The sequence below is a fragment of the Pseudomonas sp. S2_F03 genome (assembly GCF_054668335.1).
The window spans coordinates 1,253,500-1,310,011 of record NZ_CP162759.1 but is presented as its reverse complement, the minus strand read 5'-3'; the positions used below and the strand labels follow the sequence as shown (position 1 = coordinate 1,310,011).

Annotated in this window: 51 protein-coding genes, 4 tRNA genes and 5 pseudogenes (2 of these 60 running past the window's edge); 46 read left to right on the top strand and 14 right to left on the bottom strand. The window is 59.5% G+C overall.

The features are described 5' to 3' along the window. Both AB4N76_RS06275 and AB4N76_RS06270 read left to right on the top strand, forming a co-directional pair. Window positions 1-654 carry the 3' portion of a DUF4892 domain-containing protein gene (locus AB4N76_RS06275; RefSeq protein ID WP_046031644.1) on the top strand. 153 nt of this gene lie to the left of the window's left edge, so 654 of the gene's 807 nt are visible here — the last part of the coding sequence; its start codon lies off the left edge, out of view; the stop codon is at window positions 652-654. Window positions 655-723: 69 nt separating this feature from the next. Beyond that, complete coding sequence (locus AB4N76_RS06270) at window positions 724-1,779, top strand: AI-2E family transporter (RefSeq protein ID WP_046031645.1); 1,056 nt, start codon at window positions 724-726, stop codon at window positions 1,777-1,779. 60 nt (window positions 1,780-1,839) lie between these two features. Here the strand turns inward: AB4N76_RS06270 and xopAW are convergent, their stop codons facing one another. The 3 genes from xopAW to AB4N76_RS06255 form a co-directional block, all read right to left on the bottom strand. After that, entirely contained in the window at window positions 1,840-2,694 is an 855-nt protein-coding gene (gene xopAW / locus AB4N76_RS06265) for a XopAW family type III secretion system calcium-binding effector (RefSeq protein WP_077431486.1), read from the bottom strand. Between the two features lie 233 nt (window positions 2,695-2,927). Continuing rightward, window positions 2,928-3,977, bottom strand: coding sequence for a sensor histidine kinase (locus AB4N76_RS06260; protein ID WP_046031647.1), 1,050 nt, complete (start codon window positions 3,975-3,977; stop codon window positions 2,928-2,930). After that, complete coding sequence (locus tag AB4N76_RS06255) at window positions 3,977-4,735, bottom strand: response regulator (RefSeq protein WP_046031648.1); 759 nt, start codon at window positions 4,733-4,735, stop codon at window positions 3,977-3,979. Before AB4N76_RS06255 ends, AB4N76_RS06260 begins: the two co-directional genes overlap by 1 nt. 293 nt (window positions 4,736-5,028) lie before the next feature. Between AB4N76_RS06255 and pyrF the strand changes: the two genes are divergently transcribed. After that, window positions 5,029-5,727 carry an orotidine-5'-phosphate decarboxylase gene (gene pyrF, locus AB4N76_RS06250; protein WP_027924005.1) on the top strand — a complete coding sequence of 233 codons (699 nt, stop codon included), beginning with the start codon at window positions 5,029-5,031 and terminating at the stop codon, window positions 5,725-5,727. A 130-nt stretch (window positions 5,728-5,857) separates the two neighbouring features. Here pyrF and AB4N76_RS06245 read toward each other — a convergent pair whose 3' ends face one another. Continuing rightward, entirely contained in the window at window positions 5,858-6,862 is a 1,005-nt protein-coding gene (locus tag AB4N76_RS06245; RefSeq protein ID WP_223522246.1) for an NADP-dependent oxidoreductase, read from the bottom strand. A 236-nt stretch (window positions 6,863-7,098) separates the two neighbouring features. Here AB4N76_RS06245 and AB4N76_RS06240 point away from each other — a divergent pair, with 236 nt between their 5' ends. The 4 genes and pseudogenes from AB4N76_RS06240 (at window position 7,099) to AB4N76_RS06225 (ending at window position 11,505) form a co-directional block, all read left to right on the top strand. Then, the gene (locus AB4N76_RS06240) at window positions 7,099-7,860 is read left to right on the top strand and encodes an SDR family oxidoreductase (RefSeq protein ID WP_460164272.1); all 762 of its coding nucleotides are present in this window, start codon (window positions 7,099-7,101) and stop codon (window positions 7,858-7,860) included. 182 nt (window positions 7,861-8,042) lie between these two features. Beyond that, window positions 8,043-9,433: pseudogene (locus tag AB4N76_RS06235) on the top strand (aminotransferase-like domain-containing protein). Window positions 9,434-9,579: 146 nt separating this feature from the next. Then, window positions 9,580-10,596, top strand: a pseudogene (locus AB4N76_RS06230) (methyl-accepting chemotaxis protein); the annotation flags it as partial. Window positions 10,597-10,623: 27 nt separating this feature from the next. Further along, entirely contained in the window at window positions 10,624-11,505 is an 882-nt protein-coding gene (locus tag AB4N76_RS06225; protein ID WP_408981004.1) for a methyl-accepting chemotaxis protein, read from the top strand. 74 nt (window positions 11,506-11,579) lie between these two features. Here AB4N76_RS06225 and AB4N76_RS06220 read toward each other — a convergent pair whose 3' ends face one another. Continuing rightward, a complete protein-coding gene (locus AB4N76_RS06220) occupies window positions 11,580-12,350 on the bottom strand; it encodes a hypothetical protein (protein ID WP_077431491.1) in 771 nt (256 codons plus the stop codon). A 379-nt stretch (window positions 12,351-12,729) separates the two neighbouring features. On the opposite strand from AB4N76_RS06220, the gene AB4N76_RS06215 reads away from it, so the two are divergent. The 4 genes from AB4N76_RS06215 (at window position 12,730) to AB4N76_RS06200 (ending at window position 13,143) form a co-directional block, all read left to right on the top strand. Then, window positions 12,730-12,805 (top strand) — tRNA-Glu (locus tag AB4N76_RS06215). A 2-nt stretch (window positions 12,806-12,807) separates the two neighbouring features. Beyond that, window positions 12,808-12,883: transfer RNA gene (locus tag AB4N76_RS06210), tRNA-Gly, on the top strand. Window positions 12,884-12,988: 105 nt separating this feature from the next. After that, window positions 12,989-13,064: transfer RNA gene (locus AB4N76_RS06205), tRNA-Glu, on the top strand. Window positions 13,065-13,067: 3 nt separating this feature from the next. Beyond that, window positions 13,068-13,143: transfer RNA gene (locus AB4N76_RS06200), tRNA-Gly, on the top strand. A gap of 273 nt (window positions 13,144-13,416) precedes the next feature. Here AB4N76_RS06200 and AB4N76_RS06195 read toward each other — a convergent pair. The 4 genes and pseudogenes from AB4N76_RS06195 to AB4N76_RS06180 form a co-directional block, all read right to left on the bottom strand. Then, complete coding sequence (locus AB4N76_RS06195; protein ID WP_460164271.1) at window positions 13,417-15,156, bottom strand: dipeptidase; 1,740 nt, start codon at window positions 15,154-15,156, stop codon at window positions 13,417-13,419. Window positions 15,157-15,351: 195 nt separating this feature from the next. Further along, window positions 15,352-15,990: a LysE family translocator gene (locus AB4N76_RS06190; protein ID WP_460164270.1), complete on the bottom strand. Its 639-nt coding sequence runs from the start codon at window positions 15,988-15,990 to the stop codon at window positions 15,352-15,354. A gap of 1 nt (window position 15,991) precedes the next feature. Beyond that, window positions 15,992-16,763 (bottom strand): annotated as a pseudogene (locus AB4N76_RS06185) (2OG-Fe(II) oxygenase). A 92-nt stretch (window positions 16,764-16,855) separates the two neighbouring features. After that, window positions 16,856-17,482 (bottom strand): serine-tRNA(Ala) deacylase AlaX, encoded by a 627-nt coding sequence (locus AB4N76_RS06180; protein WP_046031658.1) that lies wholly within the window; start codon window positions 17,480-17,482, stop codon window positions 16,856-16,858. A 90-nt stretch (window positions 17,483-17,572) separates the two neighbouring features. On the opposite strand from AB4N76_RS06180, the gene AB4N76_RS06175 reads away from it, so the two are divergent. Then, window positions 17,573-18,571 (top strand): LysR family transcriptional regulator, encoded by a 999-nt coding sequence (locus tag AB4N76_RS06175; RefSeq protein WP_046031659.1) that lies wholly within the window; start codon window positions 17,573-17,575, stop codon window positions 18,569-18,571. 57 nt (window positions 18,572-18,628) lie between these two features. On the opposite strand, the gene AB4N76_RS06170 is transcribed toward AB4N76_RS06175, so the two are convergent. Then, entirely contained in the window at window positions 18,629-19,036 is a 408-nt protein-coding gene (locus tag AB4N76_RS06170; RefSeq protein ID WP_046031660.1) for a PA2817 family protein, read from the bottom strand. Window positions 19,037-19,119: 83 nt separating this feature from the next. Next, window positions 19,120-21,567, bottom strand: coding sequence for an acyl-CoA dehydrogenase (locus AB4N76_RS06165; RefSeq protein WP_460164269.1), 2,448 nt, complete (start codon window positions 21,565-21,567; stop codon window positions 19,120-19,122). 248 nt (window positions 21,568-21,815) lie between these two features. Here AB4N76_RS06165 and AB4N76_RS06160 point away from each other — a divergent pair, with 248 nt between their 5' ends. The 4 genes from AB4N76_RS06160 (at window position 21,816) to AB4N76_RS06145 (ending at window position 24,982) form a co-directional block, all read left to right on the top strand. Then, window positions 21,816-22,475 carry a transglutaminase-like domain-containing protein gene (locus tag AB4N76_RS06160; protein ID WP_046031662.1) on the top strand — a complete coding sequence of 220 codons (660 nt, stop codon included), beginning with the start codon at window positions 21,816-21,818 and terminating at the stop codon, window positions 22,473-22,475. A 43-nt stretch (window positions 22,476-22,518) separates the two neighbouring features. After that, window positions 22,519-23,142, top strand: a complete 624-nt coding sequence (locus AB4N76_RS06155; protein ID WP_046031663.1) for a glutathione S-transferase family protein — start codon at window positions 22,519-22,521, stop codon at window positions 23,140-23,142. Between the two features lie 131 nt (window positions 23,143-23,273). Beyond that, window positions 23,274-24,206 carry an ABC transporter ATP-binding protein gene (locus AB4N76_RS06150; RefSeq protein WP_046031664.1) on the top strand — a complete coding sequence of 311 codons (933 nt, stop codon included), beginning with the start codon at window positions 23,274-23,276 and terminating at the stop codon, window positions 24,204-24,206. Then, entirely contained in the window at window positions 24,203-24,982 is a 780-nt protein-coding gene (locus AB4N76_RS06145) for an ABC transporter permease (protein WP_046031665.1), read from the top strand. The genes AB4N76_RS06150 and AB4N76_RS06145 overlap by 4 nt, the downstream gene beginning before the upstream one ends. A 72-nt stretch (window positions 24,983-25,054) precedes the next feature. Here the strand turns inward: AB4N76_RS06145 and AB4N76_RS06140 are convergent, their stop codons facing one another. Further along, window positions 25,055-25,570: a DUF2062 domain-containing protein gene (locus tag AB4N76_RS06140; protein WP_046031666.1), complete on the bottom strand. Its 516-nt coding sequence runs from the start codon at window positions 25,568-25,570 to the stop codon at window positions 25,055-25,057. 137 nt (window positions 25,571-25,707) lie between these two features. On the opposite strand from AB4N76_RS06140, the pseudogene AB4N76_RS06135 reads away from it, so the two are divergent. The 12 genes and pseudogenes from AB4N76_RS06135 (at window position 25,708) to AB4N76_RS06080 (ending at window position 37,174) form a co-directional block, all read left to right on the top strand. Next, window positions 25,708-27,941 (top strand): annotated as a pseudogene (locus tag AB4N76_RS06135) (DNA internalization-related competence protein ComEC/Rec2). A gap of 98 nt (window positions 27,942-28,039) precedes the next feature. Then, window positions 28,040-28,675 carry a MotA/TolQ/ExbB proton channel family protein gene (locus AB4N76_RS06130; protein ID WP_046031667.1) on the top strand — a complete coding sequence of 212 codons (636 nt, stop codon included), beginning with the start codon at window positions 28,040-28,042 and terminating at the stop codon, window positions 28,673-28,675. Beyond that, a complete protein-coding gene (locus AB4N76_RS06125; RefSeq protein ID WP_077431504.1) occupies window positions 28,672-29,100 on the top strand; it encodes an ExbD/TolR family protein in 429 nt (142 codons plus the stop codon). The genes AB4N76_RS06130 and AB4N76_RS06125 overlap by 4 nt, the downstream gene beginning before the upstream one ends. After that, complete coding sequence (lpxK, locus tag AB4N76_RS06120) at window positions 29,100-30,110, top strand: tetraacyldisaccharide 4'-kinase (RefSeq protein WP_046031669.1); 1,011 nt, start codon at window positions 29,100-29,102, stop codon at window positions 30,108-30,110. The genes AB4N76_RS06125 and lpxK overlap by 1 nt, the downstream gene beginning before the upstream one ends. Before the next feature lie 25 nt (window positions 30,111-30,135). After that, window positions 30,136-30,321 (top strand): Trm112 family protein, encoded by a 186-nt coding sequence (locus AB4N76_RS06115; RefSeq protein WP_007945752.1) that lies wholly within the window; start codon window positions 30,136-30,138, stop codon window positions 30,319-30,321. Beyond that, on the top strand, window positions 30,318-31,082 hold the full coding sequence (kdsB, locus tag AB4N76_RS06110) for a 3-deoxy-manno-octulosonate cytidylyltransferase (protein ID WP_077431507.1): 765 nt from the start codon (window positions 30,318-30,320) through the stop codon (window positions 31,080-31,082). Before AB4N76_RS06115 ends, kdsB begins: the two co-directional genes overlap by 4 nt. Continuing rightward, on the top strand, window positions 31,082-31,546 hold the full coding sequence (locus AB4N76_RS06105) for a low molecular weight protein-tyrosine-phosphatase (RefSeq protein ID WP_077431509.1): 465 nt from the start codon (window positions 31,082-31,084) through the stop codon (window positions 31,544-31,546). Before kdsB ends, AB4N76_RS06105 begins: the two co-directional genes overlap by 1 nt. After that, a complete protein-coding gene (gene murB / locus AB4N76_RS06100) occupies window positions 31,543-32,562 on the top strand; it encodes a UDP-N-acetylmuramate dehydrogenase (protein ID WP_460164268.1) in 1,020 nt (339 codons plus the stop codon). Before AB4N76_RS06105 ends, murB begins: the two co-directional genes overlap by 4 nt. 238 nt (window positions 32,563-32,800) lie before the next feature. Continuing rightward, entirely contained in the window at window positions 32,801-33,274 is a 474-nt protein-coding gene (locus tag AB4N76_RS06095) for a (2Fe-2S)-binding protein (protein WP_046031673.1), read from the top strand. After that, window positions 33,271-35,598 carry a xanthine dehydrogenase family protein molybdopterin-binding subunit gene (locus AB4N76_RS06090; RefSeq protein ID WP_460164267.1) on the top strand — a complete coding sequence of 776 codons (2,328 nt, stop codon included), beginning with the start codon at window positions 33,271-33,273 and terminating at the stop codon, window positions 35,596-35,598. Before AB4N76_RS06095 ends, AB4N76_RS06090 begins: the two co-directional genes overlap by 4 nt. Next, window positions 35,598-36,581, top strand: coding sequence for an XdhC family protein (locus tag AB4N76_RS06085; protein WP_077431513.1), 984 nt, complete (start codon window positions 35,598-35,600; stop codon window positions 36,579-36,581). Before AB4N76_RS06090 ends, AB4N76_RS06085 begins: the two co-directional genes overlap by 1 nt. Then, on the top strand, window positions 36,578-37,174 hold the full coding sequence (locus tag AB4N76_RS06080; protein WP_046031676.1) for a nucleotidyltransferase family protein: 597 nt from the start codon (window positions 36,578-36,580) through the stop codon (window positions 37,172-37,174). The genes AB4N76_RS06085 and AB4N76_RS06080 overlap by 4 nt, the downstream gene beginning before the upstream one ends. An 80-nt stretch (window positions 37,175-37,254) precedes the next feature. On the opposite strand, the gene rne is transcribed toward AB4N76_RS06080, so the two are convergent. Beyond that, the gene (gene rne / locus AB4N76_RS06075; RefSeq protein ID WP_460164266.1) at window positions 37,255-40,464 is read right to left on the bottom strand and encodes a ribonuclease E; all 3,210 of its coding nucleotides are present in this window, start codon (window positions 40,462-40,464) and stop codon (window positions 37,255-37,257) included. A 700-nt stretch (window positions 40,465-41,164) separates the two neighbouring features. On the opposite strand from rne, the gene rluC reads away from it, so the two are divergent. The 3 genes from rluC to sppA are packed head-to-tail and all read left to right on the top strand — an operon-like array spanning window position 41,165 to window position 43,790. After that, window positions 41,165-42,127 carry a 23S rRNA pseudouridine(955/2504/2580) synthase RluC gene (gene rluC / locus AB4N76_RS06070; protein ID WP_046031678.1) on the top strand — a complete coding sequence of 321 codons (963 nt, stop codon included), beginning with the start codon at window positions 41,165-41,167 and terminating at the stop codon, window positions 42,125-42,127. Then, window positions 42,114-42,776, top strand: a complete 663-nt coding sequence (locus AB4N76_RS06065) for an HAD-IA family hydrolase (RefSeq protein ID WP_046031679.1) — start codon at window positions 42,114-42,116, stop codon at window positions 42,774-42,776. The genes rluC and AB4N76_RS06065 overlap by 14 nt, the downstream gene beginning before the upstream one ends. Window positions 42,777-42,800: 24 nt before the next feature. Continuing rightward, window positions 42,801-43,790 carry a signal peptide peptidase SppA gene (gene sppA, locus AB4N76_RS06060; protein ID WP_046031680.1) on the top strand — a complete coding sequence of 330 codons (990 nt, stop codon included), beginning with the start codon at window positions 42,801-42,803 and terminating at the stop codon, window positions 43,788-43,790. A 207-nt stretch (window positions 43,791-43,997) separates the two neighbouring features. Here sppA and AB4N76_RS06055 read toward each other — a convergent pair. Next, a pseudogene (locus tag AB4N76_RS06055) lies at window positions 43,998-44,573 on the bottom strand (Maf family protein); the annotation flags it as partial. 106 nt (window positions 44,574-44,679) lie between these two features. Between AB4N76_RS06055 and AB4N76_RS06050 the strand changes: the two are divergent. From AB4N76_RS06050 to AB4N76_RS05980, 15 genes are all read left to right on the top strand, one after another. Then, a complete protein-coding gene (locus tag AB4N76_RS06050) occupies window positions 44,680-45,207 on the top strand; it encodes a YceD family protein (protein ID WP_004371317.1) in 528 nt (175 codons plus the stop codon). 13 nt (window positions 45,208-45,220) lie between these two features. Next, the gene (gene rpmF / locus AB4N76_RS06045) at window positions 45,221-45,403 is read left to right on the top strand and encodes a 50S ribosomal protein L32 (RefSeq protein ID WP_003179396.1); all 183 of its coding nucleotides are present in this window, start codon (window positions 45,221-45,223) and stop codon (window positions 45,401-45,403) included. Window positions 45,404-45,406: 3 nt separating this feature from the next. Next, window positions 45,407-46,417: a phosphate acyltransferase PlsX gene (plsX, locus tag AB4N76_RS06040; RefSeq protein ID WP_077431523.1), complete on the top strand. Its 1,011-nt coding sequence runs from the start codon at window positions 45,407-45,409 to the stop codon at window positions 46,415-46,417. A gap of 126 nt (window positions 46,418-46,543) precedes the next feature. Next, window positions 46,544-47,482, top strand: coding sequence for an ACP S-malonyltransferase (gene fabD, locus AB4N76_RS06035; RefSeq protein ID WP_077431525.1), 939 nt, complete (start codon window positions 46,544-46,546; stop codon window positions 47,480-47,482). Between the two features lie 16 nt (window positions 47,483-47,498). Further along, the gene (gene fabG / locus AB4N76_RS06030; RefSeq protein ID WP_046031684.1) at window positions 47,499-48,242 is read left to right on the top strand and encodes a 3-oxoacyl-ACP reductase FabG; all 744 of its coding nucleotides are present in this window, start codon (window positions 47,499-47,501) and stop codon (window positions 48,240-48,242) included. Between the two features lie 191 nt (window positions 48,243-48,433). Further along, window positions 48,434-48,670, top strand: a complete 237-nt coding sequence (acpP, locus tag AB4N76_RS06025; protein ID WP_003175607.1) for an acyl carrier protein — start codon at window positions 48,434-48,436, stop codon at window positions 48,668-48,670. A 109-nt stretch (window positions 48,671-48,779) separates the two neighbouring features. Further along, the gene (gene fabF, locus AB4N76_RS06020) at window positions 48,780-50,024 is read left to right on the top strand and encodes a beta-ketoacyl-ACP synthase II (RefSeq protein ID WP_046031685.1); all 1,245 of its coding nucleotides are present in this window, start codon (window positions 48,780-48,782) and stop codon (window positions 50,022-50,024) included. Then, complete coding sequence (gene pabC / locus AB4N76_RS06015) at window positions 50,024-50,839, top strand: aminodeoxychorismate lyase (RefSeq protein ID WP_046031686.1); 816 nt, start codon at window positions 50,024-50,026, stop codon at window positions 50,837-50,839. Before fabF ends, pabC begins: the two co-directional genes overlap by 1 nt. A gap of 3 nt (window positions 50,840-50,842) precedes the next feature. Then, the gene (mltG, locus tag AB4N76_RS06010; protein WP_460164265.1) at window positions 50,843-52,078 is read left to right on the top strand and encodes an endolytic transglycosylase MltG; all 1,236 of its coding nucleotides are present in this window, start codon (window positions 50,843-50,845) and stop codon (window positions 52,076-52,078) included. A gap of 19 nt (window positions 52,079-52,097) precedes the next feature. Next, a complete protein-coding gene (gene tmk / locus AB4N76_RS06005; protein WP_460164264.1) occupies window positions 52,098-52,730 on the top strand; it encodes a dTMP kinase in 633 nt (210 codons plus the stop codon). Beyond that, window positions 52,723-53,709: a DNA polymerase III subunit delta' gene (locus AB4N76_RS06000; protein WP_077431531.1), complete on the top strand. Its 987-nt coding sequence runs from the start codon at window positions 52,723-52,725 to the stop codon at window positions 53,707-53,709. The genes tmk and AB4N76_RS06000 overlap by 8 nt, the downstream gene beginning before the upstream one ends. A 42-nt stretch (window positions 53,710-53,751) precedes the next feature. Next, the gene (locus tag AB4N76_RS05995; protein ID WP_046031690.1) at window positions 53,752-54,108 is read left to right on the top strand and encodes a PilZ domain-containing protein; all 357 of its coding nucleotides are present in this window, start codon (window positions 53,752-53,754) and stop codon (window positions 54,106-54,108) included. A gap of 15 nt (window positions 54,109-54,123) precedes the next feature. Further along, entirely contained in the window at window positions 54,124-54,909 is a 786-nt protein-coding gene (locus AB4N76_RS05990; RefSeq protein ID WP_077431535.1) for a TatD family hydrolase, read from the top strand. Window positions 54,910-55,251: 342 nt separating this feature from the next. After that, window positions 55,252-55,890, top strand: coding sequence for a TetR/AcrR family transcriptional regulator (locus tag AB4N76_RS05985; protein WP_008152317.1), 639 nt, complete (start codon window positions 55,252-55,254; stop codon window positions 55,888-55,890). Window positions 55,891-56,027: 137 nt separating this feature from the next. Then, window positions 56,028-56,512, top strand: partial view of a GTP 3',8-cyclase MoaA gene (locus AB4N76_RS05980; RefSeq protein WP_077431537.1) — the 5' portion only. Its footprint extends 484 nt past the window's final position; only the first 485 of its 969 coding nucleotides appear in the window; it begins with the start codon at window positions 56,028-56,030; its stop codon lies beyond the right edge, outside the window.

Here is a 56,512-nt window from a genome sequence, read left to right as displayed (position 1 = left end):
CCGTTGGGTTCGATCCGTAAAATCAGCGGTCAATTGCGTTTCGATGGTCAAGTCAGCGCTCGTGGCACGGCCACTTCGGTGACCTACGAATTACCACCGGAACATTCTTCAACCGAGGCTTTCACTGCCGCTCGAGAGGCATTGCAGAAGCAAGGCGCGCAACTGTTGTTCTGGTGCCAGTCTCGCGATTGCGGTGAAAGCAGCCTGTGGGCCAATGAGGTTTTCGGCAACGCCAAGCTGTATGGCGCCGACGATCAGCAGGCGTACTTGCTGTTGCGTCTGGCGGCCCCTCGAGACAATTCGTTGGTGGCGCTTTACAGCATCACTCGCGGCAATCGCAAAGCGTATTTGCACGTCGAACAGTTCGATGCCGCGGCGCCGCTGGGGGAATTGCTGCCGACGTCGGCCACGTTGCTGCGCGAGCTCAAAAACACCGGTGAGCTGGATTTCCTCACGCTGACCGCCGAGCCTGATGAAACCTGGCTGCGTCTGATCTCCCGTGGGTTGAACCTGGACACCACGTTGCGGGTCAGTGTCTCTGGGGCGAACGCCGAAGCCTGGCGTCAGGCCCTGATCCAGCAGGGCGTGCGTGCGGCCCGACTGGAAACCGGCAACGTCGAAGGCTCTGGCCTGCACATCGAACTGTTGCGATAAGCTCTATCAGGCGAACGTGTCTTGCACGTTCGCCTATTCTTTTTGCGGACTGACTTTTTCGAGATTTAGATGATCAATAACGATCGACTGGTGGTGCAGATTCTGCTCCTGGTGTTGTTTGGCGCGAGCTTCTGGGTGATGGCGCCTTTCTGGTCGGCGATGTTCTGGGGCGCAGTGCTGGCGTTTGCCAGTTGGCCGCTGATGCGTTTGCTGACCCGTTGGCTCCATGGTCGCGAATCCCTGGCGGCCGCTTTGCTGACCCTCGGCTGGATGTTGCTGGTGGCGGTGCCGCTGGTCTGGCTGGGTTTCAACCTGGCAGATCATGTGCGAGATGCCACGGTGTTCATCAAGGATGTACAGGTTGATGGCCTGCCCGAAGCACCGGCGTGGCTGGGCGGTATTCCGCTGGTTGGCGCACGGCTGGTAGGAATCTGGAACAGTATCGACCAGCAGGGCGCGGCGATGATGGCGTCGCTGAAACCTTATGTCGGGCAGATGGGCAACTGGTTGCTGGCGCGCAGTGCGCAGATTGGCGGCGGGATTCTCGAACTGACGCTGAGCATTGTCTTCGTGTTCTTTTTCTACCGTGACGGCCCCCGGTTGGCGGTATTTGTACACGGGTTGCTGGAGCGGCTGATCGGCCACCGTGCCGGGTACTACATCGAACTGGTGGCCGGTACGGTACAACGAGTCGTCAATGGCGTGATCGGGACGGCGGCAGCGCAGGCCGTGCTGGCCCTGATCGGCTTCCTGATTGCCGGTGTGCCCGGGGCTCTGGTACTGGGTATTGTGACGTTCCTGTTGAGCCTGATCCCGATGGGGCCACCGCTGGTGTGGATCCCGGCCACGGCCTGGCTGGCCTGGAAGGGTGAGTACGGGATGGCGATATTCCTCGGTATTTGGGGCACGTTCATCATCAGCGGCGTCGACAACGTACTCAAACCGTACCTGATCAGCCGGGGCGGAAACTTGCCGTTGGTGATCGTTCTGCTGGGCGTGTTTGGCGGGTTGATTGCGTTTGGCTTTATCGGTCTGTTCATCGGCCCGACATTGCTGGCCGTGGCCTACAGCTTGCTGACCGATTGGAGCAAGGGGCCGACGCGGCTGGAAGATCCCCGGCTCTGAGTGATGATTGCGCCATGACAAAAAGCCCACTGGACCTGCGAAGGTCAGTGGGCTTTTTGCTTAGGTCGCGACGTTCAGGTACTTGCCCACCGTTGCCACGTTATCGAGCGAGTACTGCTTGCTCAAGTTGGCAATCATCTTGTTCAACGCTTCGTTGACATTGAACTGATCGGTGGAGCTGTCGCTGCTTTGTTCTCGGCCGGCTTGCAGGGCTGCTTTCAGCTCATCGCTGCTGACACCGCCGCTGCTATCTCTGTCCAGAACCTTGAGCAACGCGGCGCTGGTGTCCGTGCTGGTCGATGACGTGCTGTCGCTCGCCTGCAACGCGTTGCTCAATTCGGTGGCGGTCACGCTGCCATCGCTGTCCGAATCCAGTTGGCTGAACAGTTCCTCGCTGGACACCTGTTGTGGCGGCGGTGGCGGCGGGGTCAGGCTGGCGGCGAGTTCGTCCTTGCTGACGGTGCCGTCCTGGTTCTTGTCCAGGGCCGAAAAAATTTCTTTGCTGTCGGCACTGCTGCCGGCGCTGGTCAAGCCGGTGCTCAGCTCGTCGTTGCTGATGGCGCCGTCACCGTCGGTGTCCAGGGCGCTGATCAGCGCATCGGCCAGTTCCGTGCTCGGAGGTTGATCATGCGGCGGAGGCGGCGGTGGCGCCATCGCGGCCATTTCTTCGCTGCTCAAGTTGCCGCTGCTGTCGCTGTCGAGGTCGGCGAAGTTTTTGCTCAGGCTGACCAACAGACCGTCATCGGTTTTTTGTGACAAGGCACTGTTCAGCTCGTCCTGATCCACCGCACCGTCGCTGTTGCTGTCGAGCTTGGCGAGCAGTTCTTTCTGGAACTGCTGGCTGCGGGCGCTGTTGGTCGTGGTGCTGCTGGTGCTGCCGGTATAGCTGGTGTAGTTGCTGACACTACCAATCATTGTGCTCACTCCCTGGAATGGAAAACCGGTGGGTGCACCGGCTTATGCAGCCTCAAGGGGCAAGGTGTCGTGGGTATGTGGGGTTTGTACCGGTCAGTACACACAGGTCTCATGCCTGGCATAGACCCTGTGGGAGCGAGCTTGCTCGCGATGGCGGTGTGTCATTCATTAGTGAGTGGGCTGATATACCGCTATCGCGAGCAAGCTCGCTCCCACAGGGATTTATGTGCGACTCAGATTCGGGGCAGGCGGATAATCGCGGTCAAGCCACCGCCCTGAGTTTCTTCCAGGCTCAATTGTCCACCCAGCCGTTCGGCGGCCTCGCGGGCGATGGTCATGCCCAGGCCGACACCGCCGGAGTTGCGGTTGCGTGAACCCTCCAGCCGAAAGAACGGCTCGAACACGGCTTCACGTTTGTCTGCCGCAATGCCCGGACCGTGATCAATCACTCGGATCACCAGGGTTTCGCGGCTGTCTTCGAGTTTGATCAATGCCTGCCCGGCATAGCGCAACGCGTTATCCAGCAAGTTGTTGATGCAAGAACGCAAGGCCATCGGTTGTACGTGCAGCGGGGCGCAGTGACCACTGGCCTGAACATCGGCGCCCTGGTCCTGGGCGTTTTCGCACAGGGACTCCACCAACGCTTGCACGTCCATCCATTGCAACGCCTCGCTGGTGCGCTGTTCGTGCAAGTAAGTCAGGGTGGCGTCGAGCATGTTGATCATGTCGTCCAGATCCTGACGCATCTGACCTTGCAGTTTTTCGTCGTCGATCTGTTCCAGGCGCAATTTGAGCCGCGACAGTGGGGTGCGCAGGTCATGGGACACCGCGCCCAGCATCCGCGAACGCTGCTGCACCTGTTCGATAATGCGTTTCTGCATCAGGTTAAAGGTGTAGGCCGCTTGCCGCGCTTCCCGTGGTCCCGATTCATCGAGTGGCGTGCTGTCGAGGTTTTCGCTCAAGCGCTCGGCGGCATCGCTCAGGCGCTGGATTGGCCGGCTCAGCAGTTTGGCGCCGTACCAGGCCGCAATGATCAGCGAAATCAATTGAAAGGTCAGCGGCACTAACGGTCCGCCGAACCACGGCCGAGGCGGCCGGGTTTCAAAGCGTGGGTCCATCGGCGGGCGTTTCCCGTCAACGCTTTCGGAAAACTCCGGTGGCGGTGGCGGAGGAGGTGGGCCGTAGTGGTGAAACCAGGCAAACGCCAGCAAGTGCGCGAGGACGATCGCCAGCAACAGCACACCGAACAGGCGGCCGAACAGCGTATCGAAGCGCGCACGCATCAGCCGATGTCTCTCGCGTCGAACAGATAACCCTCACCGCGAACGGTCTTGATCAGTTGTGGCGCTTTGGGGTCATCACCGAGTTTCTGGCGCAGGCGCGAGACCAGCAGGTCGATGCTTCGATCAAAGGCCTCAATCGAGCGGCCGCGAGCGGCGTCCAGCAATTGCTCACGACTGAGCACCCGGCGCGGACGTTCGATGAACACCCAGAGCAGGCGGAACTCGGCGTTGGACAGTGGGACCACCAGGCCGTTGTCGGCAATCAACTGTCGCAACACGCTGTTCAGGCGCCAATTGTCGAAGCGAATGTTCGCACGCTGTTCGGTGCGATCATCGCGCACTCGACGCAGAATGGTCTGAATCCTGGCCACCAGTTCACGGGGCTCGAACGGCTTGGCCATGTAATCGTCGGCGCCCAGCTCCAGGCCGATAATTCGGTCGGTCGGTTCGCAACGCGCAGTGAGCATCAGGATCGGAATGTCCGATTCGGCACGCAGCCAGCGGCACAATGACAAACCGTCTTCACCGGGCAGCATCAAGTCGAGCACCACCACATCGAAATGCTCGGCTTGCAGCGCCAGGCGCATCTCGGTGCCGTCGGTGACGCCGCTGGCGTGGATATTGAACCGGGCGAGGTAGTCGATCATCAGTTCGCGAATCGGGACGTCATCGTCGACGATCAGGGCGCGAATGCTCCAGCGCTTGTCGTCGCCGGGCGCTTTTTGATCGTCCTTCAAAGGGGCTTGGGAGTTGTGCATGCGTGCGTTCATCTGCCAGAGAGGCTGCCAACCACAAAGATGGGCTGCGAGGTTGTGGCTTCAGCATAGGCGTCCGGCCCGGAGGCGGGAAGTGCTGTAAGGACGTGTTGCGGCTGCCGAGGGTAGTGATGAACGATGTTGTGGACGTGTCGGGAGTGTATCGGGCTCGACACAATTGGCCAAAGGACTAGTCTTGCCTGAGCGCCGATGACGAATTACCGATCATCGGGTCCCGCAGCGTCGCTGGTTCCGCTACAATGCGCGCCGATTTCGTCCTGCCTGAGAGCCCGCACATGTCCGTCTGCCAGACTCCTATCATCGTCGCCCTGGATTTCCCCACCCGTGACGCCGCACTGAAGCTGGCCGATCAGTTGGACCCGAAACTGTGCCGGGTAAAAGTCGGCAAGGAACTGTTCACCAGTTGCGCGTCGGAAATCGTCGGCACCCTGCGTGACAAGGGCTTCGAAGTGTTCCTGGACCTCAAGTTCCACGATATTCCGAACACCACCGCCATGGCCGTCAAAGCCGCTGCGGAAATGGGCGTGTGGATGGTCAACGTCCATTGCTCCGGTGGCCTGCGCATGATGGCGGCCTGCCGTGAAGTGCTGGACCAGCGTACCGGGCCGAAACCGCTGCTGATCGGCGTGACCGTGCTGACCAGCATGGAGCGTGAAGACCTGGCCGGTATCGGTCTGGACATCGAGCCGCAAGAGCAGGTGCTGCGTCTGGCCGCCCTGGCGGAAAAAGCCGGGATGGACGGTCTGGTGTGCTCGGCGCTGGAAGCCCAGGCCTTGAAGTCGGCTCACCCGTCGTTGCAACTGGTGACGCCAGGCATTCGTCCAGCGGGCAGCGCGCAAGACGATCAACGCCGTATCCTGACCCCGCGCCAGGCACTGGACGCCGGTTCCGATTATCTGGTGATTGGCCGTCCGATCAGCCAGGCGGCAGATCCAGCCAAGGCACTCGCCGCCGTAGTCGCCGAACTCGCCTGACCACCGCTACCCCTGTGGGAGCGAGCTTGCTCGCGATGAGGGCCTGTCAGTCGACATATTCGTTGTCTGATACGCCGCAATCGCGAGCAAGCTCGCACACATTGGTTTTGGGGTTGCTGAAAGTTTTGGGTTAAACCTTCAACACCAACTTCCCGAAGTTCTCGCCGCTGAACAATTTCATCAGCGTTTCCGGGAATGTCTCCAGTCCTTCGACAATGTCTTCCTTGCTCTTGAGTTGCCCCTTGATCATCCAGCCGGCCATTTCCTGCCCGGCGGCGGCAAACTGGGCGGCGTAGTCCATCACCACAAAACCCTCCATGCGCGCGCGGTTGACCAGCAGCGAGAGGTAATTGGCCGGGCCCTTGACCGCTTCCTTGTTGTTGTATTGGCTGATCGCGCCGCAAATCACTACGCGGGCCTTCATGTTCAGTCGGCTCAGCACCGCGTCGAGAATGTCGCCACCGACGTTATCGAAATACACGTCGACCCCTTTCGGGCATTCGCGTTTAAGACCGGCGATGACGTCTTCGTTCTTGTAGTCGATGGCGCCATCAAAACCCAATTCATCGATCAGGAACTGGCACTTGTCCGCGCCGCCGGCAATCCCGACCACGCGGCAGCCTTTGATCTTGGCGATCTGTCCGGCAATGCTGCCCACTGCGCCGGCAGCGCCCGACAGCACCACCGTGTCACCGGCCTTCGGCGCGCCGACATCGAGCAGGGCGAAGTAGGCGGTCATCCCGGTCATGCCAAGGGCGGACAAATAGCGCGGCAATGGCGCCAGTTTCGGATCAACTTTGTAGAAACCTCGTGGTTCGCCGAGGAAGTAATCCTGCACGCCGAGGGCACCGTTGACGTAGTCCCCGACCGCGAACCCCGGATTGTTCGAGGCAATGACTTGGCCTACACCCAATGCGCGCATGACTTCGCCCAAACCCACCGGCGGGATGTAGGACTTGCCCTCATTCATCCAGCCACGCATGGCCGGGTCCAGGGACAGGTATTCGTTTTTAACCAGAATCTGCCCCGACGCCGGCTCGCCGACCGGTACTTCCTGATAGGTAAAAGTCTCGCGGGTGGCCGCGCCCACGGGACGTTTGGCGAGCAGGAACTGGCGATTGGTCTGGGTAGTCATGACAGGCACTCAAGATGAATGAAGCCTTGTTGATAGCCCTTCATGATCAATGCCGCAAGTCTGGCTGATGCGGCGAATGCACCTCGATCCAGTGCAGTGATAGTCGGGGTCGGCGTTCTATCACTGTCACTCATGGGTACCCAACCGGCCACTTGATAGTGCTGCCGTGGCGCAGCCCTCTGTGGCTAGACTGAAATCAGGCAATTCCCCGTATTCTTCTCTTCGAGGACATAACAATGAGCATGACGTTTTCCGGCCAGGTGGCAGTGGTGACAGGCGCGGCGGCCGGTATTGGCCGTGCGACCGCCCAGGCGTTCGCCGCCGAAGGGCTGAAGGTCGTGGTCGCCGACCTGGACACCGCAGGTGGCGAAGGCACCGTGGCGCTGATTCGTGCAGCGGGCGGCGAAGCGACCTTCGTGCGTTGCAACGTGACGCTGGAAAACGATGTAAAACATCTGATGGACGAAGTGGTAAACACCTACGGGCGGCTGGACTATGCCTTCAACAACGCCGGCATCGAGATCGAGAAAGGCAAGCTCGCCGAAGGCACGCTGGATGAGTTCGACGCGATCATGGGCGTCAACGTCAAAGGCGTCTGGCTCTGCATGAAATATCAACTGCCGCTGTTGTTGGCCCAGGGCGGCGGTGCCATCGTCAACACCGCTTCGGTGGCGGGCCTGGGGGCTGCACCGAAGATGAGCATTTACGCGGCGTCCAAACATGCGGTGATCGGCCTGACCAAGTCAGCGGCCATCGAATATGCCAAGAAAAAGATTCGCGTGAATGCGGTATGCCCGGCGGTGATCGACACCGACATGTTCCGTCGTGCGTATGAGGCGGACCCGAAGAAGGGTGAATTTGCCAACGCGATGCACCCGGTGGGTCGCATCGGCAAGGTGGAAGAGATCGCCAGCGCGGTGTTGTATCTGTGCAGCGACGGTGCCGCGTTCACCACCGGCCATTCGCTGGCGGTGGATGGCGGCGTTACAGCGTTCTGAAGTCAGGCACTTCACGTAGGAAAAACCCGCATTTATGCGGGTTTTTTTACAGTTTCGTGATGGTGCCGGGCAATGTGTTTCAAAGGGTTAGAACCGAGGGTTTTAGCGGCGTTGTCGCACATTCCCATCGACGCTCCTGTGCTTAACTGTTTCCCGCAAAACAGACAGGAGTTTGCTTGCTCATGGAGTTGAGAATCGATCGACAGGCATTGGTGCCGGTCGTGCAGCAAATCGTCGATGCGCTGGCCGATTGGCTGCGTCAGGGCGATGTGTTGCCGGGAACGCGTCTGCCGTCCGCACGGCAAATCGCGCGGGTCAATCTGCTCAGTCAATCCTGCGTCGTCGAAGCCTGCGAGCGTCTGGTGGCGCAAGGTGTGCTGGCGCCGCGTCAGGGCACCGGTTTTGTTGTTGCCCTTCCAGCATCAATCGCGCAGAAGCGACAGGATGGCCTTTGGTTCGAAGGGGCGGACGTGACGCAGGGTGACGTCACGGGCGCACTCAAGCTGGGCTGTGGTTGCCTGCCGGAAAGATGGCGTGAAACCGACGATTTGAGCTACGCCATTCGCCAGGTGAGCCGCACCGACATGGCCGCTTTGTTCAACTACAGCACCCCCCTGGGGTTGCCTGCCTTGCGTGAGCAGATCCGCAAGCGTCTGCATCTATTCGACATCAACGTGGACGATCGACGGATTATGACCACGGCAGGGGCGACCCATGGGCTCGATCTGATCATGCGCACGTTGCTCAAAGCCGGCGACTGCGTGGTGGTCGAAAGCCCGGGGTATTCGTTGTTATTCGATCTGCTCAGGCTGAACGGCGTGACGATGATCGAGGTACCGCGTACCCCGCGCGGGCCTGACACGCAGGCGCTTGAAGCGCTATTGCGCAAGCACAAGCCTCGTGCGCTGTTTATCCATAGTTTCTGCCACAACCCGACGGGCAGTAGTCTCACGGCACTGGTGGCACAGCAGGTGCTGCAACTGACCAAAGCCCATGGCATGTTGCTGATCGAGGATGACGTCCATGCCGATTTGCACAGCGGCCCAGGCACGCGCCTCGCGGCACTGGGGATTGACGACAATGTGATCTACCTTGGCAGCTACTCCAAAACCCTCAGCAGTTCATTGCGCATCGGCTTCATTGTGGCCAGTGACGCGGTTGTGTCACGACTGGCCCAGGTCAAGATGACCAGCAGCATGGGCGCCTCGATGTTCTGTGAGGCGGTGTTGGCTAGCCTGTTGGCCAGCGGCGCCTATCGCAAGTTGGTGCAGCGTCAGCGCCAACGATTGCACGCCGACAGAGAGGCCGCCTTGCAAGTGCTCGAAGACGCCGACTGGGAGGTTTTCGGCAAACCGGTGGAGGGCTTTTCATCTGGGCGCGATCACGCTTGTCCAGCTACGCTCAGGTGCGCACACAGGCCCGGCGCTTTGGTGTGTTGCTGTCTTCTGCCACAGCATTCAGTCCCGACGGTGAGGCCACGGACTGGCAACGCATCAACGTGGCTTACGCCTGTGATCCTCGTGCCCGGGCATTCTTTCAGGCCACTGCTTTGAATCGACCTCAAGCGTTCTGAAAACGACGCAGGCGTAGCTTTTTGCCATTATTCCGACGCCAGAGACTTGTGCTGGCGTATGCCCGTTGCGAATCTGCGTCAACAGACTATGTCAGGGGACTAAGTGCAATGATTTCGGCCGTGCAGGACGTTTTGCCAACCTCGGTATGGCAAAAAAAATGGGTGTGGGATTTGTACTGGTACTGCTGCTGACAGCATTGGTCGCTGCCATCGGTGTATGGTCCCTGCAAACCATCAGTCATCGCTTCGACGGACTCAAGCAGATGTCGTCGCTCAATAGCGGTTTGCTCAAGGTGCGACTGCTTGAGCAGGAGTACGCCTTGCATGGCAACCCGAAAACCGCCGATGCCCTGCACGAGGGCGTTGATGGCCTGATTGCTCTGGCGACCCAGCTCAAGGCTGCATCGGCCGCCAACGTACCGGTGATGAATGACGTCGAACAGTCGCTGGGCGCTTATCGAAAGGCGTTCGATGAGTTCGTCTCGCTGAGTCAGGCCAAGGACCTGGCACTGGAAATGGCCAGTTGGTCGGTGTCCAGCGTGGCCAATAACCTTGATGTGTTGCAATCCGGTCTGGCCGATGACGGCGCCTATACCTTGAAGCAATCCGAAGGCAAGGACGGTGGGCAGTTCATCGAGCAGGCCAGCCAGGTCAGCCAGGTCTCGCGATTGATGTTGCAGGCGATGAACGAAGCGCGCGTGCGTCTGGACCAGAGCCGCAAGGGCGACGACAGCGCAGGCCAGGGCAAGATCGAACAGGCGGATCAAGCGCTGACCCAGGCCGAGCAGCTGAAAACCACGGTCAAGGACGAGGGCTATCAGACGGTCCTTAATGAAGTGACAGGCCACATTGGTAGTTTCAGCGAAAAACTGACGGAGTACACCGGCCTGTTGGCCCAGGAAAAAACCGTCTACGAACAACTGCATCAGCGCGCCGCGCAAGTGGTGGAGCGGGTCGATCAGGCCTATGTTGCCGAAGATCTGTCGATGCAGGCCGAACTGAAAAAGAACTCGTTGTTGATCCTCGGTTCCTCGGCCCTGGCGTTGCTGGTCGGCCTGGTGGCCGCGTGGGTGATTACCCGGTTGATCGTGGCGCCGTTGCGCAGTGTGATCCGTGTCGCCCAGCAGATCGCTGCGGGTGATTTGAGTGCGACTGTTGAAGTGACCCGCCGTGACGAGATCGGCCAGTTGATGCAGGCGATGCAGCAGATGGGCGCCGGGCTCAGCCGTATTGTCAGTGGCTTGCAGGCCGGTATCGAGCAATTGGCGAGTTCAGCGCATTCACTGTCGGCGGTGACCGAACAGACCAACCTGGAAGTCAGCAGCCAGAAAGAAGAAACCGAGCAGGTCGCCACCGCGATGAACCAGATGACGGCGACGGTGCACGACGTTGCGCGCAACGCCGAGGAGGCCGCACAGGCTGCACAGACGGCGGATGGCAAGGTTGAAAGTGGTCAGCATGTGGTGCGCCAGAGCATGGCGCGTATCGAGCAGTTGGCGGATTCCGCGACTTCGGCCAGTTCCAGCATCGAAAGCCTGAGCGCAGAGATCCAGAACATCGGCACGGTGCTCAGCGTGATCAAAAGTGTCGCCGAGCAGACCAACCTGTTGGCGCTCAACGCGGCGATCGAGGCCGCACGGGCGGGTGAGCAGGGCAGGGGCTTTGCCGTGGTGGCCGATGAAGTTCGGGCGCTGGCCAAGCGTACCCAGCAATCGACCGAGGAGATCGAGCGGCTGGTCAGTGCCCTGCGCTCGGCCGCTCAGTCGTCGGTGCAGCAGATTCAGAACAGCGGCGAACTGGTGAAGTTGGCGGTCAGTGATGCGTTGCAGACCGAAAGTGCACTGGGAAGTATTGCCGCTGCAGTCTCGTTGATTCAGCAGATGAACCAGCAGATTGCCGCGGCAGCCGAGGAGCAAAGCTCGGTGGCCGAGGAGATCAATCGCAGTGTCACGAGTATTCGTGCCAGCGCAGATCAGTCGTCGCTGGCGATGCAAGGCAACGCAGCGTCGAGTATTGAGCTGGCTCAATTGGGGCTTGAGCTGAAAGGGATGGTGGGGCACTTCCGGCTCTGAAGGTTCTCCCGGTCACCCATCAAACACAGTCCAAAAAAAGCCACCTTCTCAGGTGGCTTTTGTGTTTTTGCTGATCAGTCGTAGATCACTCTCTTCTTCCAGTCGGCATCGGCGTCGACTTGTTTGAGGCCGGTGTTCAGCTGGTTTGCCTCGCTCTCAACGGCTGCGATGTTGTCCATCACCAAGGCATTGGCGCGAGCCAGGAGTTTCTCCAGGTACTCAAGCTGCTCGGAATAGGCCTGCGGGTCCTGCTGTTTGCGCAGGTATTGCACGCCGCGTTCGAACGCCAGGCGCGCCTGACCTGGCTGGTTCTGTTGCAAGCAATGCTGCCCGAGGTTGTTGAAGAACTCGATGTGCAGCAGCACCAGGATATGACGGACTTCGCGGATCCAGCGCTTCGCTTCGTTGGGTGGCAGGAAGCCGTCTTGTGCTGCGCGTGTGATCTGGCCATGCAGGGCTTCGAGCAGGAAACGTACGTCCTTGGCCTTGGCTTCGGTCTGGATGGGGGACGGCGGGTTGTTGACCGGGATCGATTGACCTTGGGCTGCCAGTGCTTCCAGCTCGGTAATCCGCGCCCTGAGGTTGGCGCTGGTTTTTTCCAGGTTGAGCAGGCGTTGGCAGACGTTGAGCTCCAGGCGGGTCAACAGCAGCTTGAGCGCAGGTGTCATCAACTGACCGGGGAAGGTCTCGGTGATTTCACCGCAGCGGCGCAGGCGGTCGTTGAGTTCAACCTTGGTGCGGGCCTTTTCCAGCTTGTTGTTTTCCACCACATGGTTCATGTAGCCAATGGCGATCAATAGTGCGATCCCGGCTACAACTAGCAGGGTGATCATGAGTGGTGTCACCGGTAAGACCTCTTTATAGGGTTTGCGTTCGAGTGTAGTGGCTTGCCATTGGGGCGCATAGGCCACTCGACGACTTGAATCAGCTATGGCCATAAATGTATCGGCCGTTGTTCTGCTTATATAAATGGTGGCGAAGATGTTTCAGATTGCCATCATCTTGATGGCGTGGACTATAACGTCTTGAAGGAGACCGGAATATAGGCGTCGGAGCCCAGGCTGCGCAAAAGCCCGAAACGCGTCTGAAAGCAGGGCGAAGTCATTGATTTAAATAAATTTATATCTGGGGGTTGACGACCCCCTCAATCCATCCATAGAATGCGCGCCACTTACAGCGTAAAGCACACAGCGAAACGCGGTAGGGAGTGAATGTTGTACGTGTGTCCCCTTCGTCTAGTGGCCTAGGACACCGCCCTTTCACGGCGGTAACAGGGGTTCGAGTCCCCTAGGGGACGCCAATGCGGGAATAGCTCAGTTGGTAGAGCACGACCTTGCCAAGGTCGGGGTCGCGAGTTCGAGTCTCGTTTCCCGCTCCATTTTTAAGCAGCGTTGCTTTCGGGCGGCGTTGAGTGAAACCAGAACCGACATCTTCGGATGCGGATTTGGGCGCTGAAATACACACCATGTGTTTCAGTTAGCGTGTCCCCTTCGTCTAGTGGCCTAGGACACCGCCCTTTCACGGCGGTAACAGGGGTTCGAGTCCCCTAGGGGACGCCATTTGCGGGAATAGCTCAGTTGGTAGAGCACGACCTTGCCAAGGTCGGGGTCGCGAGTTCGAGTCTCGTTTCCCGCTCCATATTTAACAAAAACGCCGCTCAGCAATGAGCGGCGTTTTTGTTTGTGCGTTTTTTATGGCATAGCAGGCGACAACGCACTTTGTAGCAGCTGGCGAAGCCTGCGTCCGGCTGCGAAGCAGTCGTAAAACCTGTGTGCGGTCTTTCTGAAACACCGCGTCATTTGATTTCACGACTGCTGCGCCGCCGGACGCAGGCTTCGCCAGCTGCTACAGATTGTGTCGTTCTCCGGTTTTGTGGTTTTGACCCGCCAGCAGGGCTGGTCCAAGAGGCGATCAGAGCTTCGGCAACTGCCCGATGCGCCCCATCATTTCGGTCACGATCTGCAGGTCCAGCAGGAACTGGTCGACCGTCTTGAACTCATTGTCGGTGTGGCCGGTGTATTTCACCTCGGGCCGGGCCAGGCCAAACTGCACGCCATTGGGCAGTTCATGGACCGAGGTGGCGCCGGCAGAGGTGCCGTACTTGTGCTCCATGCCCAGGTTTTCGCTGGCTACGGCCAGCAAGGCCTTGACCCATTCACCCTCAGGGTTGCGGTACATCGGCTCGGCGATCGAGATATCGAAGGTCGGTGCGATGTGGCTTTTCTTGCTCCAGGTGGCCAGCTTATCGGTGATTTCGCTGTTCAGCGCTTCCGGGGACTTGCCCTTCGGTACACGCAGGTTGACCGCCAGTTTGAAAGCCTTTTCATCCATCCCGACAAAAGTCAGGGACGCGGTGAGTGGCCCCATGAATGAATCGGAAAAACCGACACCCAGTTTGCCGCCCAGGTAGTCCAGCCCCCAGTTGTCGGCGGCGTAGCGGGCGGCGTCAGTGATGTGGTTATGTTTGAGCGCGACCTTGCCGTCGAGGCTGTTGATGAAGTCCAGCATCCTGGCCACCGGGTTGACGCCTGACTCAGGCTCGGAGGAGTGGGCGGAAACGCCGGTAACCGTGAGTTTCACGTCCTTGCCGACGACCTTGGCCGTCACCTCAAAATTGCCGCCATTGCGCTTCGCATACTCAGTACCCGCTTTGTGCAGGCTGGCGGCCAATTCGGCAGGTTTGTCACTCACCAGGGTGGCAGCCGATGCCGACGGAATCTGGTTGGTGGCCAGTCCGCCCGTCATTGAGACGATTTCAGCACCCTTGCCCTCGGCATTACGTCGGGCAAAACTGGCCATGACGGTGCCGTAGCCTTTCTCGGCAATCACCACCGGGTAGCCGCCATCCAGCGCCAGGTTGTAGTTGGGTGTCGGATTGTGTTCGAAGTAGTAGGGAATGGCGTCCCCGGTGGTTTCTTCGGTGGTGTCTACCAGCAGCTTGAAGTTCCTCGCCAGCGGCAGCTTCTCTTCCTTGATGACCTTCATCGCATAGAGCGACACCACGATGCCGTTCTTGTCGTCCTCGGTACCCCGACCATACATGCGATCGCCGATCAGGGTGACCTTGAACGGATCGAGTCGGGTGCCGTCTTTCAGTACCCAGTTCTCCGGCGTCACGGGCACCACATCGGCATGCGCGTGAATGCCCACCACTTCATCGCCGCTGCCCTCAAGGGAGATTTCATAGACGCGGTTGTCGATGTTGCGAAAATTCAGGTTGAAGGACTGGGCCAGGTCTTTGATCTTGTCGGCGATCTTGATGAATTCAGGATTGTCGTGCTGAGCCACGCCGTCCACGCGGAAGGTCGGGATGGCCACCAGCTCACGCAGGGTCTCGGTGGCCGCGCTGCCGTATTTCAATCGTGCATAAAGGCCAAGCAGGCGATGGATTTCATCTTGCTGTTCAGAAGAAAGTGCCTTGTTATCGAGAAAGGCGCTGATGGCCGGGCCGAGGTCGCCTGATTTGGCGACGTCACTCTGGGCCAGGCGTCCCAGGAACTCCCTGAAGTCGGTGACCGATGATTCACTGAACGTCTTGAGGATGGCCGCGCTCTGTTGCGTCGTGATGTTGGCAAATGCAGAAGGGGTGAACGAAGAAAGGCTGGCGATCATCAGGGTGGTCGCGGCCAGGTGCTTGAGTGAAAAGTCCATTGCTGGGGCATTCCTTTGCAGGCAGTTTGTGAGAAATATCTGATCGACTAATCAGAAACATTTCAAAGCTAACACCCGGAAGGCTTGATGCAGAGCCCTTGATGCAGGATCTGTCGCACAGAAACGCAAAAGCGACGCAGATATGAAAAAGGCCCGCGAGTCAGACTCGGCGGGCCTTTTGCGTGGGCGCAGGTTTTACATCGACAGAATCAGACGCCCGGCAAACAGGATCAGAATCACCCCCATCGTCCGTTCAAACCAATGCCCCATGCGCATGAACAGCACGCGCACCCGGGCGCTGGAAAAGAACAGCGCGACGATCACAAACCACAGTGCGTTCACAAAACACATCCACACGCCGTAAAGCGCCTGGACCTTCAACGGTGTCGTGGCACTGATGATGGTGGTGAAAATCGCCAGGAAAAACAGGGTCGCCTTGGGGTTCGTCGCGTTGGTCAGAAACCCGGTGGTGAATGCCTTCAATAGCGTTTGCTTGACGACAGGTTCGTCCACGGCCTGGTCGCCCTCAAGCGCGGACTTGGGTTTGCTGCGCAGCAGGCTGACACCGAGGTACAAAATGTAGGCGCCGCCCACGACCTTGGCCACGGTCAACAACCAAGGCGTTGTATGCATCAGCGCGCCGACCCCGAGCAGCGTGTATAGCACGTGCACGGAAATCCCCGCGCCGATGCCCAGCGCCGTGCAGATGCCCACCAGCCGACCGAAGCGCACGCTCTGACGAATCGTGACGGCAAAATCCGGCCCGGGTGCGACCACGGCCAGAAAGTGAATGGTTGCCAGCGCCAGAAACTCGCCCAAGTAACTCGAAAGCATTTCAACTCCAGAAGGTAAGGGGTGAAGCATTGCCGCGATAGCCGACAAAGAACGAAAGGCTCAATCGTGGATCTGCCACACCCGGTGTCACCGAGTGCATGCAGCGCGAATTGAACATGATGAAATCACCCGGCTCGGGACGTATCTCAAGCGTGGGAGGGCCAAGCAGGGCAGGGTCGATGCCGTAACTGTCGCCGCGCATTTCGTCGAACTGGTCCGGCGAAATGTCGTCGTCCCACATCTGCAGCGCGCCGCCTTCGGTGGGCATGTTCAGGTAAACGTTGCAGGCGAACTGCGCTTCCAGGCTTCTGGCCTGGTAACTGTCCGGGGCGTCCTTGGCGAAAATGTCATGGTGGGCGAGGAAGCACACCCCCGGTTTCACGACCCGTGACAGCCCGACATACATCTTGCGACCGTAGAGGTTTTCCAGGTGAGCGCCTGCCGGCCAGGATTCGTCGAACATGCAGCGCAGGGTGTCGACCGGGGACGAATAGGGCGCGCAACGGTTACGTAATTCCGCGATATTGCGGGTGGCGCGTTCGAAGTAGTCCTCGATCAGCAACGGCTGGTTTTCCGCTTCATAAAACGCCATGCCGATACGGCCGATACTAGGCGCATTGATATAGCCTTCGAAGCCCGGGGCGAGGATCTTGTCGCCAATTTGAATCGCCAGCGGCTGGGGCAACAAGCCTTTGACGCGGATGGCGAGGACTTCTTCGTTGGCCAGTTTTTTTATCGCACGTCTCATCGAGACGCTCGACGTCAAGCATCATGTCTTAGGTCCATCTATCAGATAGTCAACAGAACCCGCGAGCGCAGGCTCCCCCGGCGTCAGGCGATGACGTTGCCGGCATCGCCCAAATGCTCAATCCACGGAGTAGTGGACTGACAGCGTTCCCTTTTTCAATGAAAGGGAAGCGATCGTGACCGTGCCTAATTCCTTCAGGCTACGTACATGGGTGCCGCCGCAGCCATAGGCGGGCAGTTCACCGAAACCGATTTCCCGGGCGCCTTCACGCAATGACGTCAGGCGCGGCCAATCCTGGCCAATAAACTGTGCGATGCCGAGTTGAACGGATTCGATATCGAGGTCCTGGGCACTTTCCAGCGCTTTGAACTGCACCCGACCTTCGCCCGGCCAGTGATGCGCCTTGGTCGGCATCCAGCCTCTGGCCTGGACGAAATGACCAATCAAATGCCCGGCGGAATGCATGCGCGTATTGAACTGGCGCCGCTCTTCGTCGATACGAATCTGGGTCATGCCGGGTTTAACCGGTTGATCGACGAAATGAATGATCCGGTCGGGATCCTGGACGACACGCAGTACCCGACTATCGCCGATCCAGCCGGTATCAAAAGGCTGGCCGCCACCTTGCGGGTGAAACAGCGTGGCGCGCAGCACCACGGCAAATTCGTTCTCGTGGGGCGTGCACTCCAAGACTTCCACATTAGCCTTGAGGTCATCACTATGGAAAAAGAGGCGAAGCGTCATATTCCATGCCCTGATTAAAGTTTCTTTTTTTATTATATGAAGCGTGTGATTGCGTGATAATCCGTTCAAACATCAAAGGACTGTTGCGCTGTGAGCATAAATCTTCCACTGCCGCTGCTCGGTGAAATGGCGATTTTCGTCAAGGTTGTCGAGACTGGCAGCTTCTCCGAAGCCGCCCGCCAACTGGGGGCTTCACCCTCGGCAGTGAGTCGTAGTATTTCGCGACTGGAGAAGGCCCTGGCCACGCGTCTACTGCAACGCACCACGCGCAAACTGCGCCTGAGCGACGGTGGCGAAGAGGTGTTCAAGCGTTGTCAGGAAATGGTCAGCGCGGCCAAGTCAGTGATGGAAATCAGTGGCCAGTTCACTGACGAACCCGAGGGGCTGGTGCGTATCAGCGTCCCGAAAGCGGTAGGCCGGATCGTGATTCACCCGCATATGCCGGAGTTTTTACGCCGTTATCCAAAAGTGGACGTGGAGCTATTGCTTGAGGACCGGCAGGTTGATTTGATCGACGACAACGTCGACCTGGCGATTCGCATTACCGACCGGCCGCCAGCAGGGCTGGTGGGTCGGCAGTTGCTCACCATCGACCATTTGCTCTGCGCGACACCGCAGTATCTGGCTGAACACGGTACACCGACTCACCCCCATGACTTGCTTAATCACAGTTGCATTTACCTGGGTGAAACCCCGAGCGATGCGCGCTGGAAATTCAGGAAGGGCAGCAAATCGGTGACCGTTGGTGTGCGTGGGCGATATGCCGCCAATCACACCGGCGTACGTTATGGCGCGGTGTTGCAGCATATCGGCATTGGCAGCTTGCCCTATTTCACTGCGCGCCATGCCCTGGAGAAAGGGTTGATGGTGCAGGTGCTGCCGGACTGGACCTTTCTGGCGTCCTACCACGGAGGTGCCTGGTTGCTGCATTCGCCAACCCGGTACCTGCCGCCCAAGATACGGGTGCTGATTGATTACCTGGTGGCGTGTCTGGAGAAGGAACCGACGCTGGGCAAGCCCGGTAAGTCCAATGGTCCGGTTTGGTCTTCATCGGAATATGAAATGCCAGAGAGTGACGGCTTGTTCTGAGCACAAAAAAAGGCCCGCATGTTAATCATGCGGGCCTTTTTCATTGCCGGGCCGGGATCAGTGCTTGCTGTCTTCGTTCGACATCGACAGCAGCTGTTTTTCCTGATTCCAGTCGAACGGCTCGTCGTTTTGTTCCGCTTCGAAGCGACGCTCTTCCAGCGCCTGATACATATCGATTTCATCATCGGGCATGTAATGCAGACAGTCACCGGCGAAGTACCACAGCAGGTCGCGCGGGACCAGGTGGGCAATTTGCGGGTAGCGGGTGATCACCTGGCAGAGAATGTCCTGGCCCAGGTATTGGCTTTCGATCGGGTCGACCGGCAGCAACGCACGCAACTCGTCGAAGCGCTCCAGGAACAAGGCATGGCTTTCTTCGGGAACCTGCTCGGCCTCACCCACGGCGACCAGGATGCTGCGCAAGTGGTCAAGCAAGACGAGATGATCGGCAACGACATTGGACACGAGATAAGTCCTCAAGAGCAAAACGGGCGCGGGAGTATAAAGCGCCTGCGCCCTTTTTGCATGGACCGACATGTTCGGCTGGATCAGCGGACCTTTCCTTGAGCCAGTGCCAGCTCCTCTTTGTCGAAATCATCGACATCAATCACCTTGCGTCGGGCCGCTTCGGCGATACGCAGAGTCTGCGCTTCCATTGCCTGCAAAACACCGGCCTCCAGCGCGGCATCGATGATGTGTTCCCCGGCGGCCGGTTTGACCTGGCCACTTTTGAGGGCTACGTGCAGCTTTTTCTGCAGCGGCTGCGCAGCGTTGAGCAAATCGCAGGCATGTTGCAATGCGCCGACGGCATCATCGGCCGATTGCGGACGGTAGCAACCGCCCAGCAACTCCTCCAGGGTCGGGTCGCCCTTGGCGCGGCCAATCACGGCGGCCACGTCGGCGCCGAGCTTGTCCGATGGGCCTTTGTGTCGTCGGCCGAACGGAAACACGATCACCCGCATCAGGCAACCCAACACCTTGTTCGGGAAATTGGTCAGCAGCTCATCCAGCGCACGCTCCGACTGACCCAGGCTTTCTTCCATGGCCCAAGTGAACAACGGCGCCATGTGTTCCGGGGAGTCGAGATCGTGGTAACGCTTGAGGGCGGCAGAGGCGAGGTACAGGTTGCTCAGTACATCCCCCAGTCGTGCTGACAGGCGCTCGCGACGTTTCAGTTCGCCGCCCAGCAGCATCATGCTCAGGTCTGCCAGCAGGGCGAACGCCGCAGCCTGACGATTGAGGGCGCGGAAGTAACCCTGGCTGAGCTTGTTGCCCGGTGTGTGTTCGAAGTGCCCGAACCCCAGGTTCAGCACCAGTGTGCTAGCGGCGTTACTCATGGCAAAACCGATGTGCTTGAGCAGCAGGCCATCGAACTCGGTGAGTGCCTGATCCTTGTCCTCACGACCGGCGAGGGCCATTTCCTTGAGCACGAACGGATGGCAACGAATCGCCCCCTGGCCGAAGATCATCAGGTTGCGCGAGAGAATGTTCGCGCCTTCGACGGTGATGAAAATCGGTGCGCCATTCCAGCTGCGACCGAGGTAATTGTTCGGCCCCATGATGATGGCTTTGCCGCCGTGAACATCCATCGCATGGCTGATGCACTCGCGGCCGCGTTCGGTGAGGTGGTACTTGAGAATCGCCGACAGCACCGACGGTTTCTCGCCCAGATCCACCGCGTTGGCGGTCAGCATGCGCGCCGCGTCCATCATCCAGGCGTTGCCGCCGATGCGCGCCATGGCTTCCTGAATCCCTTCGAACGCCGACAGTGGAACGTTGAATTGTTCGCGAACCTGAGCGTATTGACCGGTCACCAGGCTGGTGAATTTGGCGGCGCCGGTGCCGACGGCAGGCAATGAAATCGAACGCCCGACCGACAGGCAATTCATCAGCATCATCCAGCCTTTGCCGAGCATGTCCTGGCCGCCGATGAGGAAGTCGAGCGGCACGAACACGTCCTTGCCAGCGTTCGGGCCGTTCATGAACGCGGCGCCCAGCGGCAGGTGACGGCGACCGATTTCAACACCGGCGGTGTCAGTGGGAATCAGGGCCAGGCTGATGCCAAGGTCTTCCTTGTCACCCAGTAAATGGTCCGGGTCATAGGCCTTGAAGGCGAGGCCGAGCAGGGTCGCCACCGGGCCGAGGGTGATGTAACGCTTTTCCCAGTTCAGGCGCAGGCCCAGGGTTTCCTTGCCTTCCCATTCACCTTTGCAGATGACCCCGGTGTCGGGCATTGCCCCGGCGTCGGAACCGGCCAGTGGGCCGGTCAATGCGAAGCAGGGAATGTCGTCACCACGGGCCAGGCGAGGCAGGTAATGGTTGCGCTGTTCATCGGTGCCGTAATGCAGCAGTAGCTCGGCGGGGCCGAGGGAGTTGGGGACCATCACGGTGGACGCAAGGTCGCCGCTGCGGGTCGCCAGTTTCATGGCGACCTGTGAGTGGGCATAGGCGGAGAAGCCCTTGCCGCCATATTCCTTGGGAATGATCAGCGCGAAAAAGCCGTTGTCCTTGATATGCGTCCAGGCTTCGGCGGGCAGGTCCATGTCTTGCCCGATCTGCCAGTCGGTGACCATGGCGCACAGTTCTTCGGTCGGGCCATCAATGAATGCCTGTTCCTCTTCGCTCAGTTGGGCTTTGGGATAGGACAGCAGTTTGTTCCAGTCGGGGCGACCGCTGAACAGCTCACCGTCCCACCACACCGTGCCGGCATCGATGGCGTCGCGTTCGGTTTGCGACATCGGCGGCAGGGTCTTCTGGAACCAGTTGAACAGCGGCGCGCTGAAGAACTTGCGACGCAGGTCGGGCAGCAGCAATGGCGCTGCAACGGCGGCGATCAACACCCAGAGCAACAGCAGCAGCCAGCCGGGCGCGCGGCCGAAAGCGCCCATGGCCACTACATAGACGGCAACGATGCAGAGAGCGGGCAGTGGGGCGATGCGACGATGGGCTAACCAGGCGATCCCGACAACCAGAACCAGTATCCACAACAGCAGCATATTTAATCCTCCGTGAACCAGGGTAAAACCAACCTTCAGAGCTTAGACGGCATCCGCCAAACAGGGTGGTCAGAGCGATGTGATTGAATTCGTGGGAAACCTTGGGTGAGTTTTGTAGGTTCGGTTGGCAACACGCTCGGGAAATGGTTCGTTTCCTACGCGACAATGCGCCCAAGTTTGGCCGAAACGTCGTTATCTCTGTGCTGAAGCTGTCGCTAGACTCGAGGCTTCCCCTGGAGATTATTCTCATGCACGAGTACCTGAGCCCCGGCCGCTTCATCGATAGTGACCACCCCTCGGTGGTGGAGTTCGCCGAAATACATCGCGGCAGCCGTCGAGATCCGATCGAGCAGGCGATCAACCTTTATTACGCCGTGCGTGAGGCCGTGCGCTACAACCCCTACACGTTCAGCCGCGATCCGCAGACGTTGTGCGGCAGTTATGCGCTGGAAACCGGGGAAAGCTATTGCGTGCCCAAAGCCACGCTGCTGGCGGGCGCTGCCCGGCATTGCGGGATCCCGGCACGCATTGGTCTGGCAGACGTTCGCAATCACCTGTCGACGCCACGCTTGCTCGAATTGCTCAAGAGCGATGTGTTCGCGATGCATGGCTACACGGAGTTGTATCTGAACGACCGCTGGGTCAAGGCGACACCGGCGTTCAATCAAAAACTCTGTGAACTGTTCAACGTTGCGCCGCTGGAATTCGACGGCATCAACGACAGCGTCTTTCATCCGTTCAATCGCGATGGCGCGCAGTTGATGGAGTACCTGGTTGATCACGGCCAGTTCGCCGATGTGCCGGAAACGTTCTTTTTCGAGCACCTGGAAAAGTGCTATCCGCACCTGTTCAGCGACAAGCTACCCACGTTGCTGGGTGATATGCAGAGCGATTTGAGTCGCGCCTGATCCGGCGTATGCTGCCTGCCCACTTATCGAAAAAGAGGCGGTCATGCTGAAGATCTGGGGTCGGAAAAACTCGTCGAATGTCAGAAAGCCTTTGTGGGCCGCCGAAGAGCTGGGGCTGGCCTACGAGGCCATCGATGCGGGCGGTGCTTTTGGTGTGGTCGATACGCCGCAGTACCGTGCAATGAACCCCAATGGTCGCGTACCGGTGATCGAAGACGACGGTTTTGTGTTGTGGGAATCCAACGCCATCGTGCGTTACTTGATGGCCCGCCATGCCAACAGCACGTCTTGGTATCCAGCGAACCTGCAAGCCCGCGCCACGGCTGACAAGTGGATGGACTGGACCACTTCAAGTTTTGCCGGCCCGTTCCGCACCGTATTCTGGGGCGTGTTGCGCACGCCGGCCGACAAGCAGGACTGGCCTGCCATCAAGGCGGCGATCAAGGAGTGCGACGAGTTGCTGTCGATGGCCAATCAAGCGTTGTCGACCCAATCCTACCTGTCCGGCGATGAGATCGGCATGGGCGACATCCCCCTCGGCAGTTTTATTTATGCCTGGTTCGAGATGCCAATCGAGCGCGCGTCGCAGCCGCACCTCGAAGCCTGGTATGCCCGGTTGAAACAGCGTCCGGCCTATCAAAAAGCAGTCATGACCGCGTTGACTTAATACTCACTATCGACACACTTGACTGTACTTGTGTGGCGGCGACAAGCACCATTGCGCCCATGTGCCGCGGTGGTACCTGTCGCCGCCAGCCGTCTTTTATTCCTTTTTTCCTTCTTGGTGCGTAATCCGATATGAGTTCCGCTCTGTCCATCCGGCAGCTAACCAAAACCTACGGCAACGGTTTCCAGGCCCTGAGTGGTATCGATCTGGACGTTGCCGAAGGTGACTTTTTCGCCTTGCTCGGCCCGAACGGCGCAGGCAAATCCACGACCATCGGCATTCTCTCGACCCTGGTGAACAAGACCAGCGGAACGGTGAATATCTTCGGCCACGACCTGGACAAAAATCCCGCGCAGCTCAAACGCTCCATCGGCGTGGTGCCCCAGGAATTCAACTTCAACCAGTTCGAAAAGACCTTCGATATCGTGGTGACCCAGGCCGGTTACTACGGCATTCCGGCGAAAGTCGCCAAGGAACGCGCCGAGCAATACCTGACCCAACTGGGGCTGTGGGATAAGCGCGATACGCCGTCACGCTCGCTGTCCGGTGGCATGAAGCGTCGATTGATGATTGCGCGCGCGCTGGTTCACGAACCGCGTTTGCTGATCCTCGACGAACCGACGGCAGGTGTGGACATCGAGCTGCGTCGTTCGATGTGGACCTTTCTCACCGAGCTGAACAAGAAAGGCATCACCATCATCCTGACCACGCATTACCTGGAAGAGGCCGAGCAGTTGTGCCGCAACATCGGCATCATCGACCACGGCACCATCGTCGAGAACACCAGCATGAAACAGTTGCTCAGCCAGCTGCATGTGGAGACGTTCCTGCTCGACATCAAAAACACCCTGAACAGTGCGCCGCAGTTGCTCGGCTACCCGACCCGGCTGCTTGACGGCCACACGCTGGAAGTCCAGGTCGACAAGGCCATGGGCATCACCGCGCTGTTTACCCAGTTGGCGCAGCAGAACATCGAAGTGCTGAGCCTGCGTAACAAAACCAATCGCCTAGAGGAGTTGTTCGTGTCCCTGGTGGAGAAAAATCTGTCGAAGGTGGCGGTATGAGTTCCGAGCTGCAGCCCAACCTCGTTGCCCTCAATACCATCGTTTACCGTGAGGTCCGGCGCTTTACCCGGATCTGGCCGCAGACATTGCTGCCGCCGGCCATCACCATGGTTTTGTACTTCGTGATCTTCGGCAACCTGATCGGTCGCCAGATCGGTGACATGGGCGGCTTCACCTACATGGAGTACATCGTGCCGGGGCTGATCATGATGTCGGTGATCACCAACTCCTATGGCAACGTGGTGTCGAGTTTCTTTGGCAGCAAGTTCCAGCGCTCCATCGAGGAATTGATGGTGTCGCCAGTGTCACCGCATACGATTCTGATCGGCTACACCCTGGGCGGCGTGCTGCGCGGGTTGATGGTCGGGATCATCGTGACGTTGCTGTCGCTGTTCTTTACGCATTTGCAGGTGCATCACCTGGGCGTGACTATTCTGGTGGTGGTGCTGACGGCGACGATCTTCTCGCTGCTGGGCTTCATCAACGCTGTGTTTGCACGCAACTTCGATGACATCTCGATCATTCCGACATTCGTACTGACACCGCTGACCTACCTGGGCGGGGTGTTCTACTCGATTTCCCTGTTGCCACCGTTCTGGCAGACCGTGTCCCTGGCGAACCCGGTGCTGCACATGGTCAACGCCTTCCGTTATGGCATCCTCGGTGTGTCGGACATCAAGATCAGCATCGCCATCACCTTCATGCTGGTGGCGACTGTCGTGTTGTACATCGGTTGCGCACGTTTGCTGGTCAGCGGTCGCGGGATGCGTACCTGATTCAGGATCGCCAAGACGCTTACCCAGACACCGCATAAAAAACGGCCTCCACATTGGAGGCCGTTTTGCATTCTACAGCCGGCTTTTCTTGCGCCGTTTCCACTGCCGCGCCACCCACCAGCGCCAGTACAGCATGGTCAGGCAGTAGGCGAGGGCGCCCAGCACCAGTCCGGTGACGACCGAGCCCAGCAAAAATGGTTGCCACAGTGTCGAGAGTTCGCTGCTGACCCATTCCCAGGTCAATGCATCTGGCAACTGCCGAGCGGGCACATCCAGCAGCCAGGCACCGGTCTGGTAAGTGCAATAAAACACCGCTGGCATGGTGATCGGGTTGGTCAGCCAGACCAGGCTCACCGCAATCGGTATGTTGCCCCGCACCATGATGGAAAGAACGGCCGCCAGCAGCATTTGAAATGGGATCGGCAGAAACGCCGCGAACAGGCCGACCGCCATCGCCCGGGCCACAGAGTGGCGGTTGAGGTGCCAGAGGTTGGGGTCATGCAGCAAGGTGCCGAGAAAGCGTAAGGACTTGTGTTCCCTGATGCTGGTCGGGTCTGGCATGTAACGTTTGAATAAGCGCCGGGGCATAAGGCTTCTCGGTCGGTTAAGGCGGCAAGTATGTCTGGATTCTACGAAGCGCCCATTCAGACTTTGTGACAATTAATAACGGCGCCTGTGCGGTTAGCCGGCTATGCCTAGGGAGGAACTCTCTCAAGGATGAGCGTATGCGCACAGGGATGATAGCGCTGGCGTTGGGTTTGCTGGCCCTGAGGTTTTTGCCGGAACTACCGCCGGTTGGGTTATGGGGGTTGCTGCCGTTAGTCGGTTTGATGGTGTTGCCGTTTCGCTCGTATCCATTGGCGTTTTTCCTGTTCGGCTTCAGTTGGGCGTGCGCGAACGCGCAGTGGGCGCTGGATGATCGGTTGCCACACACACTCGATGGCGAGACGCGCTGGGTCGAAGGGCGGGTAACGGGCCTGCCGCAACAGGCAGACGGCGTGGTGCGTTTCGAGCTGACGGACAGCCAGTCACGCCGAACCAAACTGCCCCGACACCTTCGTCTGGCCTGGTATGGCGGGCCGCCCGTCAATAGCGGCGAACGGTGGCGGCTGGCGGTCAAATTGAAGCGTCCTGCCGGGCTGCTCAATCCGCATGCGTTCGATTATGACGCCTGGCTGCTGGCTCAACGCATCGGTGCGACCGGCACGGTCAAGGACGGCGAATTGGTCGCCGAAGCCCGATGGGCCTGGCGCGACGGCATCCGCCGGCGTTTGCAAGCCGTAGATGCCCAGGGCCGAACCGGGGCGTTGACGGCGCTGGTGCTGGGCGATGGCGCCGGGCTGAGCCGTGAGGAATGGCAAGTGCTGCAAGACACCGGCACCGTGCATCTGCTGGTGATTTCTGGGCAGCACATCGGCTTGCTGGCGGGATTGGTCTATCTGCTGATCGCCGGGTTGGCGCGTTTGGGGCTGTGGCCAGGGCGTTTACCCTGGCTGCCATGGGCGTGCGGGCTGGCGTTCTCGGCAGCGTTGGCTTATGGGTTACTGGCCGGTTTCGACGTACCGGTGCAACGCGCGTGCGTGATGATCGGTCTGGTGCTGTTATGGCGGCTGCGTTTTCGTCACCTCGGTGCGTGGTGGCCGCTGTTGCTGGCGTTGAATGGCGTTTTGCTGCTGGATCCGCTGGCCAGTCTGCAACCAGGCTTCTGGCTATCTTTTGCGGCCGTGGCGGTGTTGATCTTCACCTTTGGCGGGCGGTTGGGCCCTGGCGATGGTGGCAAACCTGGACTCGGGCCCAGTGGCTGATTGCAATCGGTTTGTGCCCGTTGTTGTTGGTGCTGGGCTTGCCGATCAGCATCAGCGGGCCCGTGGCCAATTTGCTGGCGGTGCCCTGGATCAGTCTGCTGGTGTTGCCACCAGCCTTGCTCGGCACATTGTTATTACCCGTCCCTTATGTGGGCGAAGGGTTACTGTGGCTGGCGGGCGGGTTGATCGACTGGCTGTTCAGGGCACTGGCATTAGTGGCCGGGCAACTGCCCGCGTGGTTACCGGCGGCGGTACCGCTGTGGAGTTGGGCGCTCGGCACATTGGGGGGCTTTCTACTCTTGATGCCGCGAGGCGTTGCGCTACGCCCTTTGGGTTGGCCGCTGCTGTTGATGCTGGTGTTTCCACCTCGGCCGTTGTTGCCTGAAGGCCGGGCCGATGTCTGGCAACTGGACGTCGGTCAAGGATTGGCCATCCTGGTGCGTACTCGCTATCACACGCTGCTGTATGACACCGGGCCTCGTTTCGGCGATTTCGACCTCGGTGAGCGGGTGGTCCTGCCTTCGTTGCGCAAACTGGGGGTGAAGGGGCTCGACCTGATGCTGATCAGCCACGCCGATGCCGATCACGCTGGTGGTGCGCGAGCAGTGGCCAATGGTTTGCCGGTCAGTCGGGTACTCAGTGGCGATCCCGAGGGGCTGCCTGCCGAACTGCACGCCGAGGGCTGTGAAAGTGGTCGGCAATGGACCTGGGACGGCGTGCACTTCGAACTGTGGCAATGGACGTCAGCCCATGATCGCAATCAGAAATCCTGCGTATTGCAAATAGAAGCCAGCGGCGAGCGACTGTTGCTGACCGGTGATATCGACACCGCTGCCGAGCGGGCGTTGCTTGAAAGTCCTCTCGCACAAAACACCGATTGGTTGCAGTCACCTCATCATGGCAGCCGCAGTTCCTCGTCGATGGCGCTGTTGAGCGCGCTGCAACCCAAGGCCGTGCTGATTTCCCGTGGGCAAGGCAATTCCTTTGGCCATCCGCACCCCACCGTGGTGGCGCGCTATAAAAAGCTCGGCATGATGATCTACGACAGCGCCGAGCACGGCGCCATTCATCTGCAATTGGGCCGTTTCAAACCGCCGTGGACGATGCGTCTGGATCGGCGTTTCTGGCGCGATCCGCCACCGCTCAACAAATAGCCGAGAGTTATTAAAGCCCGACCGGATGCGACATCACGGTCTTCGGTGCGCTCGGCCCCTATGTTAGAGTGGCGCACTTTTTCGAGGGGACTGTCACTGTGTGGGAATTGGTCAAATCCGGCGGTTGGATGATGCTGCCGATCATTCTGAGTTCCATCGCGGCCATGGCGATCGTCGCCGAGCGTCTCTGGACCCTGCGAGCCAGCCGTGTGACCCCGGAGCATCTGCTCGGGCAGGTCTGGGTGTGGATCAAGGACAAGCAACTCAATAAAGAAAAACTCAAGGAACTGCGCGCCAACTCACCGTTGGGCGAGATCCTGGCCGCAGGCCTTGCCAACTCCAAGCATGGTCGCGAGATCATGAAAGAGTGCATCGAAGAGGCCGCCGCCCGGGTCATCCATGAACTGGAGCGCTACATCAACGCCTTGGGCACCATCGCCGCCATGGCCCCGTTACTCGGATTGCTGGGGACGGTGCTGGGCATGATCGATATCTTCAGCTCGTTCATGGGCACGGGCATGACCACCAACGCCGCAGTGCTGGCCGGCGGTATTTCCAAAGCCTTGATCACCACGGCTTCGGGCCTGATCGTCGGCATCCCGTCGGTATTCTTTCACCGGTTCTTGCAACGGCGCATCGATGAACTGGTGGTGGGGATGGAGCAGGAAGCCATCAAGCTGGTTGAAGTGGTGCAGGGCGACCGTGACGTTGATCTGGCTGAGGGCAAAGCGTGAAATTCCGCCGCAAGCAACGGGAGAACGTGGACATCAATCTCGTGTCGCTGATCGACGTGGTGTTTGTCTTGCTACTGTTTTTCGTTGTGACCACCACCTTTACCCGAGAAACCCAGTTGCGCGTCGAACTGCCGGAAGCGGTCAGCGGCTCGCCGGCCGAAGATCAGCAAGTCAAGCAACTGGACATCACCATCAACGCCGAAGGCGTGATCTCGGTGAACAATCATGTGTTGCCCAAGAGTGATCTGGTGACCTTGATGGAAGCGCTGCAAAAAGAATCCAACGGTGACACCAATTTGCCGCTGTCTATCAGCGCTGACGGCAAGACCCAACATCAATCCGTCATCACCGCCATGGACGCCGCCGGGAAACTCGGTTTCAGTCACTTGCGCATGACCACCGTCGAGGCGGCGCCCGCGCCCTGATGGCCATGTCTGATCGCTTGCTCGCCGCGTGGTACGAAGGTCATCCGGCCCTGAAACTGTTGCAGCCACTGGAGTGGTTGTACCGGCGGGTGGTCATGAACAAGCGCAAGCGGTTTCTGGCGGGTGAGGGCGAGATCTATCAGCCGCCCGTGCCGCTGATTGTGGTCGGCAATATCACGGTGGGCGGCACCGGCAAGACGCCGCTGATTCTGTGGATGATCCAGCATTGCCAGCGCAGCGGCTTGCGGGTCGGCGTGGTCAGTCGCGGTTACGGTGCCAAACCGCCGCAGCTACCCTGGCGAGTCGAAGCCGATCAAAGCGCCGATGTGTCGGGCGATGAACCGCTGTTGATCGTCCAGCGCACCGGCGTGCCCTTGATGATCGACCCGGACCGCAGCAGCGCCATCAAAGCACTGCTCGCGAGCGAGCCGTTGGACCTGATCCTGTCCGATGACGGCATGCAACATTACCGGATGGCCCGTGACCTGGAACTGGTATTGATCGACGCCGCACGAGGTCTGGGCAATCAGCGTTGCCTGCCCGCCGGGCCGTTGCGTGAACCGGTCGAGCGCCTGCAAAGCGTCGACGCGGTGCTGTACAACGGCGCTAGCGATGATCGCGACAACGGTTTTGCCTTCCAGCTCCAACCCACCGCCCTGATCAATCTGCAAAGCGGTGAGCGGCGCCCCCTCGACCACTTTCCCGCAGGCCAGGCGGTGCACGCAGTGGCCGGGATCGGCAATCCGCAGCGTTTCTTCAAAACCCTCGAAACGCTACACTGCAAGCCAGTTCCGCATGCGTTTGCCGACCACGCCGAGTACAGCGTGCAGGCCTTGAATTTCACACCGTCATTGCCGTTGGTGATGACTGAAAAGGACGCGGTGAAGTGCCGTGCCTTTGCCGCCGCCGATTGGTGGTACCTGGCGGTCGATGCTGTGCCATCGCCGGCCTTCGTGGCCTGGTTCGATACGCAGCTGATGCGCCTGTTGCCGGATCGTCTTTTGCCTTAAAACCGTTTTTATCCAGGGAATGCTCATGGACACCAAATTGCTCGATATCCTCGCTTGCCCGGTCTGCAAAGGCCCACTCAAGCTCAGCGCCGACAAGACCGAGCTGATCAGCAAGGGCGCCGGTCTGGCATACCCGATTCGCGACGGCATTCCGGTGATGCTCGAAACTGAAGCGCGCACCCTGACCACCGACGAGCGTCTGGATAAATGACCACAGCCTTTACCGTTGTCATTCCATCGCGTTTTGCCTCCACCCGCTTGCCGGGTAAGCCGCTGCTGCTGATCGCCGGCAAGCCGATGATCCAGCATGTCTGGGAGCAGGCCAGCAAAAGCAGCGCACAGCGCGTGGTGGTTGCCACCGACGATGCGCGCATTGTCGAGGCGTGCAACGGGTTCGGTGCTGAAGTGGTGCTGACCCGCGAAGACCACAATTCCGGCACCGACCGTCTGGCCGAGGTCGCAGCAAAACTCGGCTTGGCGCCCGACGCCATCGTGGTCAACGTCCAGGGTGACGAACCGCTGATCCCGCCGAGCGTGATCGATCAGGTCGCCGCCAACCTCGCTGCTCACACCGAAGCGCGCATGGCCACCCTGGCCGAGCCGATCGAAGACGTGGAAACACTGTTCAACCCCAATGTGGTCAAGGTCGTCAGCGACCTTAATGGCCTGGCACTGACCTTCAGTCGCTCGACCTTGCCGTGGGCCCGGGACGCGTTCGCCAAGAGCCGCGAGCAATTGCCGGAAGGCGTGCCATACCGTCGCCACATCGGCATTTATGCCTATCGCGCCGGTTTCCTGCAGGACTTCGTCAGCTGGGGCCCGTGCTGGCTGGAAAACACCGAGTCGCTGGAACAACTGCGAGCCTTGTGGCACGGCGTGCGGATTCACGTCGCCGACGCGCTGATCGCACCACCGACCGGTGTCGACACCGTTGAAGACCTTGAGCGCGTTCGTCGCCTGCTGGAGGCCTGATGCGCGTTTTGTTCGTGTGCCTGGGCAACATCTGCCGTTCTCCAACGGCCGAAGGCGTGTTGCGGCACAAACTGCGCGAAGCGGGGCTGGCCGATCAGGTTGAAGTCGCCTCCGCCGGCACCGGTGACTGGCATGTCGGTAAGGCGCCGGACAAACGCAGCCAGGCCGCGGCCAAGTTGCGCGGTTACGACTTGTCCGCCCAGCGCGCCCAGCAAGTCACCCGTGCCGATTTCGCCACTTACGACTTGATTCTGGCGATGGACAACAGCAACCTGCGCCACCTCAAGTCGCTGCAACCGGCCAAGGGCAAAGCCGAGCTGGATTTGTTCCTGCGTCGCTACCAGTCGGAACTCGATGAGGTCCCGGACCCGTACTACGACGGTGACCAGGGCTTCGAACAGGTGCTGGACCTGATCGAGCGCGCCAGTGATTTGCTGGTGATCGAATTGAAGGGACGGCTATGAGTTTGCAGGTTCAATCACAGGTTTCACTCAAGCCGTTCAACAGCTTCGGTGTCGACGTTCAGGCTCGTCTGTTCGCCGAAGCCCACAGCGATGCTGACGTGCGCGAAGCCCTGGCGTATGCGGCGGCGCATGATGTGCCGCTGCTGGTCATCGGTGGCGGCAGCAACTTGCTGCTGACAGCGGATATCCAGTCGCTGGTGCTGCGCATGGCCACGCGCGGGATTCGCATCCTCAGCGATGACGGCAGCAAAGTCGTGATCGAAGCCGAGGCCGGCGAGCCTTGGCATCCGTTCGTGCAGCACACGCTGGCGCAAGGGTTGTCGGGCCTGGAAAACCTCAGCCTGATTCCCGGTACCGTCGGTGCGGCGCCGATGCAAAACATTGGCGCGTACGGGGTCGAAATCAAGGACGTGTTCTCCGGCCTGACCGCGCTGGATCGCCAGACTGGCGAGCTACGGGATTTCACTCTCGAAGAATGCAATTTCGCTTATCGCGACAGCGTGTTCAAACAGCAGCCGGGGCGTTGGTTGATCCTGCGGGTGCGTTTTGCGCTGGACCGCGCCGCGCACCTGCATCTGGAATACGGCCCGGTGCGTCAGCGCCTGACCGAGCAAGGCATCGAGCAACCGACGGCAACGGATGTCAGCCTGGCCATTTGCAGCATCCGCAATGAAAAGCTCCCGGACCCGGCCTTGCTGGGCAATGCGGGCAGTTTCTTCAAAAACCCGTTGGTGCCCGCGGCACTGGTCGCACAGCTCAAGGGCGAATACCCGGACCTGGTCGCCTACGCACAACCGGACGGTCAAATGAAGCTGGCTGCAGGCTGGTTGATCGAACGGGCAGGGTGGAAAGGCTTCCGCGATGCCGACGCTGGCGTGCACAAGTTGCAGGCGTTGGTGCTGGTCAATTACGGCAGCGCGACGGGCCTGCAATTGCTCAGACTGGCGCAGCGTATCCAGAAAGACATATCGGAACGTTTCCATGTCGACCTGGAAATGGAGCCCAATCAGTACTGAGGCTACGCTTTCAAGACTGATCTCAAAGCCCTGTACGCCTTCAACCGTACAGGGCTTTTTTGTTAATGCTGGGTTAACTTAGCCACCTAACGATGCTAGCACTTGCTCCACTAAAGGCCCGGTGCAGACGTTCCCGTCGCAAAAGAGAGCCTCAGCTTGAGTCGATCTGCGTGTTACGAACCAAGACCCAACGGCAGATTGCTCGACCCCATACCTCAAGAACTATGCGGGCGTGCCCATGAATACCCTGATTCTCAACGGACAACCTTACAAAATGGATGTGGCGGACGAGATGCCGTTGCTCTGGGCTATCCGCGATGTTGCGGGCGGCCATCCCGGCACGAAATTCGGCTGCGGCATGGGCCTGTGCGGCGCCTGTACGATTCATATCAACGGTCAACCCGCACGGGCTTGCATCACGACCGTCGGTTCCGCATTCGGGCAAAACGTCACGACCATCGACGAATTGCACAACGACCCGATAGGCAAGATTGTCCAGCAAGCCTGGCTCGACACCGCCGTGGCCCAGTGCGGTTTCTGCCAGGGCGGGCAGATCATGTCCGCGACGGCACTGCTCAAGACCAATCCCGATCCCACCGACGCTCAAATCGAAGAGGCAATGGTCGGTAACATTTGCCGCTGCGGCACTTACAACCGCATCAAGACTGCCATCCGTCAGGCTTCCATACACTTGAAGGAGGCCAAGGCATGAGCCAGTTACCGAATGATTTTGCCCTGAGTAATCTCAGTAATTTGAGTCGCCGGGGTTTTCTCAAGGGTGTGGGCGCCACCAGCGCATTGGTGCTGGCTGCGAGTTGGGGTTGGCAAGACGCTTTGGCCGAGGAGCCGAAGCAGTTTGGCGCCGAGGGCATGCCGCACGGTTGGGTCGATGATCCGAAGGTGTACATCAGCATTGCTGCCGATGGGATGGTAACGGTGGTCTGCAACCGTTCAGAAATGGGCCAGGGCGTGCGCACCAGCCTGACGATGGTGGTGGCCGATGAACTCGACGCCGACTGGTCGATGATGAAGGTGCAGCAGGCGCCGGGCGACGAAGTACGTTTCGGCAATCAGGACACCGACGGTTCCCGCAGCATGCGTCACTGGTTTGAACCGATGCGCCGTTGCGGTGCCGCCGCGCGAACCATGCTGGAACAAGCCGCTGCCGCGCAGTGGAAAGTGCCGGTCGCCGAGTGCCGAGCGCAATTGCATAAAGTGATTCACCAGCCGACCGGGCGTGAGCTGGGCTATGGCGCCCTGGCCGCAGCGGCGGGTGCGCTGGCCGTGCCGGCCCGTGACAGTCTGCGGCTCAAGCAGCCGTCAGAGTTTCGCTACATCGGCAAGGAAGGAATCAAGGCCATCGATGGCGCCGACATCGTCAATGGCCGCGCCATTTACGGTGCCGACGTGCATTTTGACGGCATGCTCTACGCCACCATTGCGCGTCCGGCGGTGTACGGCGGCAAGGTCAAATCCGTTGATTCCAGCGCCGCGCTGCAAGTTCCGGGCGTGATCAAAGTCCTGCAGATCGAAGGCCGCCCGCTGCCGTCCGAGTTTCAACCCTTGGGCGGTGTGGCCGTGGTGGCCAGCAACACATGGGCCGCGATCAAAGGGCGTGATGCGCTGAAGATCGAGTGGGACGACGGTCCGAACGCCAGTTATGACTCCATTGCCTATCGCAAGGAACTGGAAGCGGCGTCCCTCAAGCCCGGCAAAGTGGTACGCAATACCGGCAACATCGAAGAGGCTTTGAGCAGTGCCGACAGTACTTTCGACGCGTCTTACTACTTGCCGCATCTGGCTCAGGCACCCATGGAGCCGATGGTCGCCATTGCCCGCTTCAAGGACGGTGTCTGCCAAGCCTGGGGGCCGAGTCAGGCGCCGCAGGTGACCCGCACCAGGATCGGCGAACGCCTGGGCATTCCCTTCGATAACGTGACGTTCAACGTGACCTTGCTGGGTGGCGGTTTTGGTCGCAAATCCAAACCTGACTTCATCATTGAAGCCGCCATCCTCGCTGAAGAGTTTCCCGGCAAGGCTGTGCGGGTGCAATGGACCCGTGAAGACGACATCCACTGTTCCTATTTCCACACTGTGTCGGTCGAGTACCTCAAAGCCAGTCTGAACAAGGACGGCCTGCCATCCGCCTGGCTGCACCGCACCGTGGCCCCGAGCATCACCGCGCTGTTTGCACCAGGCATGAACCACGAGGCGGCGTTCGAGCTGGGCATGGGGTTCACCAACATGGCCTACGCGATTCCCAACGTGCGCCTGGAAAACCCGGAAGCCACGGTTCATACCCGCGTCGGCTGGTATCGCTCGGTATCGAATATCCCGCACGGCTTTGCGATTCAAAGTTTTGTCGATGAGCTGGCGCACAAGGCCGGGCAGGATCCGCTCAAGTACCAGATCAAGCTGATCGGCCCTGACCGTCAGATCGATCCAAGAACGTTGAGTGACGGGTGGAACTACGGCGAATCCCCCGAGCGTTATCCAATCGACACCGCGCGCCTGCGCACAGTGCTGGAAACCGCGGCCAAAGCCGCCGGTTGGGGCCGTGAAATGCCCAAGGGCCGAGGCCTGGGCCTGGCCGTGCATTACAGCTTTGTCACTTATGTGGCTGCCGCGATCGAGGTCGAAGTCAAAGACGACGGCACGCTGATTGTGCACAAGGCCGACATCGCCGTGGATTGCGGGCCGCAAATCAACCCTGAGCGTATCCGCTCGCAGTTCGAGGGCGCTTGCGTCATGGGCCTGGGCAACGCGGTGCTGGGAGAAATCAGCTTCAAGGACGGCAAGGTCCAGCAGGACAACTTCCACATGTACGAAGTGGCGCGCATGTCCCTGGCGCCCAAGGAAGTTGCCGTTCATTTGGTCACGCCGCCAGGGGTTGTGCCGTTGGGCGGTGTCGGGGAACCAGGTGTGCCGCCGATTGCGCCGGCACTGTGCAATGCAATCTTTGCCGCCACCGGCAAGCGCATCCGCAACCTGCCGGTTCGCTATCAACTGCAAGGTTGGCAGAAGGCTACCACCTGATGGATAGCGTCGATCTGAACGTCCTGCGCAGCGTGCTTGAATGGCGCCGCGCCGGTCAGCGAGTGGTGCTGTACAGCGTGGTCCAGACCTGGGGCACCGCGCCTCGGGCACCGGGTGCCATGTTGGCGTTGCGTGAAGATGGCGTGGTGATTGGCTCGGTGTCGGGCGGTTGTGTCGAGGATGATCTGATTGCCCGTCTGCACGACGGGCGTATTCCGGCCGACGGACCGCCCGTTCAGTTGATCACCTACGGTGTCACTCGCGAGGAGGCCGCGCGGTTTGGTTTGCCGTGCGGCGGTACGTTGCGCCTGACCGAAGAGCGGGTCGGCGACCCGGCCTGGGTCGCTGAGTTGCTGGCGCGCTGCGAAGCCCATGAAATCGTCGCACGTTCGCTGGATATCGCGACCGGCGAAGTGGCTTTGCAGGCGGCGGACAAGGCCGATGTGCTGAGTTTTGATGGCCATACGCTGCGCGCTATTTATGGCCCGCGTTGGCGCCTGTTGCTGATCGGTGCGGGGCAATTGTCCCGTTACGTCGCCGAAATGGCGCGGCTGCTGGATTTCGAAGTGTTGATCTGCGATCCACGCACCGAATTCGTCTACGGTTGGGAAGCACAACACGGACGCTTCGTACCGGGCATGCCGGACGAAGCGGTGCTGAACATCCAGACCGACGAGCGCACGGCCATCGTCGCCCTGACTCACGACCCGCGTCTGGATGACATGGCACTGCTCACGGCCCTCGACTCCAAGGCCTTTTATGTCGGCGCACTGGGCTCGCGGGTCAACAGCCTGAAGCGCAGGGAGAACCTCGCTCAGTTGGGCTTGTCGCCACAATCCATCGAGCGCCTGCACGGGCCGATCGGGTTGCACATTGGCAGCCACAGTCCGGCAGAAATCGCCTTGTCATTGATGGCGGAAATTGTCGCGATCAAGAACGGCGTTGAACTGAAGCAGAAAAAGCCGTTGCGGGAGGCTTTATGAATGAACCCATCGGCGTGATTGTGCTGGCGGCGGGGCAGGGCAGTCGTTTTCGTCAGGTGGCGGGGGCTGAGAAGGACAAGTTGTTGGCCGATTGCACGGGGCGCGACGGTGCTGTTCGCTCGGTGATTGAGCAGGTATTGGTGAACCTGCCGGCTTCGCTGGATAAGCGCGTGTTGGTGACGACTGCGGATCGCCCGCAAGTGATTCGCATGGCTCAGGCGTATGGCTGCGAGATTGTACTGATCGAAGCGACGGGCATGGGTGACAGCATCGCAGCCGGCGTGGCGGCGTGTGCGCAGCTCAGTGGCTGGCTGATGGTGTTGGGGGATATGCCGTTTATCCTGCCGTCCACGATTGAAGCAGTGCTGGCGGGCGTGACTGACGATGCGATCAGCGTGCCGGTGCTGGAGGGTGAGTTTGGGCATCCGGTGGGATTTGGTCGCATCTTTTGCTCGGCGTTGATGGCGCTGTCGGGAGATCGTGGGGCCAAGCCGTTGTTTGCGCAGGGCAGGGTGATCGAAGTGGCAGTGGATGATCCAGGGGTATTGTGGGATGTGGATGTGCCTGAAGCGCTGATCTACAAGCCGGGATAGATCGCCTGTGGGAACGAGGCAACAGACATAAAAAAGCCCCGCCTGGATCACCAGGCGGGGCTTTTTAATAACCGAGGATGTTAGACGAGTGGTTTAGGCTCGTGCTCTTTTTCCTGGGCTTGTTCGTGTTGCTCTACTGCTTCCTGAACGGAGCGAGGTGCTTCCTCGATGACCGATTCGGCAGGTGCCGCTTCGACCACTTCAGCAACAACCGGCGCTGGCTCTGCAGCGACAGGCGCTTCAACCGGAGCAGCAGTGGCAGCCAGTTCGGCTTCCCTCTGCAGACGCTCTTCTTCACGCTTGCGACGACGCACTTCACGCGGGTCGTTCGGTGCACGGCCGCTTGGCGTCAGGGCGCTGACTGGGGCCACTTCAACAGCAGGTTCAGCCACTTCGGCAACAACCGGAGCCGGTGCTTCAACCACTGGAGCAGGTTCGGCAGCCACGACTACGGGCTCGGAAACCATCGCTTCAGCTACTTCAGCTTCAGCCACCGGTGCTGGCGCTTCAACAGCAACCGGCTCGGCAACCCAGTTGAACGCGGTTTGTTCTTCACGAACTTCGCGAACAGCTTCGGTCACGGTTTCAGTGACGGTTTCGGCAGCAGGCTCGGCAGCAACCACTGGCTCGGCGACGACAGTCGCTTCAACTACAGATTGGGCTTCTTCACGAACGAACGCTTCACGAACCGGAGCCACTTCGATTTCCGGAGCGGCAGTCGCTTCGACCGGAGTCGTTGCTTCAACCACTGGCGCTTCAACCGGAGCCGTTTCCTGAACAGATGCACTGGCGCGTTCAGCTTGCTCGTGAGCTTGTGCTTCAGCCGGTGCGCTGATCACGGTGCTGGCAACGGCTGCGGTAACAGCCAGGCCGGCGGCCAGATCGGCAGTGGTTGGTGCTTCGTTGCTTTCGCCCGCTTCGTTACCTTCGGATTCTTCCGAACCTTCGATCACGTTGCCGTTGGCATCGCGTTGACGCTCGCGACGGTTGCTGCGACGACGCTGGCCACGGGAGCGGCGGCGTGGACGATCGCCTTCGGCGCCTTCCTGACCGTCTTCCTGCAGTTGCTCTTCGTTGGAGGTCAGCTCTTCTTCAGCAACGGCGGCAGCAGCTTGTTCTGCACGTGGCTGACGTTCTTCACGCGGTGGGCGTGGAGCGCGTTCTTCACGTGGCTGACGAGCCGGACGCTCTTCAGCGGTAGCCGCAGCGGCCGGAGCAGTATCCAGAGGCTCGCGCAGTTCACGAACCGGGCGTTCTTCACGATCGCCACGTGGCTTGCGGTCTTCGCGTGGAGCGCGCGGTGCACGTTCTTCGCGAGGGGCGCGTGGTGCGCGTTCTTCGCGTGGAGCACGTTCTTCACGAGCTACGGCCGGGGTTTCTTCACGGACTTCGCGTGGCTCACGTGGTGCGCGTTCTTCACGCGGTGCACGTTCCTCACGAGGCTTGCGCTCTTCGTCGCGGCGACCATTACGGTTGCGGCTCTGCTGACGACCGTTGCGACGTTCTTCGTTACGGGCCGGGCGCTCGGTGGTCGCTGGTTTTTCAACCACAACCGGAGCAACAGGCTCTTCCTTGGTCGCGAACAGGCTGACCAGTGACTTCACTAGGCCTTTGAACAGGCTTGGTTCTGGCACGGCAGCCGGTGCGGCTACTGGCGCGGCAACGACTTCGGTCGGAACCGGAGCGTTGGCGCGGGCCGGAGCGGTCTTGACCGCCGCTTCCTGGCGAACCAGGGTGCGGGTCGCTGCGGCTGGCTGGACTTCTTCGACTTCGGCAGCGGCAGCAGCGATTTCGTAGCTGGACTGATTGATGCTGGCTTCCGGGCTGTCATCGCGCAGACGCTGAACTTCGAAGTGCGGCGTTTCGAGGTGGTCGTTCGGCAGAATGACGATGCGGGCACGGGTACGCAGTTCGATCTTGGTAATCGAGTTGCGTTTTTCGTTGAGCAGGAACGCAGCAACCGGGATTGGCACTTGTGCGCGAACTTCGGCGGTGCGGTCTTTCAGGGCTTCTTCTTCGATCAGGCGAAGAATGGCCAGCGACAGCGATTCAACATCACGGATGATGCCGGTGCCGTTGCAACGCGGGCAAACGATGCCGCTGCTTTCGCCCAGCGATGGACGCAGGCGTTGACGGGACATTTCCAGCAGGCCGAAGCGCGAGATGCGACCGACTTGCACGCGAGCGCGGTCGGCTTCCAGGCATTCGCGGACTTTCTCTTCCACGGCGCGCTGGTTCTTGGCAGGGGTCATGTCGATGAAGTCGATGACGATCAGGCCGCCGATGTCGCGCAGGCGCAACTGACGGGCGATTTCTTCGGCGGCTTCAAGGTTGGTCTGCAGTGCGGTTTCTTCGATGTCGCTGCCTTTGGTGGCGCGCGCCGAGTTGATGTCGATGGACACCAGGGCTTCGGTCGGATCGATAACGATGGAACCGCCGGAAGGCAGTTCAACGACGCGCTGGAAAGCGGTCTCGATCTGGCTTTCGATCTGGAAACGGTTGAACAGCGGAACGCTGTCCTCGTACAGCTTGATCTTGCTGGCGTACTGCGGCATCACCTGGCGGATGAAGGTCAGGGCTTCGTCCTGGGCTTCAACGCTGTCGATCAGCACTTCGCCGATGTCCTGGCGCAGGTAATCGCGGATGGCGCGGATGATCACGTTGCTTTCCTGGTAAATCAGGAACGGCGCGGAGCGATCCAGCGAGGCTTCTTTGATGGCGGTCCAGAGTTGCAGCAGGTAATCGAGGTCCCACTGCATTTCTTCGCTGCTGCGGCCAAGGCCGGCAGTGCGAACGATCAGGCCCATGTCGGCCGGGGCAACCAGGCCGTTCAGGGCTTCACGCAGTTCGTTGCGCTCTTCACCTTCAATGCGACGGGAGATACCGCCGGCACGCGGGTTGTTCGGCATCAGAACGAGGTAACGACCGGCCAGGCTGATGAAGGTGGTCAGGGCGGCGCCCTTGTTGCCACGTTCTTCTTTTTCGACCTGAACGATGACTTCCTGGCCTTCGCTCAGGACGTCCTTGATATTGACGCGGCCTTCGGGGGCTTTCTTGAAGTATTCGCGGGAGATTTCTTTGAGGGGCAGGAAGCCGTGGCGCTCGGAGCCGAAATCGACAAAGGCAGCCTCAAGGCTTGGTTCGATGCGAGTAATCCGGCCTTTATAGATGTTGGCCTTCTTCTGCTCGCGTGCACCGGATTCGATGTCCAGGTCGTAGAGGCGTTGGCCATCTACCAGTGCAACACGCAACTCTTCGGGTTGAGTTGCGTTAATCAGCATTCTTTTCATGTAGTACCGTCGGTTTCCGGGCTGCCGGAAACGGCGTTCGGCACACACGACTTCTCACGGTCGGTGTCAGGTGCGTCAGGAGTGGTTGGCCACTCCAGTGTCTAGCGAACCCCGACCAATTGGGTCGGTGTCGCGACGTACGCGTCCTGCTTGCTGTGGCTACTTAAGCACTCAGTCAGGAGGAGGAATCAACCAGCGGCTGTGGACGAGATGAAGCGTCTTGATAAAGCCTATTGCTACACAGTCCAGCGGTTGTGCATCTCCACCCTACACGTATCCCTGATAATTCGGGTGCTGCCGCGCGCAGAATCCGCAGCGGGTTGGCATTTACCGTGAGCTCCGAAGGGGGAGGTCACGCATCATGGCTAATTTAGGCGTTGTTTCCGAAGCGTTCGCTCGGGGTCGTTCGTCGCTGACTGCACTTTGTGAACTGGCCGTGAATATTGGCTCGCAAGGCGAGTGAAAACTCTGCTTTGCGGCTTGATTCAGGCCTCATGTCACCTGCGCTCGTTACAGCTGCAAACTCCACCGTTACGTAGCGAAAGCCCCGTAGGACGGCCTCACGTCCTGGTGAATTGCGTTGGTCAGGGCCGGTTTTTGACCGTTGGTCCGCTGTCCAGGCCGCTTTTGGCGGCGTTCGCGACTATAGCAGCAATGATTAAGTGCTTCAATTCCATAAAAAATTGTTATCATCCGCGCCATGACGACTACAACCCCTCCGACCCCAGCGGTACAGCTGCTGGAGGTCTCGCCGGAATATGCCGGCCAACGTATTGACAACTTCCTTCTCGCTCGGCTCAAAGGCGTGCCCAAGACCTTGATTTACCGCATTTTGCGTAAAGGCGAAGTGCGTGTGAACAAGGGACGGATCAAGCCCGAATACAAGCTGCAGGCGGGCGATATCGTGCGCGTGCCGCCGGTTCGCGTGCCTGAGCGCGACGAGCCGGTGCCGCTGGCCCAAGGCCTGCTGCAGCGCCTCGAAGCCTCGATTGTCTTCGAAGACAAGGCGCTGATCGTGATCAACAAGCCTTGCGGCATTGCGGTTCATGGCGGCAGCGGCCTGACTTATGGAGTGATCGAAGCCTTTCGTCAGTTGCGTCCCGATTGCAAGGAGCTGGAGCTGGTCCACCGTCTCGACCGTGACACCTCCGGCCTGCTGATGATCGCCAAGAAGCGCAGCATGCTGCGCCATTTGCACACGGCATTGCGCGGCGATGGCGTCGACAAGCGCTACATGGCGCTGGTCCGCGGTAACTGGGCGGCCTCGATCAAGCAGGTTCGTGCGTCGCTGGGCAAGAGCAATCTGCGCTCCGGCGAGCGCATGGTCGAGGTCGACGAGGAGGAGGGGAAGGAGTCGGTGACCGTGTTCAAGGTCCTGCGCCGCTTCGGCGACTTTGCCACCCTGATCGAAGCCAAGCCGATCACCGGCCGCACTCACCAGATCCGCGTCCATACCCTGCACGCCGGGCATTGCATTGCCGGCGACACCAAGTACGGCGATGACGATTTCAGCAAAGAGATCCGTGATTTGGGCGGCAAGCGCCTGTTCTTGCACGCCTACATGCTGACTGTGCCGCTGCCCGATGGTGGCGAGCTGAAATTGCAGGCGCCGGTGGATGAGATGTGGGCCAAGACCGTGGAGCGATTGAGTGCGCCCCTCTGATTACAAACTGCTGATTTTCGATTGGGACGGCACGCTGGCCGATTCCATTGGTCGGATTGTCGAGGCGATGCATGTCGCGTCCGAACGCTCCGGGTATCCGTTGCGTGACGACTTTGCCGTCAAGGGCATTATCGGTCTCGGTTTACCGGAAGCGATTCGCACCCTGTATCCGGAGATTGGCGACGCCGAACTGGTAGCGTTTCGTCAGCACTATGCCGATCACTACATCGCTTCGGAGGCGGTGCCTTCGCCGTTGTTCGAGGGGGTCGTCGAGTCGATGGAGGCGTTCCGTGCCGAGGGGTATCATTTGGCTGTGGCGACCGGCAAGGCGCGTCGCGGGCTGGATCGGGTGCTGAAGTCTCACGGGTGGGAAGACTATTTCGACATTACCCGTGCCGCCGACGAAACCGCGAGCAAGCCTCATCCGCTGATGCTTGAGCAGATTCTCGCCCACTGCGAGGTTCGCCCTGAGCAAGCGTTGATGGTCGGCGATTCGTCCTTCGACTTGCAGATGGCGCGCAACGCCGGCATGGATTCGGTTGCAGTCAGCTATGGCGCGCAATCGATCGAGGCGCTGAAAGTGTTCGAGCCGGCGCTGGCCATTGATCGTTTTTCAGAATTGCATGCCTGGCTGAATCAGCGGGCTTAACAGGTTTTTGCTGGGGTAGATGTCATGACCGACGAATGGAAGGCGCCTGACAAGTCGAGTGCGCAGAGCGGTGACGAGAAAAGCTGGAAGCTGCTGGAAAAGACTCTGCTGGCGGGTGTGCAGGAACAACGCAGGTCTCGCCGCTGGGGGATATTCTTCAAGCTGCTGACCTTCGTGTACCTGTTTGTCGCGCTGATCCTGTTTACGCCGCTGATGGACATGGAAAAGAGCGCGACCCGCAGCACCAACTACACGGCATTGATCGATGTGACGGGCATGATCGCCGACAAGGAGCCGGCCAGTGCTGACAACATCGTCGGCAGCCTGCGTGCTGCCTTTGAGGACGAGAAAGTCAAAGGCATCGTGCTGCGCATCAACAGCCCGGGCGGCAGTCCGGTGCAGTCGGGTTATGTGTATGACGAAATCGTCCGCCTGCGTGGCCTGCATCCTGATACCAAGGTGTATGCGGTGATTTCGGATCTGGGGGCTTCGGGTGCTTACTACATCGCCAGTGCGGCGGATCAGATCTACGCCGACAAGGCGAGCCTGGTGGGTTCCATTGGTGTGACGGCGGCCGGCTATGGTTTTGTCGGTACCATGGAGAAGCTGGGTGTCGAGCGTCGTACCTACACCTCGGGTGAGCACAAGTCGTTCCTCGATCCGTTCCAGCCGCAGAAGCCTGAAGAAACTCAGTTCTGGCAGGGTGTGCTGGACACCACGCACCAGCAATTCATCAACAGCGTGAAGAAGGGTCGTGGCGATCGCCTGAAGGACAAAGAGCATCCGGAGCTGTTCTCCGGGTTGGTCTGGAACGGTGAGCAGGCGCTGCCGCTCGGTTTGATCGATGGTCTGGGCAATGCCAGTTCGGTGGCCCGTGACGTGATTGGCGAGAAGGAGCTGGTGGACTTCACCGTTCAGGAATCGCCGTTCGATCGTTTCTCGAAGAAGCTCGGTGCCAGCGTTGCGGAGCAATTGGCGATGTGGATGGGGTTTCACGGTCCATCAATGCGCTGATCTCCTTTGGCATTAAAAACCGGCCCAGGTGGCCGGTTTTTTTAATACCTGTGCGGTCTCTGTAGCAGCTGGCGAAGCCTGCGTTCGAGTGCGTAGCGCTCGCAAATCCGGATTTCGCGGTTTGCCTGACAGGTCGCGGCATATGGTTTGGCGAGCGCTGCGCACTCGAACGCAGGCTTCGCCAGCTGCTACACGATTGTGGTGGTCAGGGATTTGCACGCCTTCGGCTAGCAACATATCGATCAGGCGGATCAGTGGCAGGCCGATCAGGCTGGTAGCGTCAGGGCCTTCTGTGCTTTGAAACAGACTCACCCCCAAGCCTTCCGCCTTGAAGCTGCCAGCGCAGTCGTAGGGCTGCTCGGCGCGCAGGTAGCGTTCGATGCGCGCCTGATCCAGCGTGCGCATGTGCACGGTGAACGGCACGCAATCAACCTGGCATTCGCCTGTCTGGCTGTTGAGCAGCGCCAGGCCGGTCAGGAAGGTCACGCTGGCACCGCTGGCGGCCAGCAATTGCTCGCGGGCCTTTTCGAAGGTGTGGGGTTTGCCGATAATCCGCTCGCCGAGTACCGCGACCTGGTCGGAGCCGATGATTAGGTGAGCGGTATGGCTGCCCATCAGTGCCAGGGCTTTTTCTTTGGCGAGGCGCTTGACCAGTTCAATGGCGGGCTCGCCCGGACGATGGTTTTCGTCGATATCCGGCGAGCTGCAGGTGAATGGCAGCTGCAGGCGGGCCAGTAATTCCCGGCGATACACCGAGCTTGAAGCGAGTAGTAAAGGCAGCATGCGCAACTCCAAAAGTCAGGTCCGGATTCTAGCGGAGGCTTGCAAGTGACGGACAGGGCTGAATTTCCTTTGACATGGCCGGGGGCATCCCTATAATGCTGCGCCTATGTTGAATGACCCGATTCCACCTCACGTTGACCCGCGCAAATTGGCTGACCGTGGCACCACCCTTCAAGGTGAACTGCTGCTGGCCGATTTGGAGAGACTCTGCGACCCGCTTTCCGATACTGTCGGTACGGTGCAGGCTAAATTCGTTTTTGAACGAGATGAACGTAAATCTGTGGTCATCCACAGCTTTATCGACACCGAAGTCAAAATGGTTTGCCAGCGTTGTCTTGAGCTGGTCACCCTGCCGATCCATAGCGAATGCAGTTATGCTGTGGTGAAGGAGGGTGCGAATACCCAGTCGTTGCCGAAAGGTTATGACGTGCTGGAACTGGGCGAAGATCCTTTGGATCTGCAGTCACTGATCGAGGAGGAGCTTCTGCTCGCCTTGCCCATTGTGCCTGCTCATCATCCGGAAGAATGCCAGCAGCCGGCGGGTCTCGATGAGCCCGAACCGAGCGAGGACGAGGTAACGCGGTCCAACCCGTTCAGTGTATTGGCGCAGTTAAAGCGTGACCCAAACGTTTAGGAGTTAATCAATTATGGCTGTTCAGCAGAACAAAAAATCCCGCTCTGCCCGTGACATGCGCCGTTCGCACGACGCTCTCGAGGCTAGCACCCTGTCTGTAGAAAAAACCACCGGTGAAGTTCACCTGCGTCACCACGTATCGCCAGAAGGCGTATACCGTGGTCGTAAAGTGATCGACAAGGGCGCTGACGAGTAATCCTTGTCTGCTCAAGTCATCGCGATTGACGCAATGGGCGGGGACTTCGGTCCCCGCAGCATTGTTCAGGCCAGCCTTGCTTGCCTGTCTGCAACACCCTCGCTGCACCTGACCCTCGTCGGTCAACCCTCTCTTCTTGAAGAATTGCTCTCTGGCCAGTCGGCTGTGGATCGCTCGCGCCTGTCGATTGTGCCTGCGTCTGAAGTCATCACCATGGACGAGAAGCCTGCGCAGGCCCTGCGCGGCAAGCCCGACTCGTCGATGCGCGTGGCGCTCGAGTTATTGCGCGATGGCAAGGTTCAGGCCTGTGTCAGCGCTGGCAATACCGGTGCGCTGATGGCGTTGTCGCGGTTTGTGCTCAAAACCTTGCCGGGTATTGATCGTCCGGCGATGGTGGCGGCGATTCCGACTCAGAAGGGTTATTGCCAGTTGCTCGATCTGGGCGCCAACGTCGATTGCAGCGCCGAGCACTTGCTGCAGTTCGCGGTCATGGGGTCGGTGGCGGCCGAAACGCTCGGTATTGTCCGGCCGCGTGTGGCGCTGCTGAACATCGGCACCGAAGACATCAAGGGCAATCAGCAGGTCAAGCTGGCCGCCACTTTGTTGCAGGCGGCCCGTGGCATCAATTACATCGGTTTTGTCGAAGGTGACGGCTTGTACCGTGGCGAGGCCGATGTGGTGGTGTGTGACGGTTTTGTCGGCAATATCCTGCTTAAATCCAGCGAAGGTCTGGCGACCATGATTGCCGGGCGCATTGAAGCGCTGTTCAGGCAAAACCTCGCCTCGAAATTGGTCGGTGCCCTCGCGCTGCCGTTGATGAAGCGCCTGCAAGCCGATCTGGCGCCCGCTCGGCACAACGGTGCAAGCTTTCTCGGGTTGCAAGGAATTGTCGTGAAAAGTCACGGATCGGCCGGAGTTCAGGGGTTCCAGAGCGCCATTTCCCGAGCACTGATCGAGATTCAGGAAAACCTGCCGGAGCGTATTCACGGTCGGCTGGAGGATTTGTTGCTTTAGGTGTTTTCGTCGGACAATGCTTAAATGTGACCGCTCAGTTCATTTGGCCATCCAACTGTCAGTTTCTTGCGTCCCCCATAGCGGGACGTCAATTCTCCGACGACAAGATCATTAGGGGCTTGTTACATGTCTGCTTCCCTCGCATTCGTCTTTCCAGGACAGGGTTCGCAGTCCCTCGGCATGCTGGCCGAGTTGGGCGCGCAACATCCGGTTGTCCTCGAAACATTCAAAGAAGCTTCCGATGCCCTGGGTTACGACCTGTGGGCGCTGACCCAGCAAGGGCCGGAAGAGCAACTCAATCAAACCGATAAAACCCAACCGGCCATTCTGACCGCCTCGATCGCCTTGTGGCGTCTGTGGCTGGCTGAAGGTGGCGCGCGTCCGGCTTATGTTGCCGGTCACAGCCTGGGCGAATACAGCGCCCTGGTCGCTGCGGGCAGCTTGAGTCTGGGCGACGCGGTGAAGCTGGTTGAAACCCGGGGTAAGCTGATGCAAGAAGCCGTTCCGGCCGGGCAGGGCGGCATGGCCGCTATCCTCGGTCTGGACGATGCTGACGTGCTGGCAGCCTGTGCCGAAGCGGCGCAAGGCGAAGTGGTCAGTGCGGTGAATTTCAACTCCCCGGGCCAAGTGGTTATCGCCGGTGCCAAGGCCGCGGTCGAGCGTGCCATTGAAGGCTGCAAGGCTCGTGGTGCCAAGCGCGCCATGCCGTTGCCGGTCAGTGTGCCGTCCCACTGCGAACTGATGCGCCCGGCCGCCGAGCGTTTCGCTGCGTCGATCGCCGCGATCGACTGGCAGGTGCCGCAGATTCCTGTGGTCCAGAACGTCAGTGCCGATGTGCCGGCCGATCTGGAAACCCTCAAGCGCGATCTGCTTGAGCAGCTCTACAAGCCTGTACGCTGGGTCGAATCGGTCCAGGCGCTGGCAGCCAAGGGCGCGACCAATCTGGTCGAATGCGGACCTGGCAAAGTGCTGGCCGGCCTGAACAAACGCTGCGCCGAAGGCGTATCGACATCCAACCTCAATACCCCAGACGCTTTCGCTGCCGCCCGTGCAGCGCAGGCCTGAATCAGGAGAAACTTGCATGAGTCTGCAAGGTAAAGTTGCACTGGTCACCGGTGCGAGCCGCGGTATCGGCCAGGCTATCGCCCTGGAACTGGGTCGTCAGGGTGCCATCGTTATCGGCACTGCGACCTCTGCCTCGGGTGCCGAGCGTATTGCCGCCAACCTGAAGGAAAACGGTGTTCAAGGCACCGGTCTGGAACTCAATGTCACCAGCGACGAATCCGTTGCCGCGGTGCTGGCAGAGATCACGGCACAGTTCGGTGCGCCGGCGATCCTGGTCAACAATGCCGGTATCACCCGCGATAACCTGATGATGCGCATGAAAGACGACGAGTGGCATGATGTCGTCGATACCAACCTGAACAGTCTGTTCCGCCTGTCCAAGGGCGTTTTGCGCGGTATGACCAAAGCCCGTTGGGGACGAATTATCAGTATTGGCTCGGTAGTGGGTGCCATGGGCAACGCTGGCCAAGTAAACTACGCAGCCGCCAAGGCCGGTCTGGAAGGTTTCAGTCGTGCACTGGCACGTGAAGTCGGTTCGCGGTCGATTACGGTAAACTCGGTGGCCCCAGGGTTCATCGATACCGACATGACCCGCGAACTGCCCGAGGCACAGCGTGAAGCCTTGCAGACGCAAATTCCGCTGGGCCGTCTGGGGCAAGCACAAGAGATCGCGTCTGTGGTCGCTTTTCTTGCATCCGACGGTGCGGCTTACGTTACTGGGGCTACAATCCCGGTGAACGGCGGGATGTACATGAGTTAAATGTGACGGATCGCTTCAAAAAAATGTCATACGAGCTGTCTAAAATCCGTTATAAAGCTGCAATCTATTTATAGGCAGAGGGCTGTCGGGTTTGAGGAGTGAAGCTTTCAGTTGAAAAGCTGAAAAGTCTTTCTATACACTTACCCACTGGCCAGCTGCCTGAATTTGTCCATTAGGAGTGAAAACAAGGTATGAGCACCATCGAAGAGCGCGTCAAGAAAATCGTTGCTGAGCAACTGGGCGTTAAAGAAGAAGAAGTGGTTAACACTGCTTCCTTCGTTGAAGACCTGGGTGCCGACTCCCTTGACACCGTTGAGCTGGTGATGGCTCTGGAAGAGGAATTCGAGACCGAAATCCCTGACGAAGAAGCTGAGAAGATCACTACTGTACAAGCTGCAATCGACTACGTTACTAGCCACCAGGCGTAATAGTTTGTAATCGTTGCTTGCTGTCATGGAAAAACCGCACTGCCATCACGGCGTGCGGTTTTTTCTTTAGGCCTGATGCAAAGTCGTCATTTGAAAAAAGGAGAGTGCTGTGTCGCGTAGACGCGTCGTAGTCACCGGTATGGGTATGTTGTCGCCACTGGGCACGGATGTGCCGAGCAGTTGGCAGGGCATTCTGGCTGGCCGCAGTGGCATTGGTCTGATCGAACACACCGACCTTTCTGCCTATTCCACCCGTTTTGGCGGCTCGGTAAAGGGCTTCAATGTCGAGGAATACCTGTCGGTCAAGGAAGCTCGCAAGCTCGACCTGTTTATTCAATACGGTCTGGCCGCAGGTTTTCAGGCTGTGCGTAACGCAGGTCTTGAAGTCACCGATGCCAATCGCGAGCGCATCGGCGTGGCCATGGGTTCGGGTATTGGCGGTCTGACCAACATCGAAGAAACCAGCCGCACTCTGCATGACTCTGGCCCACGACGGATTTCTCCGTTTTTCGTGCCTGGCTCGATCATCAATATGATTTCCGGTTTTCTGTCCATCCACTTGGGTGTACAGGGGCCTAACTACGCCATCGCCACAGCGTGTACCACCGGTACGCACTGCATCGGCATGGCTGCTCGCAACATCATGTATGACGAAGCTGACGTGATGATTGCCGGCGGCGCCGAAATGGCGGCATGCGGTTTGGGCATGGGCGGCTTTGGTGCTTCCCGTGCGCTGTCGACCCGCAACGACGAGCCGACCCGTGCCAGCCGTCCTTGGGACAAAGGCCGTGATGGCTTCGTGTTGTCCGACGGTGCCGGTGCTCTGGTGCTCGAAGAGCTGGAACACGCCAAGGCGCGTGGCGCGACCATCTATGCCGAGTTGATCGGCTTTGGCACCAGTGGCGATGCTTACCACATGACCTCGCCACCGGCGGACGGTGCGGGTGCCGCACGTTGTATCACCAATGCCCTGCGCGATGCCAAGGTCAATGCCGATCAGGTTCAGTACATCAATGCCCACGGTACCTCGACGTCGGCCGGTGACCTGGCTGAAGCCTGTGCAATCAAGTCGGTGTTTGGCGATCACGCCTACAAGCTGGCAGTCAGTTCGACCAAATCCATGACCGGTCACCTGTTGGGTGCGGCGGGTGCAGTCGAAGCGATCTTCAGCGTGCTGGCGATCAACAGCCAGGTAGCGCCGCCCACCATCAACCTCGATGAGCCGGACGAAGGCTGTGACCTCGATTTCGTGCCGCACACTGCGCGCAACATGGACATCGATGTGGTGCTGTCGAACTCCTTCGGGTTTGGCGGGACCAATGGCTCTTTGGTGTTCCGTCGGTTCGCTGACTGATGGAGAGCTGGGTCGACGGTCAGCCGGCTGACGCTCTGTCGCTGAAGGATCGCGGCCTGGCTTACGGCGATGGTCTGTTTGAGACCATTGCCGTGCATGGTGGGCAACCGCTGTTGCTGGACCGGCATCTGGCGCGTTTGGCGCAAGGTTGCACGCGGCTGGCTATCACCGCCAATCACGAACTGATCCGCAACGAACTGTTGGCCTACGCCGTCACATTGGGTGAGGGCGTGCTCAAGCTCATCCTCACGCGCGGCGACAGCCTGCGTGGTTACGCCCCCGATCCTTCGGCCCAGGCCCGACGTATTCTGCAAGGCAATCCTCCTGCTGCTTATCCGGCTGTTCATGCAGAGCAGGGCGTTCGCCTGTTCCCCTGCACCACACGACTGTCCAGGCAACCGCTGCTCGCCGGGCTCAAACACCTGAACCGTCTTGAGCAAGTGATTGCCCGTGCCGAATGGCAAGACACCGAACATGCCGAAGGCTTGATGCTCGATCAGGCCGGGCGTGTCATTGAAGGAGTGTTCAGCAATCTGTTCCTGGTGCGGGATGGCGTGTTGATCACGGCCGATTTGAAACGCTGTGGCGTGGCTGGCGTGATGCGTGCGGAATTATTGTCTCAAGCCGAGTCGTCGGGAATTCCTACACAAATTACTGACATCACGCTGGAACAGCTGCAATGGGCCGATGAAGTCTTTGTCTGCAACAGCGTGTATGGCGTTTGGCCGGTGCGCGCCTATGCTGCGCTGAGCTGGCCGGTTGGGCCGCTCACCCGTAAACTCCAAACCATTGCCCGCGCGCTACTGGATGCTTGATACGTGAGACGTAAACTCTTGCTGCTGCTGGAAACCGGATTGGTACTGGCGGGGCTGTGTCTGGGCGCTTCTGCCTGGAAAATTCATTCGGCGCTGGAACAACCGCTAAACATCACCCAGGAAAAATTGCTGGAAGTGCCCAAAGGCACGACACCCACCCGCACCTTCTATCGACTCGAAGCCGACGGCGTCATCAAGGACGCGTTCTGGCTGCGTGTTTACTGGCGCTTCAATCTCCCCAAACAGCCATTGCACAGCGGCGAATACCGCATGACGCCGGGCATGACGGTCGAGGGGTTGATCGACCTGTGGAAGCGTGGGGAAATGGTTCAGTACAGCCTGACCCTGGTCGAAGGCTGGAATTTTCGTCAGGTGCGCGCAGCCCTGGCCAAAGACGAAAAACTGGAACAGACCCTGGACGGGTTGAGCGACACCCAGGTGATGGAGAAACTCGGTCACCGCGGGATTTTCCCGGAAGGTCGATTCTTTCCGGATACCTATCGGTTTGTGCGTGGCATGACCGACGTCGATCTGCTGAAAAAAGCCTATGACCGCCTCGACGAAGTTCTTGCCAAAGAGTGGGATCAACGCGCTGCCGACGTGCCATACACCGAACCCTATCAAGCGCTGATCATGGCTTCGCTGGTGGAAAAGGAAACCGGCGTGCCGCAGGAGCGCGGGCAGATTGCCGGTGTTTTCGTTCGCCGCATGGCGATCGGCATGTTGCTGCAGACCGACCCGACGGTGATCTACGGCCTGGGTGATCGCTACAGCGGCAAATTGACCCGCGCCCATCTCAGGGAAGCGACCCCGTACAACACTTATGTGATCTCCGGGTTGCCGCCGACGCCGATTGCCATGGTTGGCCGCGAAGCGATCCATGCCGCGTTGAACCCGGTGGCAGGCAACAGCCTGTACTTCGTCGCGCGCGGCGATGGCAGCCATGTGTTCTCCGATGACCTGGACGCCCATAACAACGCGGTGCGCGAGTTCCAGCTCAAGCGTCGTGCCGATTACCGCTCCAGCCCGGCGCCGATCCCTGCGCCTGAGGCGACGAGTGCCGAAACGTCGGATACCGAGGCGCCGATTCCGGCGGCTTCGCCTGATCCCGATCCCGAGGCAATGCCCCCGGTAGCACCGCAAGAAACTGCACCTGCACCGACGCCTGCACCTGAATCCGAGCCGGCTCCCGCACCTGAGCCCGCGCCGGATGCAGTCGCGCCGCAAAGCCCGCAATAATTCTGACTAAGGACTGCCTGTGACTGGCTTGTTTATTACCCTGGAAGGCCCGGAAGGCGCCGGCAAAAGCACCAATCGCGAATACCTGGCCGAGCGTCTTCGCGCTGCCGGTATCGAGGTGGTGCTGACCCGCGAACCGGGCGGCACGCCGTTGGCCGAGCGAATTCGCGAAGTGCTGCTGGCGCCGGTTGATGAAGTCATAAACCCCGACACCGAATTGCTGCTGGTGTTCGCCGCGCGCGCCCAACACCTGGCCGAGGTGATTCGCCCGGCGCTGGCGCGTGGTGCGGTGGTGTTGTGCGATCGCTTTACGGATTCAACCTACGCCTACCAAGGTGGCGGTCGCGGTTTGTCGATGGAGCGCATCGCAACCCTGGAAACGTTCGTCCAGGGCGATCTGCGCCCGGACCTGACGCTGATCTTCGACTTGCCGGTAGAAGTCGGTCTGGCCCGCGCCAGCGCTCGCGGTCGACTGGATCGATTCGAACTCGAAGGCCGAACCTTTTTTGATGCGGTGCGCAGTGCGTTCCTCAAGCGCGCGAAAGCGGATCCTGCGCGGTATGTCCTGGTTGATGCCGCCCAGCCACTGGCACAGGTTCAACAGTCCCTGGACGCCTTGTTGCCGCGCCTGCTGGAGTTGACCCGTGGCTGAGGCCTATCCGTGGCAGGACGGTCTCTGGCAGCAGTTGGCCGGTCGTAAGCAACACGCTCACGCCTATCTGCTGCATGGCCCGGCCGGGATCGGCAAGCGCGCGCTGGCCGAACGCTTGATGGCCAGCCTGCTGTGTCAGCGGCCCACCGCGCAGGACGCTTGCGGCGAATGCAAGTCCTGCCTGCTGCTGAAGGCTGGCAGCCATCCCGACAATTACATCCTGGAACCGGAGGAGGCCGACAAGGCGATCAAGGTCGATCAGGTGCGTGAACTGGTCAGCTTTGTGGTGCAGACCTCGCAGATGGGCGGGCGCAAAGTCGTGTTGATCGAGCCGGTCGAATCGATGAACGTCAACGCCGCCAACGCCTTGCTCAAAAGCCTTGAAGAGCCGTCGGGCGATACCGTTTTGCTGTTGGTCAGTCACCAGACCAGTCGCCTGCTGCCGACCATCAAGAGCCGCTGCGTGCAGCAAGCCTGCCCGTTGCCGAGCGAAGCGATGAGCTTGACCTGGCTGGCGCAAGCCTTGCCGGATTGCTCGCAAGAGGAGCGTATCGAACTGCTGACCCTGGCCGCGGGTTCGCCACTGGCGGCGGTTACCTTGCAAGCGCAAGGCGTGCGCGAGCAGCGGGCGCTGGTGGTCGATGGGGTGAAGAAGTTGCTTAAGCAGCAACAGTCGCCGACGCAACTGGCCGAAGGCTGGAATGCGATCCCGTTATTGCTGTTGTTCGACTGGTTTTGTGACTGGTCGAGCCTGATTCTGCGTTATCAATTAACCCAGGATGAAGAAGGCCTGGGTCTGGCGGACATGCGCAAGGTGGTTCAGTACCTGGCGCAGAAAACCAGTCAGGACAAAGTCCTCGGTATTCAGGACTGGATCCTCGCCCAGCGCCAGAAGGTGATGAGCAAGGCCAACCTGAACCGGGTGTTGTTGCTGGAAGCGCTCCTGGTGCAATGGGCATCCCTGCCTACCCAGAAGTGATCGTCCGGGCCTAGACTCTGTTCATCAGCAGTGGAGGTCAGCATGAATGAACTCGTCAACCCTGGGCCGCGTAACGGCATTTTGTCCCTGACCATCAAGGACAAGTCGGTGCTTTACGCGGCCTATATGCCATTCATCAAGAACGGTGGCCTGTTTATCCCGACCAACAAAAGCTACAGGTTGGGCGATGAGGTCTTCATGCTGCTGAACCTGATGGACGAAGCCGAGAAGATTCCCGTCGCTGGCAAAGTGACCTGGGTCACCCCCAAAGGCGCTCAGGGCAACCGGGCCGCCGGGGTCGGCGTGCAGTTCAACGACGGCGACAACACTGCGCGCAGTCGAATCGAAACCCATCTGGCCGGAGCCCTCAAGTCCGACCGTCCCACTCATACGATGTAAGTTGCAGCCCTTTTTATGCTCGTAGATTCCCATTGTCACCTTGATCGTCTCGACCTCGCCGCCCACGACGGCTCTCTGGATGCTGCGCTCGATGCAGCCCGTCAGCGCGGGGTAGGGCATTTTCTGTGCATCGGCGTCAGCGTCGACAACGCCGCCGAGGTCAAAGCCCTGGCCGAACGTTATGACGACGTCGATTGCTCGGTCGGCGTGCATCCGCTGGATGTGCAACCGGGCGCAGCGCCGGCGCTGGATTGGTTGTTGCGCGAACTCAATCACCCACGCGTCGTCGCGATCGGTGAAACCGGTCTGGATTATCACTACGAACCGGAAGCGGCCGAGTTACAGCAGGAGTCGTTTCGCCTGCACCTGCAAGCGGCCCAACAGACTGGCAAGCCGGTCATCATCCACACCCGGGGCGCTCGCGCCGATACCTTGAACCTGTTGCGTGAAGCGGCGTTGCCTCAGGCTGGCGTGTTGCATTGCTTTACCGAGGATTGGGACATGGCCAAGGCGGCTCTGGATATGGGCTATTACATTTCCCTGTCCGGTATTGTCACTTTCCGCAATGCCGATGCGCTGCGCGATGTGGCCAGCAAGGTGCCTGCCGACCGGTTGCTGGTGGAAACCGATTCGCCGTACCTCGCGCCGATCCCGTATCGCGGCAAGCCGAACCTGCCGCAGTACGTGCGTGAAGTCGCGGAGTTTCTGGCAATGTTGCGAGGCGAGCCTTACGAGCGATTTGCCGAGCAGACCACGGCGAACTTCAAGCGGCTGTTCCCGCTGGCGCATGTGAAAGGTTAAATCGCAGGCAAAAAAAACCCGGGTTCTGGGGGGTGAATCCGGGTTAAGACCATTAGGAGTAAAACAATGGCACGCGGTCCGTTGGTACCAATATCGGCGCAACACTTGGGGGAGATGTCCCGCCGACATTTCAAGTATTGATCACTATTGCGCCTCGTCCAGTTTCCCGGCCAAGGTTTTTAAACAATTTTGGAATACGCCCGCTTCGGAAGCGTTCTCATCCACTGGCGACTCTGCGGGAAATCATCAAGAAACACAGATATGGTCGGATGATCCGTGCATTTTTGCGTAAGTTAGGCATAATACGCGGCTTCGAATTTTGACCCCAACAGACCTTTTCTTATGCATAAAGAACCTCGTAAGGTCCGTGAGTTTCGTCGCCGCGAGCAAGAAATTCTCGATACCGCGCTCAAGCTGTTCCTCGATCAAGGTGAAGACAGTGTCACCGTCGAGATGATTGCTGATGCCGTCGGTATCGGCAAAGGCACGATCTACAAGCACTTCAAGTCCAAGGCCGAGATTTATCTGCGCCTGATGCTCGATTACGAGCGTGATTTGAACGAGCTGTTGCATTCGGCCGATGTCGACAAGGACAAAGAAGCGCTGTCCCGGGCTTACTTCGAATTCCGCATGCGCGACCCGCAACGCTATCGATTGTTCGACCGGCTGGAAGAGAAGGTGGTCAAGGGCAATCAAGTGCCGGAGATGGTCGAGGAACTGCACAAGATCCGCGCCTCGAACTTCGAGCGCCTGACCCTGCTGATCAAAGGCCGGATCAGCGAAGGCAAGCTCGAAGACGTGCCGCCTTACTTTCACTACTGCGCTTCCTGGGCGTTGGTGCATGGCGCCGTGGCGCTGTATCACTCGCCGTTCTGGAGCAATGTGCTGGAAGATCAGGAAGGTTTCTTCCAGTTCCTGATGGACATCGGCGTGCGTATGGGCAACAAGCGCAAGCGCGATACCGACACCCCGAGCAGTTGAACCATCCAGCCGCCTGATTGCGCCATGATTTAGCTATATGGCGCAGTACCGCAGGAATATACTCAGGCATGGGACTTGCTAAAACTTGATTTGTGAGTCAAGTTTTAGTCGTTCTATTACTTTCGCCGGAGTGATCCATGATCGTTGACCGTCAAGGCAGGCGTTTTCGCAATTTGCGGATCAGTCTGACCTCCGCCTGCAACTACGCTTGTACCTATTGCGTGCCTAACGGCAAGCGGCTGGTGGCTGCGCAGGATGAGTTGTCGGCCGAGGCCATGGCACGCGGCGTAGCTTATCTGATCGAAGCAGCGGGCATCGAACGCTTGCGCATCACCGGCGGCGAGCCGCTGGTCAGCCCCAAACTAGAAGCCTTCATGACGGCCGTCGGCAAGATGGGCCTGGAAGACATCAGCCTGACCACCAATGGTCAGCTTCTGGCGAAAAAGCTGCCGTTGCTGGTGGATGCCGGCATTCGTCGTATCAACGTTTCCCTCGACACCCTGGACGCCGGCGCTTTTCGCAGCATCGCTCGTGGCGGCGATCTGGCGACCGTGCTCGATGGCATGGATCAAGCCAAGGCCGCTGGCCTGAAGATCAAGGTCAATATGGTGCCGCTGCGTGG

What these genes read in the sequence shown, in the direction of transcription:
- AB4N76_RS06165 (WP_460164269.1), bottom strand. Translation starts at nt 21,567, where the DNA reads ATGCTGCTGTTGTGGATACTGGTTCTGGTTGTCGGGATCGCCTGGTTA.
- pyrF (WP_027924005.1), top strand. Translation starts at nt 5,029, where the DNA reads ATGTCCGTCTGCCAGACTCCTATCATCGTCGCCCTGGATTTCCCCACC.
- AB4N76_RS06240 (WP_460164272.1), top strand. Translation starts at nt 7,099, where the DNA reads ATGAGCATGACGTTTTCCGGCCAGGTGGCAGTGGTGACAGGCGCGGCG.
- AB4N76_RS06050 (WP_004371317.1), top strand. Translation starts at nt 44,680, where the DNA reads ATGTTGAATGACCCGATTCCACCTCACGTTGACCCGCGCAAATTGGCT.
- rluC (WP_046031678.1), top strand. Translation starts at nt 41,165, where the DNA reads ATGACGACTACAACCCCTCCGACCCCAGCGGTACAGCTGCTGGAGGTC.
- AB4N76_RS06145 (WP_046031665.1), top strand. Translation starts at nt 24,203, where the DNA reads ATGAGTTCCGAGCTGCAGCCCAACCTCGTTGCCCTCAATACCATCGTT.
- rpmF (WP_003179396.1), top strand. Translation starts at nt 45,221, where the DNA reads ATGGCTGTTCAGCAGAACAAAAAATCCCGCTCTGCCCGTGACATGCGC.
- AB4N76_RS06245 (WP_223522246.1), bottom strand. Translation starts at nt 6,862, where the DNA reads ATGACTACCCAGACCAATCGCCAGTTCCTGCTCGCCAAACGTCCCGTG.
- AB4N76_RS06255 (WP_046031648.1), bottom strand. Translation starts at nt 4,735, where the DNA reads ATGCACAACTCCCAAGCCCCTTTGAAGGACGATCAAAAAGCGCCCGGC.
- AB4N76_RS06140 (WP_046031666.1), bottom strand. Translation starts at nt 25,570, where the DNA reads ATGCCCCGGCGCTTATTCAAACGTTACATGCCAGACCCGACCAGCATC.
- kdsB (WP_077431507.1), top strand. Translation starts at nt 30,318, where the DNA reads ATGACCACAGCCTTTACCGTTGTCATTCCATCGCGTTTTGCCTCCACC.
- AB4N76_RS05990 (WP_077431535.1), top strand. Translation starts at nt 54,124, where the DNA reads ATGCTCGTAGATTCCCATTGTCACCTTGATCGTCTCGACCTCGCCGCC.
- AB4N76_RS06085 (WP_077431513.1), top strand. Translation starts at nt 35,598, where the DNA reads ATGGATAGCGTCGATCTGAACGTCCTGCGCAGCGTGCTTGAATGGCGC.
- murB (WP_460164268.1), top strand. Translation starts at nt 31,543, where the DNA reads ATGAGTTTGCAGGTTCAATCACAGGTTTCACTCAAGCCGTTCAACAGC.
- AB4N76_RS06160 (WP_046031662.1), top strand. Translation starts at nt 21,816, where the DNA reads ATGCACGAGTACCTGAGCCCCGGCCGCTTCATCGATAGTGACCACCCC.
- AB4N76_RS06080 (WP_046031676.1), top strand. Translation starts at nt 36,578, where the DNA reads ATGAATGAACCCATCGGCGTGATTGTGCTGGCGGCGGGGCAGGGCAGT.
- AB4N76_RS05985 (WP_008152317.1), top strand. Translation starts at nt 55,252, where the DNA reads ATGCATAAAGAACCTCGTAAGGTCCGTGAGTTTCGTCGCCGCGAGCAA.
- sppA (WP_046031680.1), top strand. Translation starts at nt 42,801, where the DNA reads ATGACCGACGAATGGAAGGCGCCTGACAAGTCGAGTGCGCAGAGCGGT.
- AB4N76_RS06150 (WP_046031664.1), top strand. Translation starts at nt 23,274, where the DNA reads ATGAGTTCCGCTCTGTCCATCCGGCAGCTAACCAAAACCTACGGCAAC.
- AB4N76_RS06270 (WP_046031645.1), top strand. Translation starts at nt 724, where the DNA reads ATGATCAATAACGATCGACTGGTGGTGCAGATTCTGCTCCTGGTGTTG.
- fabD (WP_077431525.1), top strand. Translation starts at nt 46,544, where the DNA reads ATGTCTGCTTCCCTCGCATTCGTCTTTCCAGGACAGGGTTCGCAGTCC.
- AB4N76_RS06225 (WP_408981004.1), top strand. Translation starts at nt 10,624, where the DNA reads ATGCAGGCGATGCAGCAGATGGGCGCCGGGCTCAGCCGTATTGTCAGT.
- AB4N76_RS06155 (WP_046031663.1), top strand. Translation starts at nt 22,519, where the DNA reads ATGCTGAAGATCTGGGGTCGGAAAAACTCGTCGAATGTCAGAAAGCCT.
- AB4N76_RS06090 (WP_460164267.1), top strand. Translation starts at nt 33,271, where the DNA reads ATGAGCCAGTTACCGAATGATTTTGCCCTGAGTAATCTCAGTAATTTG.
- xopAW (WP_077431486.1), bottom strand. Translation starts at nt 2,694, where the DNA reads ATGATTGGTAGTGTCAGCAACTACACCAGCTATACCGGCAGCACCAGC.
- AB4N76_RS05995 (WP_046031690.1), top strand. Translation starts at nt 53,752, where the DNA reads ATGAATGAACTCGTCAACCCTGGGCCGCGTAACGGCATTTTGTCCCTG.
- AB4N76_RS06105 (WP_077431509.1), top strand. Translation starts at nt 31,082, where the DNA reads ATGCGCGTTTTGTTCGTGTGCCTGGGCAACATCTGCCGTTCTCCAACG.
- acpP (WP_003175607.1), top strand. Translation starts at nt 48,434, where the DNA reads ATGAGCACCATCGAAGAGCGCGTCAAGAAAATCGTTGCTGAGCAACTG.
- AB4N76_RS06115 (WP_007945752.1), top strand. Translation starts at nt 30,136, where the DNA reads ATGGACACCAAATTGCTCGATATCCTCGCTTGCCCGGTCTGCAAAGGC.
- AB4N76_RS06180 (WP_046031658.1), bottom strand. Translation starts at nt 17,482, where the DNA reads ATGACGCTTCGCCTCTTTTTCCATAGTGATGACCTCAAGGCTAATGTG.
- pabC (WP_046031686.1), top strand. Translation starts at nt 50,024, where the DNA reads ATGGAGAGCTGGGTCGACGGTCAGCCGGCTGACGCTCTGTCGCTGAAG.
- lpxK (WP_046031669.1), top strand. Translation starts at nt 29,100, where the DNA reads ATGGCCATGTCTGATCGCTTGCTCGCCGCGTGGTACGAAGGTCATCCG.
- AB4N76_RS06095 (WP_046031673.1), top strand. Translation starts at nt 32,801, where the DNA reads ATGAATACCCTGATTCTCAACGGACAACCTTACAAAATGGATGTGGCG.
- AB4N76_RS06195 (WP_460164271.1), bottom strand. Translation starts at nt 15,156, where the DNA reads ATGGACTTTTCACTCAAGCACCTGGCCGCGACCACCCTGATGATCGCC.
- AB4N76_RS06190 (WP_460164270.1), bottom strand. Translation starts at nt 15,990, where the DNA reads ATGCTTTCGAGTTACTTGGGCGAGTTTCTGGCGCTGGCAACCATTCAC.
- fabG (WP_046031684.1), top strand. Translation starts at nt 47,499, where the DNA reads ATGAGTCTGCAAGGTAAAGTTGCACTGGTCACCGGTGCGAGCCGCGGT.
- AB4N76_RS06260 (WP_046031647.1), bottom strand. Translation starts at nt 3,977, where the DNA reads ATGCGTGCGCGCTTCGATACGCTGTTCGGCCGCCTGTTCGGTGTGCTG.
- rne (WP_460164266.1), bottom strand. Translation starts at nt 40,464, where the DNA reads ATGAAAAGAATGCTGATTAACGCAACTCAACCCGAAGAGTTGCGTGTT.